Source organism: Planomonospora sp. ID67723 (assembly GCF_015711605.1).
Lineage (GTDB): Bacteria > Actinomycetota > Actinomycetes > Streptosporangiales > Streptosporangiaceae > Planomonospora_A.
The window spans coordinates 2,003,728-2,052,455 of record NZ_JABTEZ010000002.1 but is presented as its reverse complement, the minus strand read 5'-3'; the positions used below and the strand labels follow the sequence as shown (position 1 = coordinate 2,052,455).

The window sequence follows — 48,728 nt, the reverse complement described above, 5'->3', positions numbered from 1 at the left end:
GACCTGCGGGGCGTTTCGTTCGCTTCGTTGTGTCTTTATTCTTTCAGACCGGCTTTTCCGTGTCAATTTGACCCGTTCGAACCGATCTGTCGGGAATTCCGACCGCCCTGTTTCCGGGGCAACCCCTCAAACTTACTCCCGCATCCGTTTCATGTCGAATCGGAGGCGCGAGCCGATGATCGAAAGGAGGTTCCCGAGCCTCCGGCGTCCCCGCCGTCCCGCTCGGGCCTGTGAAGGTTACGAACCTTCGCCGGGAGCGTCAAATCGACTCCATGCCCGGCGAAAACCCTTTGCCTGGACAGGGTAGCGGAGCGCACGCTTGGTTGGTGTCGATTCTTGAGGCCGTCGCGCTGACGAAGAGGTTCGGACCCGTGACCGCCGTCGACGGGATCAGTCTCGACGTCGGCGTCGGCGAGATCATCGGACTGCTCGGACCCAACGGGGCGGGCAAGTCCACCACCCTGCACATGCTCCTGGGACTCATCACCCCCGACTCCGGAAGCATCCGCATGTTCGGTCTGGAGCTGGGCCGTCACCGCATCGAGGTCCTCAGCCGGATCAACTTCGCCGCGAGCTATGTGGATCTGCCCGGCGTCCTGCACGTCCGCGAGGTCCTGGATGTCTTCGCCCGCCTGTACGGCGTGCGGAACCCCAAGGCCCGCGTGGAGGAGCTCATCGACCTCCTGGAGCTCGGTCCCCTGCGCAAGCGCCGGGTGATGGAGCTCTCCTCCGGCCAGCGCACCCGCGTCCAACTGGCCAAGGCCCTCGTCAACGAGCCGAGCCTGCTCATCCTCGACGAACCGACGGCCAATCTCGACCCGGACGCGGGCGACCGGATCCGGAGCCTCCTGGTCCGCCTCGCCAGAGAGAACGACAGAGCGATGCTGATCACTTCGCACAACATGCAGGAGGTGGAGCGGATGTGCGACCGGATCCACTTCATGTCCGCCGGACGCGTCGTCGCGAGCGGCAGCGCCGCCGAGCTCGCCGGCGTCTACGGCGCGGACAGCCTGGAGGAGGTCTTCCTGAAGGTGGCCCGATCATGACCATGGTGCATCCCCCGCTCAGCCCCGCCGCCCGCAGGACGCGGATCGGCGGGGTGGTCCTCCGGGATTTCGCCGCGCTGCGCCGCAGCCCGATCCGGATGTTCGAGATCGTCTTCTGGCCCACGATCGAGCTGCTCGTCTGGGGTTTCGTGACGTTCTTCCTGCAATCTCAGCGGGTTCCGTTCGTGGCGGCCTTCCTGCTCGGCGCCGTACTGCTCTGGCAGGTGCTGCAGAAGGCCAGCAACGAGATCTCGATCGCGTTCCTGGAGGACATCTGGAGCAGGAATCTGCTCAACGTCCAGGTGAGTCCGCTCTCCACCGTCGAGTACGTGATCGGCCTGATCGTGTTCTCCTTCGGCAAGGTGCTCTTCGCCATAACGGTCATGGCGGGGCTCTCACTCGCCTTCTACGGGTTCGGTGTCACCAGCTTCGGCGCCGGTCTGGTCCCGTTCATGGCGCTGCTGCTGGTGATGGGCTGGTCCCTCGGCCTGGTGGGAATCTCGGCGGTGCTCCGCTTCGGCGAGAACGCCCAGGTGATCGCCTGGTCGCTGGTCTTCGTCGTGCAACCGCTGGCCGGGATCTTCTACCCGGTCGAGGTCCTGCCCGCCCCGCTCCAGGCCGTCGCCTCTTTCCTGCCCGCCACTCACGTCTTCACCGGCATGCGGACCGTGCTGAACGGCGGCGCCGTGCCGTGGGAGAGCCTGGCCTGGGCCGCGGCGCTGGACGCCGTCTATCTGGTCGCGACGCTGGGCCTGTTCGGGTGGGCACTGCGCTATGCCCGTATGCGGGGAAAGCTCTCCCGCTTCGGGGAGTGACCCCGTGCCGGTGCTCCGATGCGCCGCCAGCCAGGGACGGCAGTGCACATCACCGTCAGCCAAGGACGGCAGTGCACATCACCGTCAGCCAGGGACGGCAGTGGACATCGCCGCCACGATCACGCCGACGAGGCCCTCGACGACCTCGGCGCGATCGACCTCGGGGTGCTCCAGCCACCAGTCGCCGGTGGCCTGGACCATGCCGACGAAGGCGTGCCCCAGCACCTGGGCGCGGACCGGGTCGGGGCCTCCCGGCATGGCGGAGATCACCTCGCCGAGTTCCTCGCCCAGGCCGCGGACGAGCGCGGTCATCTGCGAGTGCGTCTGGCTGTCTTCCGCCCCCGCCCGGTGGAACAGGAACCGGTAGAGGCTCAGATTGGCCTCGATCATGTCGAGGTAGGCGGTGATCGTCGAACGGGCACGGCCGCGCAGGTCCGCGCCGGCCCGGTCGAACTGCTGCCGCAGCAGACCGATCACGGTGTGGACGTGCCGGTTGGCCAGGGCCTGGTAGAGGCCGCTCTTGTCGCCGAAGTGCCGATAGAGGATGGGCTTGGTGATCCCGGCCTCGGCCGCGATCGACGCCATCGAGGCCTCCGGGCCCTCCCGCCGGATCACTCGGTCGGCGGCGTCCAGGAGCGCCCGACGCCGATCCGGGTCCCGTCCGCTCACGTATCCCCCTCTCGCAGGGGATACAGGATAGATGGGGAAGCCGATCACGGTCCGACCGTGCGGTCCTCTGGCGGCGGTCCCGGCGACGATCCGCCGTCTCCTCGCAGCACAGGACTATCCGCTTTTTTCGGGGGTAAGTGGGAGCTCCAGGAGGGGGTCCTGTCTCGGACAGGGAACCGGTTGCGCAGGGGGCTCCGAATGGGATCGGCGAGGGACATCCGAATGGCGGCCGTCCGGGTGGCGCTGTGGCTGCTGGAGGCGCTCAACGCACGGCGGGCGCGCCGGTCGTCCGTGCCCGACGCGGGGACGGTACGCATCCTTCTCCAGCACGCGTACGGCATGGGCGGCACCATCCGCACGGTGCTCAACCTCGCCGGCTACCTGGCGCGGGAACGCGACGTGGAGATCATCAGCATGGTCCGGACGGCCGAGAAACCGTTCTTCCCGATCCCGCCCGGAGTACGGGTGTCGTTCCTGGACGACAGGACGGCGCCACGTGGGCCGGCCGCCCGGTTCCTGTCGCGTTTCCCCAGCCTCCTGGTCCCCGAGCAGGAGAAGGTCCACCACGCCCTCACACTCTGGACCGACGTGTGCCTGGTCCGCCGCCTGCGCGCCATGCGCACCGGCGTCGTGATCTCCACCCGTCCCGCGTTCAATCTGGTCAGCGCCCTGTTCGCACCACCGGAAGTGATCACGGTCGGCCAGGAGCACGTCACGTACGACGCACACGCCCCCGAGGTGCGCCGGCTGATCAGGAGGCGGTACGGCAGATTCGACGCCTTCGTCACCCTCACCCGGGCCGACATGGAACGGTACGCCAAGGCGCTGAAGGCCGGTCCGCCGAGGCGGCTGATCCGCATTCCCAACGCCGTTCCCGACCTGCCCGGCGGCGTCTCCGGCCTGGAGGAGAAGGTCGCGGTGGCGATCGGCCGGCTGGTGCACGTCAAGGGCTTCGACCGCCTCGTCACCGCCTGGAAGGACGTGGCGGCCGCGCACCCGGACTGGGTGCTGCGCATCTACGGCGCCGGAACGCGGGAGGCGGAGGCCAGACTCCGCGCGAGAATCGAGGACGCGGGGCTGACGGACAAGGTCTTCCTGATGGGCAGGTCCGCGGAGGTCGGCGTCGAGCTCGCCAAATCGTCGATCTACGTCGTCAGTTCGCGCTACGAGGGATTCGGCATGACGATCCTGGAGGCGATGAGCAAGGGCGTGCCGGTGGTGAGCTTCGACTGCCCGCACGGCCCCGGAGAGATCATCACCCACGAGCACGACGGCCTGCTCGTGCGCTCCAAGAAGCCGGCGGCGCTGGCCGAGGCCGTCTGCCGGGTGATCGAAGATCGGGAGCTGCGCCGCCGGCTCGGCGCGAACGCCCTGCGTACGGCCGCCGGCTACGACCTCGACGCGGTCGGTGCCCGGTGGGACGTCCTGCTGGACGGCCTCTCCGCCACCGCGCGGCGTCAGCCTGTGCGCTCCGCCGTACCGGACCGGCCCGTCCCCCGCTCTTCTCTTGTAAAGAATTGGGCCACGCCGGGCTGAAAGCCGAATTCCGGTAATCTTGCCGCTCTCTCCAGGAGGTGGCAGGTGACCGGAACAAGTGCCGTGGTGGTACCGGGCTACGAGGTGTCCGGCATCCTCGGGCAGGGCGGTTTCGGAATCGTCTACCGGGCCCGTCAACTGGCCGTGGACCGGGAGGTGGCGCTCAAGGTCGACAACCGGGTGCTCGTCTCCGAGCGCGACCGGCGCCGTTTCATGCGCGAGGTGACCTCAGCCGGGGCCCTCTCCGGTCATCCGCACGTCGCCCACGTCTACGACGCCGGGGTGCTCCCCGACGGCCGGCCGTACATGGTGCTGGAACTCTGTCCGGGCGGGTCCCTGCTGGACCGCATGCGCACCGAGGGGCGTCTCACCCCCGCCGAGGTCACCGACATCGGCATCCGGATCGCCGACGCTCTCGCGGCCGCCCACGCCGCCGGGGTGCTGCACCGCGACATCAAGCCCGCCAACATCCTGATCAACCGCTACGGCAACGTGGTGCTGTCGGACTTCGGCCTGGCCACCATGCCGTCGGCGGGCGGCGAGGTGTCGGTCACCCGCGAGTCGCTCACCCCCGCCTACGCGCCGCCGGAGGCGTTCGAACTGGTGGAGCCCAGCGCCTCCGGGGACGTCTACTCGCTGGCCGCCACGCTGTACGCGCTGATGTCGGGCCGGCCGCCCCGCTTCCCGGAGAGCGGCGTGGCCAACATCGCGGTCATCATGGCTCTGCACCGCCAGCCGATCCCGGACATCCCGGGCGTGCCGCCGGAGCTGACCGAGGTGCTCCGCCGGGCCATGACCACCGACCCGGCCCGGCGCACGCCCTCGGTGGCGGCGCTGCGCGACGCCCTCACCGACCTGGGCCTGGCACGCCACGCCCCGGCCCCCCGGCCGGTCCCCATGCCCCCTCCCGCAGCCCCGTCCGGTGCCCGGCCGCCGCACCTCACCCCCACCCCGCCGCCGGTCTTCACCTCCGGCCCGGTGGCGGCGCCGTACACCTCCGGCCCGGTGGCGGCGCCGTACGCCACGGGGCCCTCGCCGTACGGCATGCCGCCCGGTCAGTCGTCCCCCGTGGGCAGGGAGCCGGCGCGCGCGCACCTGACCTCGCCGGGCCTGCAGGGCATGGCGAGCACCCAGACGCCCGCCGCGTCCGCGCCGTCCGGCGGGGTGAGCAGCAAGGTGTTCGTCGCGGTGGCGGCGGCGTTCGCGATCCTGCTGCTGGTCGGCGCCGGAGTGATGTACCTGGAGAACCTCGACACCGGTGCCGGGGGCAGTCCCCGGACGCTCGACCTCGGCGGAGGGGACGACGGGGGCGACCGCGCGGAGGCCGACGACGTCGAGACGACCACCTCCTCCTGCCCCGCGGCCGGGGTCGCCGGCGCGGGTGCCGCGTGCGTGGCCAAGGCCGAGTGCTGGAGCGGGATCCTCAACATCATGGGCGATGTGACCATCACGCGCCTGGGCTGCGAGGAGGGCCACTCCTGGGAGACCTATGCGATCGCCAAGCTGCCGCAGGACGCCCTGACCTACAACCAGCTGAAGTTGAAGAAGCACCCGGCCATCAAGAAGCTGTGCTCGAACCAGGTCATGCTCGCCTCCCGGTACGGCGACGCCCGCGCGGTCCCGGCCTCCAAGTGGCTGTCGGAGGTGCTGCCGCCGTCGAAGGAGCAGTTCGACGACGGTGCACGCACCTACCGCTGCATCGGCAGGATCGTCCAGACGGAGGAGGCGGTCGGCACCGTTTTCCGCCCTTACTAGGGCGAAAGAGGGTATGCCCTGGCATCGTGGATGTGAAAGGAGTGATCCATGATGACCCAGGCGCGAATCGGTGTGACCGGCCTTGCCGTGATGGGGGCCAACCTCGCCAGGAACCTGGCCCGGCACGGGCACGTGGTGGCCGTGCACAACAGGTCGCAGCACCGGACGAAGGCCCTGATCGAGGAGCACGGGCACGAGGGCGGGTTCGTCGCCTGTGAGACCCCGGAGGAGCTCGTCGCCGCGCTGGAGCGTCCCCGGCGCATCCTGGTCATGGTCAAGGCGGGCGCGCCGACCGACGCGGTGATCGAGGAGTTCGCATCCCTGCTGGAGCCGGGCGACATGCTCGTGGACGGCGGGAACGCGCACTTCCTCGACACCCGCCGCCGCGAGGCGGCCCTGCGCGAGCGCGGGATCCACTTCGTCGGGGCGGGGATCTCCGGCGGTGAGGAGGGGGCGCTGCTCGGGCCGAGCATCATGCCGGGCGGGTCCGCCGAGTCCTACGCGGCGCTCGGACCGCTGCTGGAGGACATCGCCGCGAAGGTCGACGGGGTGCCGTGCTGCACGCACATCGGCCCCGACGGCGCCGGGCACTTCGTGAAGATGGTGCACAACGGCATCGAGTACGCCGACATGCAGCTCATCGCCGAGGCCTACGACCTGCTCCGCCAGGGACTCGGCCTGTCCCCCGCCGAGCTGGCCGAGATCTTCGCCGAGTGGAACCGGGGCGAGTTGTCGTCCTACCTGATCGAGATCACCGCAGAGGTGCTCCGGCAGGTCGACGCGGCGACCGGTCGGCCGTTCGTGGACGTCGTGGCCGACCGGGCGGAGCAGAAGGGCACCGGCCGATGGACCGTCCAGATCGCGCTGGACCTGGGGGTCCCGGTGAGCGGCATCGCCGAGGCGGTGTTCTCCCGCGCGGTCTCCGGCCACGCGGAGCTGCGCCGCGCGGCCCGCGGGCTTCCCGGCCCCGCCGCCCCGGCGGGCGAGGCGGGCGAGGGGTTCGCGGAGGACGTACGGCAGGCGCTGTACGCCTCCAAGATCGTCGCCTACGCGCAGGGGTTCGACCAGATCCGCGCCGGGAGCGCCGAGTACGGCTGGGACGTGGACCCCGGTGCACTGGCGACGATCTGGCGGGGCGGCTGCATCATCCGGGCCGTCTTCCTCGACCGCATCCGCGAGGCGTACACGGCGACGCAGGCGCCGGCGTCCCTGTTGCTGGCGCCGTACTTCACCGACGCCCTGGCACTGGCCCAGGGGCCGTGGCGGCGGGTGGTCGCCCGGGCCGCCGAGCTGGGCGTCCCGGCGCCGGGGTTCTCCACCGCGCTGGCCTACTACGACGCGCTGCGCGCCGAGCGCCTCCCGGCCGCCCTCATCCAGGGCCAGCGTGACTTCTTCGGCGCCCACACCTACCGGCGCACCGACCGAGAGGGGGTCTTCCACACGCTCTGGTCCGGCGACCGCACCGAGATCGGCGGCTGAGCGCCCGCCGTACGCGCCGTCTCTCGTCCGACGGGCCGTTCGGCAGGATGGCAGAGTGCGCATACGACCCATATCCCTGCCGTCGCTGACCGAGGAGATCGCCGACCGGATCGCCGGGATGCCCCGCGACTCCTGGACGCGGGTCGCCTTCGACGGAGCGCCCGCCGCCCGGCCGCAGGATCTCGCGGACGCGCTCACCGAGCCGCTCCGGCTGCGCGGGCGCGCGGTCCTGCGCGTGTCCGCCTGGGACTTCCTGCGCCCCGCCTCCCTGCGGTTCGAGTACGGCAGGACCGACCCGGACGCCTTCTACGACGACTGGCTGGACACCGGCGGCCTGACCCGCGAAGTCCTGGCACCGCTGGATCCGGGCGGTTCGGGGAAGATCCTGCCCTCCCTCTGGGACACCACCACCGACCGGGCCACCCGCGCGCCGTACGTCACCATGCCGCCGGGCGGGGTGCTGCTGCTGGACGGGGCGCTGCTGCTCGGCCGCTGGCTGCCGTTCGACCTGACCGTGCACCTGCGGCTCTCCCCCGCCGCGCTGGCCCGCCGTACCGCTCCGGAGACGCGGTGGACCCTGCCCGCCTACGAGCGCTACGAGCAGGAGGCCGACCCGGAGTCGACCGCCGACCTCGTCGTGCGGGTGGACGACCCGAGGCACCCGGCGATCGCGATCCCCTGACGTCCTTCCGGCGCTCACGGCGGTAAGGTCGTGACCTGTGTTGCGCTGCGCCGTACTTGACGACTACCAGAACGTCGCCCTCACCATGGCCGACTGGTCACGGGTCGGGATGATGAGTTTCTGCGAGCACTTCGACGACCAGGACGCCCTGGTCGAGGCCATCGGCGACTACGAGATCGTGGTCGTCATGCGCGAGCGCACGCCGTTCCCCCGTGCGCTCTTCGAGCGGCTGCCGAAACTGAGGCTGCTCGTCACCTCCGGCATGCGCAACGCCTCCGTCGACCTGACGGCCGCCGCCGAGCACGGGGTCACCGTCTGCGGCACCGCCAGCTCGTCGGTCCCGCCCGCCGAGCTGGCCTGGGCGCTCATCCTCGGCCTGGCCCGGCACCTGGTGCCGGAGAACACCGCGTTGCGCGCCGGCGGGCCCTGGCAGAGCACCGTCGGCACGGACCTGCACGGCAGCGTGCTGGGCCTGCTCGGCCTGGGCAAGATCGGCGAGCAGATGGCCCGGATCGGGCAGGCCTTCGGCATGGACGTGCTGGCCTGGAGCCAGAACCTCACCGCCGAGCGCGCTGAGGGTCTCGGCGTACGGCGCGCGGGATCGCTGGGAGAGCTGTGCGCGGCGAGCGACTTCCTCTCCGTCCACGTCGTGCTGAGCGAGCGCACCCGCGGGCTGGTCGGCCCGGCCGAGCTGGCGCTGATGAAACCCTCCGCCTACCTGGTCAACACCTCCCGGGCGGCGATCGTCGACCAGACCGCGCTGGTCGACGCGCTCCGGGAACGGCGCATCGCGGGGGCCGGGCTCGACGTCTTCGAGACCGAGCCGCTGCCCGCCGACCACCCCCTGCGGACCCTGCCGAACGTGCTGGCCACCCCGCACATCGGCTATGTCACGAGGGGGAACTACCACACATACTTCCGCGAGGCCGTCGAGGACATCGACGCGTTCCTGGACGGCGCCCCGATCCGCGTGCTGGGCACGGTCTGAGCCGCCCTCCGGACCGGTGCTCCCGAGCGGCCGGAGATCAGGGGCCGGCGGTCAGTCCCGGTCCCCGTGCCCGCCCCGCCGCCTCCCCGGAGCGGCCTGGTCCTCCCTCGCCCGGCGGAGCGGGTGCAGCGAGCCCGCGTGCGCCCTCTCCTCCGGGTGCCTCCGGACCCGCCGGAGGCTCGCGACGACGGTGACGAGCAGCACGGTGAGGATCACGCCGAGCGACACGACGGTGGGGATCTCCGGGATCGAGGAGGACACGTCCTCGTGCAGGAAGACCAGAATGAGCTTGACGCCGATGAAGCCGAGGATCGCCGACAGTCCCACCGACAGGTAGACCAGCCGCTCCAGCAGTCCCTCGATGAGGAAGTACAGCGCCCTCAGGCCGAGCAGGGCGAAGGCGTTGGCGGAGAAGACGAGCAGCGGATGCCGCGTGATCCCGAAGATCGCCGGAATCGAGTCGAGGGCGAAGAGCAGGTCGGTGCTGCCGATGGCGACGAAGACGAGGAACAGGGGCGTGATCACTCTCCTGCCGTCCTGTACGGCCACCAGCCGCCCGCCGTGGAAGTCGTCGCTGGCCGGGAAGATCCGGCCGACCCATCTGAGCAGCGGATTGCCGCCGATGTCGGGGTCGTCGTTGCGGTGGCGGGCCAGTTGCACCGCGGTCCAGATCAGGAGCAGGCCGAAGACGAGGAACGTCGGCGAGAACACCGTGATGGCCGTGGCTCCGACGGTGATGAGGACCGCGCGCAGCAGGAGGGCCGCCGCGACGCCGAACAGCAGCACCTTCTGCTGGTACTCGTCGGGTACCGCGAACCGGCTCATGATGATCACGAAGACGAAGAGGTTGTCCACCGACAGGCTCTTCTCGACCAGCCACCCGGCGAAGTACTCGGTCGCGATGTCCGGGCCCGCCAGCGGCCACAGGGCGAGCCCGAAGACGACCGCGACCGCGAGGTAGAACACCGACCAGAGGGCGGCCTCGCGCAGGCCCACGGCGTGCGGGCGGCGGGAGGCGATCACGAAATCGAGGACCAGCAGGATCAGCACGATCCCCACGACGACGGCCCAGGTCCACAACGAGTCGATGGTCACCTATGCTCCACCCGGCGTGCGACACGGATACGACCAGGTGCGTCTACCCCTAGGGCGTCTCCTTACCCGGCGCGGCGGCTCTCGGTGGCTCTCGGCGGCTGGCGCGAGCGCCGCCTCGAGGTGTCAGTTCTCCTGATGCCAGCCGTAACGCTCGTCCAGCTGGTCGAGCTCGTCCGGGGGCAGGTCGGAGATGACGGCGTCGTCGAGGTGCTCGCGCTCGTGCAGGTCGGTCACGATCGTCTCGACCACGTCGGGATCGCTCTCTCCGAAGGTCGCGCTGACGTTCTGCCGGGCGGCGTCGGCGAGCGCCTCGACCATGAAAGGCTGCTCGTTCAGAGGCTGCTCATCCAGAGGTTGCTCGTTCCACGGCTGCTCGCCCATCCTGCCCCCTGACGCCGCTGGGCCTGCCACGACTGCAGAACGCTCCCGGCCCACAGCCGCTCGGGTGTCCCCGGCCGAGGAGACACGACCCGTCTCACCATAGAACGACGGGCGGCGGCGCTTGCTTCCGGCGATGAGGCCCTGATCCCGGGAGGCCGTCTCGGATCTCCGGCTCACCGGTGGAACGGACCGGCATCCGGATGCCACGGATCATCGATCGCGGTGGGGCGCGGGCGGTCAGGCGGCCAGGTCCAGGGGGATGACCTGGCCCGCCGTACGGCGCAGGCGGTAGCTGAGGGCGTCCGGCCGCGAGACCACGACGACCTGGACCCCGCGGCGGCGAAGCCAGTCGGCGAGTTCGGTGAAGATGCCGTCACCGGAGCCGATGATGACGCGCTCGAACCGGTCGTCGAGGTGGTCGAACCGGATCACCTCACAGAGCGCCTCGTCGGCGCCGTCACGGCCGGAGCGGACCAGGATCTGGATCCCGGCCAAGGCGAGGCCGACGGTGACCAGGGCCCCGTGGTTGACGGCGGCGACGTATTGGTCCATGCCGCTGGCGGGGACGCGCTTGCGATAGTGGTCCATCATCGTGACGACGTCCGAGGTGGCGGGGCGCGGGGCTCCGACCAGGTTCTCCACGTCCAGCAGGTGAACGGACCGGCCCTGCGAGATGTTACGCATTGCGATGCCCCCTTGCCTCAGCGCTACCACCACATGGCCTGCACTTTAATGCTGGAAATCGCTGGAATTCAAGGGAGACACGTGGAACTCCTGTTACGATCCGGGCCGTGAGTGAATCACTGGACGCGCTGGAGCGGCGGATCGCCGAGCTCCGCGCCGAGGTGCGGCGGGCCGTCAAAGCGCGGGACACCGCGCGGGCGCGAGTGCTGCGCGGGGATCTGCGCCGGGCCGAGCTGGCCTGGGACGAGGCGATCACGGCCGGGGATCCCGCCCCCTCTCCTGCGTTCCCGCGCGAGTCCGAGGCGTCGCTGATGCCGATCCGGGAGCAGGTGCACCAGGCTCTGGTCCTGCTCGGCGTGCCCTCGGCGGCGAAGCTGATCGTGGCGGTGAACGAGGCGTTCTTCTCCGGGGCGTTGCGGGGCCCGCAGCTGACCAGCCTGCGCCGGGACGAGGAGCGCTCCTTCCGCGGCGACCCCTACGCCAGGCCGTACTACCTGTGCGCCGCGCTGACCGACCGCCTCTCCCCGGCGCGGGGCCTGCTCGCCGACAGCACCTGGCCGCTGGAAGCGCGGGTGGTGGGGCCGCTGAGCCCGCGCGTCGACTACCTCACCGCCGCCATGCGCATCGCCGAGCACCTGACCCGGCTGGCCGATCCGCCTCAGGGCGCGGTCCGGCTGCTGTCGCGGATGGCGCAGAACATCCCCGGCGGAGCCGAGGGGTTCGCCCCGGTCGACCCGCTGACCGTGATCCGCGCGGCCCGGGCCGAGCTGGAGGTGCACCTTCCCGCCGACACCGCCCAGCGGGCCGAGGTCGCGGCGCGGGCGGGCGGGCAACTGACGGACGCGGAGTGCCTGTTCGGCGCCTCCGCGCTGAGCACGCTGAGAGGGGCCTGTTAGATGGACGGGCATGTGCTGACACGGCCCGCCCGGACGGGCGGGCAGGCCGCCGGCCGGGGCGGGGGCGTCCGGTGAACCGGGCGCTGGAGGAGCTGCGCGGGCCGGTGCCGCCGCGCGCGCACGACGCCCGTGCCATCGCGGCGCTGGCCGCCAACCCGGGGTGCGCCCGGCGGGCGGTTCTGGACGCGGCCGGGGTGGACAAGGACGGTACGGCCCGGCACCTGGGTTTCCCGGCCCCCTTCGGCCAGTCGCAGTTCGCGATCACCCGCGGCAACGTGTTCGAGTCCCTGGTGAAAGAGAACGGCTGCGCGGAGCTGCTGCGGCTGCTGAGGGAACTGCTCGGGCTGCCGATCGCACAGGTCGGCTACCAGGACGTGGAGAACGTCGGCTCGCACCTGCGCGCCTCGCACACCCGGACGCTGATCGACCGGGCCGCCAGGGAGCGCGACGACAGCGCCGTCTTCTACGACCATCCGCTGCTGAGCCTGGAGATCGCCGGGCACACCTCGTACCTCGAGCCGGACGTCCTGGCCTTCCAGCTCGGCGGGCGCTTCCACATCGTGGAGATCAAGTCGTTCGCGGTGATCGACGGCCAGGCCGAGCCGGAGAAGGTGGCGGCGGCGGCCCGGCAGGCGGCCGTCTACGTGCTGGCGTTGCGGGCGCTCATGACGGATCTGGGGCATGACCCGGAGCGGGTCTCCCATGACGTGGTGCTCGTCTGCCCGGAGAACTTCGCCAACCGGCCGGTCGCGGCGCTGGTGGACGTTCGGCGGCAGCTCGCGGTGCTCAGGCGGCAGCTGGTGCGGATGACCCGCGTCGACCGGCTGCTGGAGGGGCTTCCGCCCGGCCTGACCTTCTCCCTGGAGCCGGACGCCGAGGGCACGCCGACCCGTTCCGCGGGCGAGCTGGCCGAGGCGCTGTCGCAGGTCCCGGCCAGATACGCGCCGGACTGCCTGTCGACCTGCGACCTGTGCATGTTCTGCCGGGACGAGGCCCGGGGCTGCGGCTCGACGGACCTGCTCGGCCGCCAGGTCCGCGACCAGCTCGGCGGCGTGTCGGGGATGGCCGAGGCGCTGGGCCTGGCCGAGGGAACGGTGGAGCCGGCCGAGGACCAGCAGGAGGTCGCCCGCCTTCTCCGTCTCGCGAACCGCCTGCGGGAGGAGTGCCTCACGTGAGTGAGCGGAGCGAACGAGCCATGGACACAGCAGCATCGCGAACGCGGCCGACGGAGGAGGCCACGTGAGTGAGCGGAGCGAACGAGCCATGGACACAGCAGCATCGCGAACGCGGCCGACGGAGGAGGCCACGTGAGTGAGCGGAGCGAACGAGCCATGGACACAGCAGCATCGCGAACGCGGCCGACGGAGGAGGCCACGTGAGCGCGCTGACGGCGCTGGCGCAGTTGCGGGCGGTGCGGGACGGGGTGGCCCAGCCGATCACGACGGTGCGGCACTGCCATGTCTCGGACCGGCCGCTGGTGTTCGTCCCCCTCAAGCTCGCCGGTGAGGCGGCCGCCCCGCTCGGGGCGATGGTCGGCACCGATCCGGGGCACCCCCGGCTGCTGGTGGTGCCGCAGCCGCGCAACCGGGACCTGCGCTTCGCCTTCGCAGGCGAGCTGGCCGAGGTGGTACTGCCGTACGTCGAGGGGTTCGGGAAGACCACCGAGACGGTGGAGAAGAAGGGCGGCGAGCCCTACGAGCGGTGCCTGGACGCGCCGCAGATCCTGGTGCCGAACCGGCCCGCGGTGGCGTTCACCGGGCTGCTGGGCCGGTCCACCCGGTTCCGGCGGGCGGACGGGCCGTACCCCGTGCATCCGTCGGTGCCGCTGCTCGGCCGGTGGCTGACCTATTTCGCCGACCGGTCCGCGCAGCCGGGATCGTCGCTGCTGCTGGCGGCGACCGAGGCGCTGGGGTCGCACTGGGCGACCGGGCAGAGCGGGCTGGAGAACGCCAATCTGGCGGCGCTGCTGGGGTGGATCGACCCGCCTGCGGGGATGGACGGGCGGCGGGCGGCCGAGGAGGCGGAGGATCCGCTGCTGTGGCCGCCCGCGGGTCCTGCGACGGATCCGGGGTTCGACAACGAGGTGCTGGGCCCGGCGATCCGGGCGTACGAGGAGGCCCCGACGGCGCGGGCGGTGGAGCGGATCACCGAGGCGCTGCGGACCCAGCTGGAGCCGACCTGGCGGCTGGTGTGGCGGGCGGTGGAGCTGCTGCGGGCGCTGCCGGAGGGGTCCCGGGTCAAGGATCGCTGGGACGTGGACCGGGGATCGTTCACCCGGTTCATGGAGCGGATCGCCGAGGGCGGCCCGCCGCAGGCGAGGCGGGACGGCGCGGTGAGCGCGGCGGCGCGGCTGGCGGGGCTGGAGCGGGCGCGGGCCGCTTACGACGTGCAGCGGGCCTACGACGATCCGCTGGTCATGGCGGAGTACCGGCTGAGCGGTGAGGCGTTCGCCGGGGTGGTGACGGCCGCCGAGCCGGAGCACTTCGAGGGTGAGGGCCGCTCGCGCAAGCTCCGGCCGCTGGTCACGGTGCGGACGGACGATCCGGTACGGCTGGCGCCCGGCACCGCGTTGGGGAGCCCGGACCGGAAGGGCCACGGCGCCGAGGTGGTCGAGGTGGCGGGCGGCGAGATCGTCTTGAAGATCACCAAGGGGATGGGCCGGGGCAGGACCCCGGCTCCCGGGGCGGTCCCGGAGCCGGGTGAGCGGGTCTGCTACACCTCTCTGACCGACGACTTCCAGACGTCGGCCGCGCTTCCCGACCCGGAGCAGACGCCGTGGACCCACGGCGGTCCGCCGGAGGAGTACGTGCCCGATGACGACGACGCGCAGGAGGAGTGGGCGTGACGCTCAGAGTCGTGGAGCCGCTGACCCCGCAGCAGGAGGCGGCGGCCGTGGTGTCGGACGTGCTGGCGGACCTGCCGCGCCATCGCGGCGTGGTGGTGGACTCCCCGCCGGGAGCGGGCAAGTCCACGCTGGTGGTGCGGGCGGCCGGGCACATCGCGGAGACGGACGAGCCGCTGATGATCGTCGCGCAGACCAACGAGCAGGTCGACGACCTGGTGGACCGGCTGGCGGTGGAGCACCCCGATCTGGCGATCGGGCGCCTGTCGGCGAGCGGGTACATCACCCCGCCCAGGATCCTCGCGCATGCGAACGTCTCGGTGGCGGGCAAGCTGCCGGATCTGGGCGACCCGGCGGTGGTGGTCGCCACTGCGGACAAGTGGGCCTGGATCGGGGACCGGAGCTGGCCGTGGGCGATCGTCGACGAGGCATACCAGATGCGCTCGGACAAGCTGCTGCGGATCGCCTCGCTGTTCGAGCGGGCGCTGTTCGTAGGTGATCCGGGGCAGCTGGACCCGTTCTCGATCGTGGACGGCGACCGGTGGGCGGGGCTGTCGTGGGATCCGGTGCAGAGCGCGGTCTCGGTGCTGCTGCGGCACAATCCGGATCTGCCGGTGCACCGGCTGCCGGTCTCGTGGCGGCTGCCGGCGTCGGCGGCGCCGGTGGTGTCGGAGGCGTTCTACCCGTTCACCGGGTTCCGGTCGGGGACGAGGCACACGGACCGGGCGCTGGAGCTGACGGTGAACGGCATGCGCACCTCCTACGACCGGGCGCTGGAGGAGGCGGCTGCGTCGGGCTGGGCGCTGTACGAGCTGCCGAGCCGGCACACGGTGCGCACCGACGCCGAGGCGGTGCAGGCCGTCGCGCTGCTGGCCGTACGGCTGCTGCAGCGGGCGCCGGTGGCGCACTCGGAGCGGGGCAGCCATCCGGTCACGGCGGACCGGATCGCGATCGGCGCGGCCCACCGTGACCAGGTGGCGGCGATCCGCGCGGCCGGGGTGCCGCCCGAGATCACGGTGGACACCGCCAACCGGCTGCAGGGCCGGGAGTACGACGTGACGATCGTGCTGCACCCGCTCTCGGGGCGGCGCGACGCCACCGCGTTCCACCTGGAGTCGGGGCGGTTGTGCGTGCTGGCCTCCCGGCACCGGCACGCGTGCATCGTGGTGGCGCGGGCGGGCATTCCGGAGCTGCTGGACGCCCATCCGTCGGCGGAGCCGGTGCAGTTGGGCGTGCCGGTGAAGTTCCCGGACGGCTGGGAGGCCAACCAGTCGGTCCTTGCCCACCTGTCCAAGCACCGGGTGACGCCCTGAGGACGGCGCGGAGCCGGCCGGCGCAGGGCCACGGGGGCCCGCGGCGCACCGCTCAGTGGACGTGGTCGGGGACCGGGGCCTCCCTGTTCGCGCGGAGCCAGGCGATGCGCTCGCGGCTCTCGTCGTCGGCGGGCGTGTAGACCGCCATGCGGGTCTCCGGAGGTGCTGCCAGGGTCATGCTCGTCGAGACGGTGCGGATCAGCCCGGCGGCACTGTGCCGGAAGATCTTCATGCGGTTGCCTGGCCTGGCCACGTCATGGGTGGCCCACATCCGGGCGAACTCGGGGCTCGCCGCCGACAGGCGGCGGACGAAGTCGGTCCAGGCGGGTTCGCCGAGGTGCCGGCCGAATCCGGCGCGCAGGGTGGCCACCATCTGCGGCATCTCCTCCTCCCAGTTGACCACCGGGTTGCAGCAGTCGCGGCCGGTGAACAGCTGCCAGAGGGCGTTGCGGGTGACGAGCGGCTGCGTGGTCAGGTTGGGGAACATCCACTCGAAGGTGTCGTTCCAGGCCAGCAGGTCGTAGCGGGCGTTGTAGACCGCGGCGGGGATCGGATCGAGCTGGTCGAGGATGAGCTGCGTCTCGGGTTCCAGGCTCCGGCATCCCCCGGTCTCGGTCAGTTCGGGCACGTCGGCGAGCCGGTAGAGGTGCTCGTGCTCGACCGGGTCCAGCCCGAGGGTGCGGGAGATCGCGTCGAGCACCTGCACGCTGACGTTGATCGGCCGTCCCTGCTCCAGCCAGGTGTACCAGGTGACGCCGACTCCGGCGAGCTGGGCGACCTCCTCACGGCGCAGGCCGGGGGTTCGCCGGCGCAGGCCGGGCGGCAGGCCGACGTCGGCGGGGGTGATGCGCTCGCGGCGGCTGCGCAGGAAGGCGGCGAGTTCGGTACGGCGCGCACGCGGCCGGGTCTCGATCCGGGACGCGGTCGCGGCGCTCTGCCGCGCCGTACGGCGGCCGGCCTGGGGGGAGGACGCGATCCGGAGATCCGGTGGGGGCACGGTCACCTTCCCATGCTGGCCGACGGACGGCTCGCTTGCCAGGTGCTGGCGGTACCAGGATCAGCAGGCTCTCACCACCCGTACCCGCGTGGTCCCAAAGTCGTCGTATGACCACGATCTCCACCTCCGCCGGGGCTCCCGCGGCGCTGCGTGTGCCCTGGCTGCTGCCGGTCCTCCTGGCCGGGCAGTTCATGGCGATCCTCGACGTCTCCATCGTCAACGTCGCCTCTCCCGTGATCCGTTCCGACCTCGGCGCGTCCGGCTCGGAGCTCCAGATGATCGTCTCCGGCTACACCGTCGCCTACGCCATGCTGCTGGTGACCGGTGCCCGGCTCGGCGGCCGGTACGGCGGGCGGCGGCTGTTCCTGTCCGGTCTCGCGGCCTTCACGGTCGCCTCGCTGGCCTGCGGCCTGGCGGTCTCGGCCGGGCAGCTGGTCGCCTTCCGGCTGCTGCAGGGGGCGGGGGCGGCGCTGATGGTGCCGCAGGTGCTGAGCATGATCCAGACGAGTTTCGAGGGGGCGGCGCGGGCCCGGGCGCTCAGCCTCTACGCCGCGGTCATCTCCGGGGCCGCGATCTCCGGTCAGGTACTGGGCGGGGTGCTGGTCTCGGCCGACCTGTTCGGCAGCGCGTGGCGGCCGGTGTTCCTGGTGAACGTGCCGATCGGGCTCGGCCTGCTGGCCGCGGGGGCGCGCCTGCTGCCCGCCGGTGGGCGCGGTGTCCACCGGCCGCTGGACCTTCCGGGTCTGGTCGTGCTCTCGCTGGCGGTCAGCCTCCTGGTGGTGCCGCTGGTGTTGGGGCACGAGCAGGACTGGCCGCTGTGGGGCTGGGCGGCGATGGCCGCGAGCGCGGCGATGGCCGGGCTCTTCGTGCTGGTGGAGCGCAGGGCCTCCGCCCCGCTGGTGCCCGCGCGGGTACTCCGCGCGCCGGGGGTGCTCCCGTCCGCGCTGGCGGTCTTCGCGACGATGGCGACCTACGGCGGTTTCCTGTTCGCCGTCGCCCTGCACCTGCAGGGACGGCTGGGTGACAGCCCCATCGAGGCGGGCCTGACGTTCCTGCCCATGGGCGTCGTGTTCGCCGTCGTCAGCCTCAACTGGCAGCGGGTGCCCGAGCGCCTCCGGCCCCGGATGATCGTCGCCGCGTTCGGCGTCGCGGGGCTCGGCTATCTCGGCCTGTCGCCGGCGCTCGGCGGCGGCGGGCACGGCCAGCCGCTCCTGGCCGTCGTGCTGGCGGTGACGGGCGCCGCCCTGGCCTGGACGTTCAGTCCCGTGCTCGCGGTCGCCCTCGCCCGGGTCACGCCTTCCGACGCCTCCGACGCCAGCGGGTTGTTCGTGATGGTGACCCAGCTGGGCCAGGTCGTGGGGGTGGCGACGTTCGGGACGCTGTACCTGAGCCAGGGCTCGATCACGGGCACCGCGGCGGCGCTGGCGGTCACGGCGCTGGCGGCGGGGGCGTGCGCGCTTCCGCTGCTGCGGGTACGGCTCTCGCGCTGAGCCGTACCCGCGTGCCGGGGGCGGGTCTCCTGTCTGCCGGGGTCAGACCGTGCGGCGCCAGACGTCGATGGCCAGCACCTGGCGCATGCCCACCGACAGGTACAGGTCCAGCGCGGGGGTGCTGTTGTTGGCGTCGACGTGCAGGTAGGTGCCGGCCCTGCCGCGGCGGGCGTCGGCGGCGAACGCCGTGCGGAGCATGAACCGGCCCAGGCCCCGGCCGCGGAAAGCGGGCAGGACGGCGAGCTGGCGCACGTAGCCGCAGTTCTCGTCGCCGGCGAACATGTTCGTGCCGAGCAGCATGGCGGCGGGCTCACCGCCGACGTGGGCGACGGTCAGTTGCGCCCAATCGGTGGTGCTGGAGGCGTCGAGGTCGGCGAACCACTCGTCGAAGCCCTTGGGGGTGAACCCGAAGTGTTCGGCGAAGCCGGCCTGCTGCACCGCGTGGCCCTGGCGGCGTACCTCGTCGGTGAGGCCGCTGTGCAGGGTGACCCCGGCCGGGGTCACGGGCTCGGCGACCGCGCCCTCGTGGTCGACGAGGAGCCTGATGAAGCTGGTGGCGGCGGTGAAGCCGCGGGCGGCGGCCACGGCGCGCTTGCCGCTGTCCTCCCGGTAGAGGCCGATGTCCAGGACGGCGTGGTCGTGGCCGAGGGCGGCGGTGATCTGCGAGGCGCGCGCGGTCACGGTGTCCCAGAGCCGGCCGGTGAGGGCCTGGGCGTCGGGGTGGACGACCACGTCGATGTCCACGTTGTCGCTGTCGCCCTTGCGGCGGGCCCAGGCCCAGGCGACCAGGCGGCCGTCGGCGTCGTGGACGAGCCAGCCGTCGTTCTCCCGGTCGAAGGCGGGGTCGCCGAGTTCGTCGATGACGTCGTCGAGGGTCATGTCCGCCTTGCCGATCACCTGTGTGTCGCACAGGGAGATCAGCTCGTGGATGGCCTCGGCGTCGTGCGCTGAGGGCCGCCGGGTGAGGTACCCGGCGGCGATGGTGGTGCTGGCCGTGATGCTGGCCGTGGTGCTGTCCATGGCCCCAGCGTGTCCGGTGCGACTTGGGGCCGGCTGGGTCGCGACTTGGCGATCGCTTCAGGTGCCTCAGTCGAGGGCGGCCGGGACGGGGGCCCTGACCGCCCCGTCCTGGTCATCTCCTTGGCCGCTGCCCTGGTCACCGGCCTGTTCGGGGCCGCCGCGCAGCGGGATCTCCTTGATGAAGGCGGCCAGCAGCGGGACCACGACGGCGAACGGGATCGCCCACCAGAACACGCTGGAGATCGAGGTGGCCAGCGACTCCAGCGAGATCAGCGTGAAGTTGCGGTTGCGGAACAGGCCGAGCGGCATGATCGGTTCGGCCGCGCGGCGCTCAACGGGGACGAACAGGGCGAGGGTCACCACGGCGAGGGGGACCAGGCCGAGGATCTGCGGGGAGCCCCAGTCGTACTCGTTCCCGCCCCAGGTGGTGATGAGGACCAGCGCCGTGATGCCGGCGGAGAGCAGGGCGGCTCCGAGCCAGTCGATGCGGTGCTCGGTGCGGAGCTTGAGCAGCTTGAGCTTGGCCGCCAGCAGCGCCAGAGCGATGAACCCGATGGGCAGGTTCACGTGTCGAGCATGGCCAGGATCATCGCCGGTATCAGGCCGGGCAGCACTACCATGACCTCGCGCCGCCGTGCCGGCCTGGCTTCGGTCTCCGTCACTTCGGTCCCCCCATGAAGGATCTTGCTTACTTGCCGACCGGCAAGTTTGAGATATGCTCGGAATGCAGGCGGCTTACTTACCGGTCGTCAAGTAGATTTCGCCACGAAGGACACCATGAAGGATCAGGCCGACACCCGTACGCGGATCCAGGAGATCGCCCTGAAGCTCTTCATCGAGCAGGGCTACGAGGCCACCTCGCTCCGCGAGATAGCCGAGGCGCTCGGTGTGACCAAGGCCGCCCTCTACTACCACTTCAAGACCAAGGACGACATCGTCGCCAGCCTGGCGGAGAACCGGCTGCACGCCGTCGACGACCTCATCGCCTGGGCCGGGGAGCAGCCGCGCACCGACGAGACCCGCCGCGAGCTGCTCCGCCGTTACGCCGACAGCCTGCACCGGGGGCGGCACCACGAGATCATGCGGTTCTTCGAGCGTAACCAGACCGCACTCAAGCACCACCCCGTGATGGAGAAGACCCGCGAGCGCATGTTCGACATGCTCACCTTCCTGGCGGAGCCCGGCGATCCGGCGGCCGTCCGGCTGAAGAACTCCATGGCCCTGTTCGCCCTGCACGCGGCCTGGTCCCTGCTCAGGGACGACACGCTGACCGACGACGAGCGCAGGGCCGCCGCGCTGGAGGTCGCGACGGAGCTCGTCCGGCGGTGAGCGTACTCATCGATCCCCCGAACTGGCCGGGCCCGCGCGGTCTGCTCTGGTCCCACCTGGTCAGCGACGCCTCCGTGGAGGAGCTGCACGCCTTCGCCGCCGCGCTGGGCGTGCCGGCCCGCGCCTTCGACCGGGACCACTACGACGTGCCCGAGACCGTCTACGAACGGGCGCTCGCCCTGGGCGCCGAGGCCGTGTCCTCGCGCGAGCTGGTCGCCCGGCTCATCGCCTCCGGCCTGCGCAGGCGTAAAACTCGTCCCCCAATCGTTACGTTCCCGAATACGGAGGCCCCCTCAGGGCAGGTTTAGGGGCCAGCCGTGAAGGAGGGGACTGTGGAGGCCACTATCGCGTTGCGCCTGCCGCGTGACGCCGCGAGTGTTCCGGTCATCAGGCAGATGCTGGACTCATCGCTCAACGCCTTGGGCGTGCAGCGACAGATCCGCGAGGACATCCAACTCATGCTTTCCGAGGCATGCTCAAATGTGATCAAACACGCTGCGGCCAGCGACGACTACATGGTGCGCACCGAGCTCTGCCACGACCGCTGCGTCATCAAGGTGGTGGACGCCGGGAAGGGTTTCGACTTCACCGGCGCCCACGAGGCTCCGCCGGGCGCCGAGTCCGGCCGGGGTTTGCAGATCATGGAGGCGTTGGCGGACAAGATCCATTTCGACCGGCGAAAGGAGCAGGGCTCCATCGTCTGCCTGGAGAAGGAGCTGCGCTTCGACAAGGACGCGCCCGGGGAGTCACTGCTGCTCAACGATGAGCTTGAGTTCCGTTAGGGCGTCGTTCAGGTAGTCGGTGAGCGCCCACACGTCGGGCACCATCTCCCGGCAGGCGACCACGCCGACGTCCAGGGAACCGTCGTAGGAGAACACCGTGATGTTGACGCCGCCGCTGGCATCGGTGATCACCGAGACGGGGTGGTAGGACAGCAGCCGCGCGCCGCACACGTAGAGGGGGAGCTGCGGGCCGGGGACATTGGAGATCACCAGGTTGATCGGGCCCGCGGTCCCGGCGAACAGGTTGAAGGCCGCCCGGGCGGCCAGGCCGGTCAGCGCCGCCGGCATCAGGTCGCTGACCTGCTGGAGCCAGCGGGCCGGCGCGAGCGACGAGCGGTCCTTGATCCTCTTCATGGCGTCCCGTACGGCGTGCAGCCGCTCCACCGGATCGGCGACCTGCGTGGCCAGCGTCGTGATCATTATGGTCACCTGGTTGCCCGCGTCCTGTTCTCCCGGCATGCGAAGCGAGAACGGCACCCCGGCGACCAGCGGCCGGCCGGGCAGGGCGTCGTGCTTGAGCAGCCACTGCCGCAGCGCCCCCGCACAGAGGGTCATCACGACGTCGTTCACCGTCACCCCGAAGGCGTTCTTGACCTGCTTGACGTCCGCCAGCGGCAGCGCGGTGAAGGCGAACCTGCGGTGGCCGGTGATCCTTCCGCTGAAGGGGGTGCGCGGAACGGTCAGCCGGGGCAGCGCGGGCACCGGGTCCCCTCCGGTCAGGCGGTGGGCCAGGCCGCGGGTCAGGCGGGAGACCAGCCCGGCGCCGGGTACCTGCGAGACCACCGGGATCTCGTCCAGGTGCGGGACCGCCCCGGCCAGGAACCTGACGGTGTTGGCGGGGTTGGCGACGGCCCTGGCCACTCCCCTCGCGATCATCTCCCCCGTGCCGATCCGCTCCTCCTTCCCGGCGGCGGGCATCGGCGGCGGCCCCGAGGGTTCCGGTGAGGTGTCCAGCAGCGCGGCGAGCACGTCGGCTCCGGTGATGCCGTCAACTGCGGCGTGATGGACCTTGGTGTAGAGGGCCATCCGGTCGCCCGCCAGGCCGTGGATCAGGTACATCTCCCACAGCGGGCGACGCCGGTCCAGGCGGCGGGCGTGCACCCGGGCCACCTGTTCGCCCAGTTGCTCGTCGTTGCCCGGGGCGGGCAGCGCCAGCTCGCGCACGTGGTAGTCGAGGTCGATCCTGGGCTCCTCGGCCCAGTACGGGTGGTCCAGGCCGAACGGGACCGTGACCAGCCGCTGCCGCAACGGCGCCGCGACGTGGAGGCGGTGGGCCAGCAGGGAGAGCAGGTCCCCCCGGGTCAGCCCGCCGTCCAGGATCGCCAGGCCGGCGATGTTCGCGACGTTGGTCGAGGTCTCGAAGTTCAGGAACTGCGCGTCCACCGCGCTGAGCTGCCGCACCGCTTACCTCCACCGGACCTGTCCGTCATCTCTCTCCCGGCCGGTGGCCAGGGCCATCACCACGAGCGCGAGGAGAGCGACCACGGAGATGACGAGCACCGCCAACCCGGCGAGCCCAAACACGATCATGATGACGAAGATCTCCATGACCAACCGCACCGAAGAACTTTGCCCGGATTATCCCTTCGCTATGCCGTTTCGTGGCGAGCGGCAGGAACTTCTCACCTCGGTGCTCCCCTCCCGCCGCACTGCGCGCTTCGAGGTCGTTTCCCCCGCCACGCTTCTTTACGCTGTAGATTCTTGGCGGGATCCAGCGGAAGGCGCTCCGGACCGCCGTTTCGCGGCCCGGGCCGCTACAGCTCGTCTCGGATGCGGGTGAGGATTCCCCTGGTCTCCGAGGGCGGTTCGGCCTCGATGCACAGGCGCTCCATCACCTCGAGATAGCGGTCCACGTCCTCGGGCTTGTCCAGGTAGACCGCACTGGTGAGCTGCTCCAGGTAGACGATGTCGGGCAGGTCGGGCTGGGCGAAGCGCAGGACGCTGAAGGGGCCTCCGGCCGCCGCGTGTCCGCCGATGCTGAACGGCGCGATCTGGACGGTCACGTTCGGCAGGTCGAGCGCGCGCAGGAGGTGGTCGATCTGGCCGCGCATCACCTCGGCCCCGCCGAGCGGGCGGCGCAGCACCGCCTCGTCCAGCACCGCCCACAGGTGCGGACCCTCGGGGGCGCGCAGGAGCTCCTGGCGGGCCATGCGCAGCCCCACCCTCCGCCGGATCTCCTCCTCGGGGGCGTCCGGGAAGCCGAGCAGGACCACGGCGCGCGCGTAGTCCTCACTCTGCAGCAGGCCGGGAACGAACTGGACCTCGTAGTTGCGGATGACCGTGGCGGCCGCCTCCAGGCCGACATAGGTCTCGAACCAGCTCGGCAGGACGTCGCCGAAGTCGTGCCACCAGCCCGGCTGGTTGGCCTGGCCGACGAGCGTCAGCAGCGCCGCGCGGTCGTCTTCGTCGTTCACGCCGTACAGTGTGAGGAGATCGGCCACGTCCCGCACCCGGAAGCCCACCCGGCCGTGCTCCATCCGGCTGATCTTCGAGTGGGAGCCGCGGATCGCGCGGCCCGCCTGGTCGAGGGTGATGTGCCGCTGCTCGCGGAGCCGGCGGAGCTGGGTGCCGATCATGATCCTCAGCACCGTGGAGCTTCCCCTCGGCTGGGTCATCGGGACGGGGCCGGTCGGCTCTCCGTGAGCGGGGGATGCGGTCATCTGTGGTCCTCACACGTGAAACGTGAACCTCTGCTCACGTATTGTGCCCGTCGCAACCCTTTACGGTACTAGGGTCATACCGTATCCGCTATATAGAACTTTATTCTTCAATTACCTCCGATAGTCAGGTCGTCGAAATCGCCGTCCTTCACCCCGCGGACGAAACTCTCGAAGTCACTCCGGGTGTAGACCAGGGCCGGCCCGTGCGGATCGCGGGAGTTGCGTACGGCCACGGCCCCGCCGGGCAGCGCCGCCAGCTCCACGCAGTTCCCACTGGGGTTGCTGAAGCGGCTCTTGCGCCAGACGGCCGCGCCGAGCAGGGCCGCCGGCACGCCGTTCCGGGCTTCGTCCATTCTCGCCCCTCATCACGATCGGACAGAAAAGCGGACTTAGTACGAGCTTCCGTACAGATGCACGTGCAGCCGTACTTGCATCCAGATATCCTCGCATGTACGGTCCCCGCAGGGATCATTTCCATCGGAGAAACCTCGCCGGTCCCCGTCTCCGACGAGTCCCCTCATCCCTGTCCCGGCCTGCCCGATCTCGTGAGCCTCCGAGAATCACCGGCCGAAATACTCACCCATGTACGGCGAAAGCGGATAATCTCCTTAGGAAGCGAAGCTGCCGGACGGAGAAGCGATGCCGCCGCCGAGACCGGAACGGGCGAAGTTCGACACCACGGTCCCGAACGAGGGACGGATCGCCGACTACTTCCTCGGCGGCAAGGACAACTTCGCCGCAGACCGCGCGGCCGCCGAGCACGTCCTGTCCATCGCCCCGGAGTTGCCCGCGCTGGCGCGCGAGGGCCGCCGCTTCCTCGCCCGGACGGTCCGGTTCCTCGCCGCGGAGGCCGGCGTCCGGCAGTTCGTCGACATCGGCTGCGGACTGCCGACCCAGGGCACCGTGCACGAGATCGTCCACTCCGCCGCCCCCGGCGCACGGGTGGTCTACGTCGACAACGACCCCATGGTCGTGACCCACGGCCAGGCGCTGCTGCAGGACGACCGCCTGACGGCGGTGGTGGAGGCCGACGCGCTGGATCCCGCCCGGATGCTCGCCCACCCCCGGCTCTCCGAGATGATCGACCTCGAACGGCCCGTGGCGATCCTGCTCTTCGCCCTTCTGCACAACTTCCCCGACGACGACCTGGTCGCGCAGATGATCACTCACCTGCGCAAGGCGGTCGCGCCCGGCAGCTATCTGGCCTTCTCCCACGCGGTCTCCGACCTGTGCCCGGAGACCACCGCGCGGCTGGCCGCCGTCTACCAGGCGCAGGGCTCGATCGCGGGCCCGCCGCGCGGCAACCTGCGCACCAAGGGCGAAGTCGAGCGGCTCTTCGACGGGCTCGACTTCGTCGAGCCCGGAATCGTCTACATCCCCCGCTGGCGCCCCGACGGAGCCGTGCTCCACGGGCCCGACTCCGTGTGGGTGGTCGGCGGGGTCGGGCGCACGACCCGCTGACCCGCATTCACGTGATCTTGACGGTGATCTCCCCGCCGAGCCGGAAGCCGTCGCTCAGCTCCAGGTCGTCCCCGCTCCAGAACCGGCCCGGGTCGTACCAGTTCGGGCGGCGCCCGCCGGGCAGCAGGCCCATCGCCTCGTAGGTGACGGCCACCACCTCGGCGCAGTAGGCGCTCTCCAGCGCGCTCTCCTCACCGCCCCGCTTCAGCAGCCGCGGCAGCCGCCCGCGCATCCACCGCCCCGCGAGACGCGCCGTGGAGGGGAACGGCGTGCCGTCCAGGCGGGCGATCGTCCGCAGGACGGCCCCCTCCATCTCGGCGGTGACCTGCGGCTCCAACTGGCGCAGCCAGCCGCGCTGGCCGTACCGGTCGGCCCAGACGCGCACCGCCTCGCGCAGGTCGTGCAGCTGGACACCGCGCTGGTGCGTCCCCGTCCACATGTCGGGCAGCGAACGGCCGAGCTCGGCGTGCCACATCAGCGGCGGCATGTCCTCGATGACGACGGACATCCCGACGTGGTTGACCGGGCTGTTGGTCATGGTCTGGATGGCCCGGTCCGGTACCGAGCGTCCCCGGAACAGCCACACGTCGCCGGTTCGCGTCAGGTTCAGCGCCTCGTCCAGGCCGATGCTCGCAGCGGGCATTCCCCTACTCTAGGGACATGCGCTGGTGGAAGATACTCGGCCTGGCAGGTGTCGCGGGCGTGGCCGCGACCGGAGTGGTGGTCGCCCGGGCGGAACGGCGCCGCCGCGCCTACACCCCCGAGGAGATCCGGGAGCGGCTCCGTGCCCGGCTGGAGGAGGCCTCGCAGAAGGAGGGGCGGGAGGACGGGGAGCCGGACGCGGCAGGCGGTCCGGAGCGCGACGCCCGCTGAGGGAAGCCGGCGGGGGCCGCTCAGGCGTGGGCGGGCTGCTCGTGCTGGACGTGGGTGGGGGGTTCGAGCTGGAAGGTGGAGTGCTGCAGGTCGAAGTGGCCGCTCAGGCACTCCTGCAGGGCGTCGAGCATCTGCGGGGCATGGCCGTCGGCGAAGCACTCCTCCTCGACCACCACGTGCGCCGTGAGCACCGCCATGCCCGAGGTGAGGGTCCAGGCATGCAGGTCGTGCACCGCGCGCACGTGCGGCACGCCCATGATGTGGGCGCGGACCTCGTCCAGGTCGATGTGGGCGGGGGCGGCCTCCAGCAGCACGTTGACGGCCGAGTGCAGCAGTTTCAGCGCGCGGGGCACGATGAGCAGGCCGATCAGCACGGCCACGATGGAGTCGGCGCGGGTGAAACCGGTGAGCTGCGCGACCAGGGCGGCGGCGATGACGCCGAGGGAGGTCAGCGCGTCGGTCGCGACCTCCAGGAACGCGCCGCGCATGTTGAGGCTCTCGCCCTGGACCCGCACCAGCAGCAGCATCGAGACGAGGTTGCCCACCAGGCCGATCGCGCCGAACACGAGCATGGAGCCGGTGGCGATCTGCGGCGGCGCGGCGAGCGTGAGCCGGCTGACCGCCTCGTACAGGACGTAGGCGCCCAGCCCGAACAGGACGGCGGCGTTGACCGCGGCGGCCAGGATCTCCGCGCGGGCCAGGCCGAAGGTCCACTTGGCGGTGGCGGGGCGGGCGGCGAGCGTGATGGCGACCAGGGCCAGCGCGATGCCGGCGGTGTCGGTGAGCATGTGGCCGGCGTCGGCCAGCAGCGCGACGCTGCCCGACAGCAGCGCGCCGGCCAGCTGCGCGAGCATGACGCTGCCGCTGATGGCCAGCACCCCGGCCAGCCTGCCGCGGTGGCGACCGGCATCGGTGAGATGGCCGTGACCGTGACCGTGTGCGTGGTTGGCGCCCACAGTGATTCCTCCTTACGCGGATCGGGGACGGGAAAGCTCAGGCCGGGCCGTACCGGCCGTCAGTCATGGCTCTCCCCCGACGCCCGCGCACAGGTCCGGTCGCTCTCCATCGCCACCACCGCGGCGCGAAGGTCGTCCAGGGCGTGTCCGAGCCGGGCGTCGGCCAGCTCGTAGCGGGTGCGCCGGCCGACCGGCACGGCGACGACCAGGCCGCAGTCACGCAGGCAGGCCAGGTGGTTGGAGAGCCGGGTCCGGGAGATGCCCAGCGACTCGGCCAGGTCGGACGGGTGGGCCGGAGCCTCGCGCAGCGCGAGCAGCAGCCGGCAGCGGATCGGGTCGGCGAGGGCGCGGCCGAACCGCGCCAGCACCTCGACCTCGGGAGCGATCATCAGCACGCCTCTACAGTACACAGAATCCTGAATTCAGGAAATCCTGCATCAATGAGGCGGCCTCCGCCGCGGGAACGGTTGTCGTCCCCGCGGCGGAGGCCGCTCATGTGTCCGCTCTCCGTCCGGGCCGGTGTCAGTAGCGGAAGGAGGAGGCGATCTCCTGCAATGCGTCGGACATCGCGGCCAGCTCCGCCGAGGCCTGCCGGGTGGACTGAGCCTCTTCGGTCGTGACCGCCGCCGTCTCCGCCACGTCGGTGATCGCGGCGGCGATCCGCTCGGAACCGCCGGCCAGCTCGGTGACGCTGCGGTTGATCTCCTTGCTGGTGGCCGACTGCTCCTCGACCGCGGCGGCGATCGTCGACTGGATCTCCGACACCCGCTCGACGATCGCGGAGATCTCTCCCATGGCCTCGGTCGCCCGCGCGGTCTCCTCCTGGATCGAAGCGATCTTGGAGATGATGTCCCCGGAGGCGCGGGCCGTCTCCTGGGCCAGATCCTTGACCTCTCCGGCCACCACCGCGAAGCCCTTGCCCATGTCGCCCGCCCGCGCCGCCTCGATGGTCGCGTTGAGCGCCAGCAGGTTGGTCTGCTCTGCGATCGAGGTGATCGTCTTGATGATCTGCCCGATCTCCGCGCTCGCCTCGCTGAGGTGCCCGACCGTCTCGGAGGTCGCCCGGGCGCTCGTCACGGCCTCGCCCGCCACGCTCGCCGCCGCGCTGGTGCTGCGGGCGATCTCGTCGATCGCGGCGTTCATCTCCTCGGCCGCCGCCGCCAGGGTGCTGACGTTCGTCGACACCTCCCTGGCCGACTGCGACACCTCGGCCGCCTGCCCGCTGGTACCGAGCGCCTGGGTGTCCAGCCGCTCCGACAGCGAGGCGAGCTGCCGGCCGGAGGTGGTCAGGGATCCGGCACGCTGGCCGACTCCCGTCAGCGCCTCGCGCATCGCGACGGTCGTCTGGTTCAGCGCCCGCGCCATCTCCGCCATCTCGTCCCCGCCCTCCTCGGGCAGGACTCCCGACAGGTCGCGCCGGGCCAGGGTGCGCAGCCCCTCGGCCACCTGCTGGGCGGGGCGCACCACGCTCGCGGTGATGAGCATGGTCAGCACCACGGCGACGAGCAGCGCCAGCGCCACACCGGCCAGCATCATCGTGCGCGACTCGGCCGCGACGTTCTCGGCCTCTTTCTGGGCCGCGTCCGCACGGGTCTTCACCGAGTCGATCAGCTTGCTCGTCGCCTCGAGGATCTTGTAGTAGGCGTTGTAGCCTTCTCCCACGATGAGGGCGTTGCCCTCCTTGGTCCCGGCGTCGCTGTCCTTCCTGAACAGGGTCACGACCTCGGCGTCATAGTCGAGGAAGACGCGGAACTGCTCGGCGATCTCCTCGAACAGCGCCTTCTCGCCCTGCGACAGGTACTCCGTGTGCACCCCGGCCAGGTCCTTCTCCAGCGCGGCGGCCGAGTCCAGGAAGCCCTTGCGGTTGGGCGAGTCGTCCTCGGTCGCGGCCGTGCCACCGATGAACGGCACATCCCAGGCGTAGGCGACCTGCCATCCGCTGACGTCGGCGTCACGGAACTTCAGCTCCATGACCTCACGGGTGAGCATCTGCATCTGGCCGACCTGTTCGGTGACCTGCCGTTGCCTGTTGGACTGGTGCACGCCCACGGCCGCCATGCAGGCCAGCATCGCGAACATGAGTCCGAAAGCGGTGAGCAGCCGGGTGCGGAGACGGACCCCGCGGAGCAGGGCGATCATTATCGTGCCTTTCGTTTGAGTGGACGTCTCTCCTATCGGGCGCGAAGACGAAAGGCTGAGAGGACCTCGCATCTTTCTCCGTCCCCGTTCCGCCCCTCCCACCCGGGCGGGGTCCGGTACGGGATCAGCCGGAGGTTCCGCCGACCGCGCGGGCGTAGCGGGCGGCCAGCGCGCGGACGTGCTCGACGAGCTCCGGCGGCTCGGCGACCTCGAAGTCGACCTCGAGCATGCCGAGGTAGAGGGCGAGCATGTGAGGGGTGTCGGATCCGGTGGTGATGACGCAGGTGCGCTCGCCGACCGGTTCCACGGTGACCGAGGGCGGCAGCCGCGGCGCGATCTCCTCGGCGGGAGCGTGGACCGTCACCCGGGCGACGTATTTCCAGACGGCCGTCTCCAGTCCTCTGGCGACATGGGCCGCGAATCCGCCCTCGGGGGGCTCTCGCGGGGCGAAGCGGGGGCCGTTGGGGGTGCGCAGGCGCATCCGGTCGACCCGGAAGGTGCGCCAGTCGTCGCGGGCGACGTCCCAGGCGGCGAGGTACCAGCGTCCGCGGGCGTGCACCAGCCGGTGGGGCTCGGCCTCGCGCGGGCCGCTCGCGCCGTCGTGCCCGGTGTAGTCGAAGCGCAGCCGCTCGCGGTCGCGGGATGCCCCGGCGATGGCGGTCAGGACGTCCGCCGCCACCGTGGGGCCTGTACCGGAGATCGGGACCATGTGGCTGTGCAGCGCGCCGACCCGGTGGCGCAGCCGCGAGGGCAGGACCTGTTCGAGCTTGGCCAGGGCCCGCAGCGACGTCTCCTCGATGCCGGTGACCGATCCCCCGGCGGCCGTGCGGAGCCCGACGGCGACCGCGACGGCCTCCTCGTCGTCGAGCAGCAGCGGCGGCATGGCCGCCCCCGCGCCCAGCCGGTATCCGCCGGCCGCGCCCGGGGTGGCGTGTACGGGATAGCCCAGGGCGCGCAGGCGCTCCACGTCGTTGCGGATGGTCCTGGTGGTGACGCCGAGCCGCTCGGCCAGCTGGGGACCGGACCAGTCGCGGGGAGTCTGGAGCAGGGAGAGCAGGCGCAGCAGGCGCGCCGAGGTGTCGAGCATGCCTCCAACGATGCCAGGCGACGCGGAAGAAAACCTTCCGCGTCATCCGGATCGAGCCGGGCCTGCGATCCGTGACCGGCGCACTCGTCGAAATGCCGGGAAGGCGGGTATGTAGCTTTTCCCGGGACGACATGAGGAGATCTTGATGACGCACGAGCGCGCCGGGCAGCCCGCCCAGCCGTCCGACCTGGTGGACGTGGCCCGCCTGGTGACCGCCTACTACGCCCTGCACCCCGATCCCGCGGAGGCCGGTCAGCGGGTGGCGTTCGGAACCTCGGGGCACCGCGGCTCATCACTGAACGCCGCCTTCAACGAGGACCACATCACCGCCACCAGCCAGGCCATCGTGGAGTACCGGGCGGCACGCGGCATCGACGGCCCGCTGTTCCTGGGGGCCGACACCCACGCACTGTCCGAACCGGCGCGGGTCTCGGCGCTGGAGGTCTTCGCGGCCAACGGGGTGACCGTGATGATCGACCCCCGGGACGGCCACACTCCGACCCCGGCGATCTCGCACGCCATCCTCGCCCACAACCGGGGGCGCACCACCGGGCTCGCCGACGGGGTGGTCGTCACCCCCTCGCACAACCCGCCGGGCGACGGCGGCTTCAAGTACAACCCGCCGGACGGCGGCCCGGCGGGCACCGAGGCCACCTCCTGGATCCAGAACCGGGCCAATGCGCTGATCGCGGACGGGTTGAAGGAGGTCAGGCGCCTGCCGTACGCCAGGGCCCTGGCCGCGGAGACGACCCTCCGCCACGACTTCCTCGGCGCCTACGTGGACGACCTCCCCTCGGTGATCGACCTCGACGCGATCCGTGCGGCGGGGGTGCGCGTCGGCGCCGACCCGCTGGGCGGAGCGAGCGTGGCCTACTGGGCGGAGATCGCCGAGCGGCACCGGATCGACCTGACGGTGATCAACCCGTCGATCGACCCGACGTGGCGGTTCATGACGCTCGACTGGGACGGGAAGATCCGCATGGACTGCTCCTCCCCCTACGCCATGGCCTCGCTGATCACGGGCCGCGACGCCTTCGCGGTGTCCACCGGCAACGACGCCGACGCCGACCGGCACGGCATCGTCACCCCCGACGGCGGGCTGATGAACCCCAACCACTACCTGGCCGTGGCGATCTCCTATCTCTACTCCCACCGGCCGGGCTGGCCCGCCGGGGCGGGGGTCGGCAAGACCCTGGTGAGCAGTGGCATGATCGACCGGGTCGCCGCCGGCCTGGGCAGGCGGCTGGTGGAGGTGCCCGTCGGGTTCAAGTGGTTCGTGCCGGGGCTGCTGGACGGCTCGCTCGGTTTCGGCGGCGAGGAGAGCGCGGGCGCCTCGTTCCTGCGGCGGGACGGTTCGGCGTGGACCACCGACAAGGACGGCCTGATCATGGCCCTGCTCGCCGCGGAGATCATCGCGACCACCGGCCGCTCGCCCAGCGAGCACTACGCCGAGCTGGTCTCCCGGTTCGGCGCCCCGGCCTACGCCCGGGTCGACGCCCCGGCGACCCGGGAGGAGAAGGCGGTGCTCGCCCGGCTCTCCGCCGAGCAGGTCACCGCCGACACCTTGGCAGGGGAGCCGATCACGCAGGTGCTCACCTCCGCTCCCGGCAACGGCGCGCCCCTCGGCGGGGTCAAGGTCTGCACCGACAGCGCCTGGTTCGCCGCCCGCCCCTCCGGCACCGAGGACGTCTACAAGATCTACGCCGAGTCGTTCAAGGGTCCCGAGCACCTGGCCGAGGTGCAGCGGGCGGCGCGAGAGCTGGTCTCGGCGTCACTCGGCTGAGGCGGGAGCGGGCCGGGCGGTGAGGTCGTACGGCGGGCGTCCCCGGCCCGAGGTCAGCCCGAGCACCCGCACGCCACCTCTTGGAGCAATTCTTCACCGAAGCGATGCATCCGGAAAATCCCTACCAGAACAGCGCGCGGCTCGGTGCCGATCCAGGAGAATGGCTCCCGCGACGAGGGCTCCGCCGGAGCCCGGAACGGAGCAGGCGTGACGACACTGGCCATCGGCGTCGACGGAGGCGGGACGAGCACCCGCTGTGTGGTGGCGACGGGCGGCGGCGAGGTGGCCGGGCGGGGATACGGCGCGGGCGCCAACATCCTGTCGGCCGCCGACCCCGGAGCGAGCCTGCGCACGGCGCTCCTGGCCGCGCTGGAGGGGCTTCCCCCCGGAGAGGTCGCGGCCGGCGTGTTCGCTCTGGCGGGTGCGGAGTCGGCGGGCGGGCGGGCCGACTCCCTCGTCTGGGAGGTGTGGCGCGGCTGCGGGCTGGCCGGGCGGCCCGAGATCGTCCCCGATCCGCTCGCCGCCTTCGCCGGGGCCACCGAGGAGCCGTCGGGAACGGTCCTGATCGCGGGGACCGGCGCGGTGGCCGCCCGGATCACCGGCCGCCGCCTCACCGGCCGAGCCGACGGGCACGGCTGGCTCCTCGGGGACGAGGGGTCGGGGGTGTGGATCGGGCAGCGGGCCGTACAGGCCGTGCTGGCCCTCCTCGACGGCCGGGCCGGGCCGACGGCGCTCCTCGACGCGGTCACCGCCCAGGTCGTGGCCTGGGAGATCGGGCAGACCTCGGCCCTGCGAGGGGAAGCCCTCCCCGAGCCGGAGGCCGCGCCCCTTCGCGAGGAGACCCCGCCCCGGGGAGAGGCCGCGATCACCGGTGACGCGCCGGGCCCGAGGCCCCCGGTTTCGGCGCCCCTGACCGCCCAGCGGGTCGTCCAGGCCATTCACGGAGGGATGGCGGCGGCGGGCCCCGCCTGGCTGGGTCGGCTGGCCCCGGCGGTGGAGGCGGCGGCGCGCGGCGGCGACGAGACGGCCCTCGGGATCCTCCGGGAGGCGGCGGACCGGCTCGTCTCCACCGTCCGCGCGCTCGGTCCCGGCTCCGGATCCCGCTCCGGGCCCCTGGTGCTCGCGGGCTCCCTGCTCACCAAGCCCACACTGCTGGCGGCGAGGGTGCGGGCCGAGCTCGGCGGCACCGCCGTCACCGCCCGCGACAGCGCCGCGGGAGCCGCCGCGCTCGCCCTCCACGCGGTCCTGCCGGACGCCCTTGCCGCCCACCGGAAGCTGATCTCCTGACCCCGCCCGGGCGGGTCCCGGCCGTCAGGCCGCCACCCGGCGGCCTCGGCTCGGCTCGCTCCGGCGGGCGGCCCGGTCGACGGCCGTCACGTAGTAGTGGGCGCCCCTGGTCCCCTCCGGGTCCACCCAGCGCAGGCGGCGGCCGCCCGGGAGGACGGCGACCAGGTGGCGCGCGTCGGCGAAGTCGCCGGGCCGGGCCTCGCGGTCGAGGCGGAAGACCGCGAACTGGAAGGGGGTGTTCCGGCCGGTCGCGACGGCCCGCAGCTCCACCCCTCCGGCCACCGTGCGAGCCGTCACGAGGACCGGGCGGCGCGGCGCGGGACCGCCCGCGAGGCGGGGCAGCAGCGGAGGGAGCGCGGGCCGGGCGTAGTGGTCGGACACGACCGTGGTGATCGAGCCCAGGCGGTCGGCCCGCACGTCACCGGAGTTGTACCAGATGTCGCCGCCGACCTCGGGGTGGTCCCGGTTGAGCGTCAGGTGCCGGGTGAGCTCGTCGGGCTGGAACCACGGGGCGGGCTGCCCGGCCGTCCCGGCCTTGTAGGCCGCCTGGCCGATCCAGAGCTGCACGCCGGTGCCCGCCGCCACGCCGGACCACCACGGGACCAGCTTGGCGTAGTCGGCGTTGGACTGGCCGATGTACCAGTAGAGCTGCGGGGCGATGTAGTCCAGCCAGCCCTTCCTGACCCAGCCCCGGGTGTCGGCGTGCAGGTTGTCGTAGGACTGGCCGCCGGAGGTGTCGGAGCCGAGCGGGTCGGTGGCCTTGTTGCGCCAGATGCCGGACGGGCTGATGCCCCAGGCGGCCTCCGGCCTGGCCCGCCGCACCCGCTGCTGCATCTCCTGCACGAGCAGGTCGACGTTGTTGCGCCGCCAGGCGGCCAGGTCGGGGAAGCCCCGGCCGTGCTCGGCGAAGGCGGCGCTGTCGTCGAAGGCGGTGGTGTTGACCGGGTAGAAGTAGTCGTCGAAGTGCAGGCCGTCGATGTCGTAGCGGGTGACCGCGTCCATCATGGCGTCCTGTACGAACGCCCGGACCTCGGGCATGCCCGGGTTGTAGTAGAGCTTGCCGCCGTAGGAGACGATCCAGTCGGGGTGCCTGCGGCCCGGGTGGTCGGGATGGAGGCCGGCCGGATCGGCCTGCATCGACACCCGGTAGGGGTTGAACCAGGCGTGGAAGGCCAGGCCCCGCCGGTGCGTCTCCTGCACCAGGAACGCCAGCGGGTCGTAGCCGGGGTCCTGCCCCTGCGTGCCGGTCAGGTACTGCGACCAGGGCTCGTACGGCGAGGGCCAGAAGGCGTCGGCGGTCGGCCGGATCTGCACGAAGACCGAGTTGAGCCTGCGGGCCTGCGCGAGGTCGAGCCAGGCGAGGTACTCGGCCCTCTGCTCGCCGGCGGGGAGGCCGGCCCTGGACGGCCAGTTGATGTTGACCACCGAGGCGATCCACATGCCGCGCATCTGGCGCAGCGGCGGGGCGGAGGCTGCGTGGGCGGCGGAGGCGAGACCTGCGCCGGGGCCCGGGGCGGAGGCTGCGGCGGAGACCGCGCTGGAGGCTGTGGCGGAGGCGGGCAGCGGCACGGCCGACGCGGCGGCGGCGAGGCCGAGGCCGCGCAGGACCGCGCGCCGGGTGGGTGAGCTCATGCGGACTCCTGGGGCATGAAGAAGGGAGCGCCGATGATGACGGTGGCAGAAAGTTACTTTCATATCAATGGCAATGAAAGAAAGTGTCATCGATGTGTAATCTGCTCCGGTCGTCCGGTTCCTCGCCGTCCGACACCTGCGGGGAGGCGGCCCGGGCCGGGCCTCTCCTGCGAGTCCGGGGCGGAGCCGCGCGGGCCGTACGGCTCCGCCCCGGCACGACCGTGGTCGAGACCGGAATTCCCGGCGAGCCGATCGGGCCGGTGTATATCACTGCTCAGGGCATTCCACGGGCTTCCGCCCACGTGGTCGCGCGATGGTTGATCAGCGACAAATAAGCTGATGCTGACACGAGAGGGTGGATATGAACGAGCACGACGGTCCCGCCGCGCGACCTCGCCGCGGGAGTCGCCCATGACCGAGAACGAGAGTCCCAGCCCGGCGAACCTGGTCGCGACGATCCGGGCGGTCCTGCCCTCCCTCACCCCCGCGGCCCAGGCCATCGCCCATCGCATCCTCGACGACCCGGGGATGGTGGCCCGCAGCACCATCACCGAGTTCAGCGCGATCTCCGGCACCAGCGAGGCCACCATCGTGCGCACCGCCCGGGCCCTGGGCTTCGCCGGATACTCCCAGCTGCGCTTCGCGCTGGCCGCGGCGGTGGCCAGCCAGACGCCCGAGCGGCTGGTCCCCGGCGACCTCGGACCCGACGACCCGCTCACCGACGTGATCGCGAAGGTGACCCGGGCCGAGTCGGAGGCGCTGGCCGACACCGCCGCGCAGCTCTCCCCCGACACGCTGGACGCGGTCGTGGGAGCCGTGTCCGCGGCCCGCCGGGTGGACGTCTACGGGGTCGGCGCGTCCGGCCTGGTCGCGGTGGACATGGCGCAGAAGCTGATGCGCATCGGCCTGTCCGGCCACGCCTTCACCGACGCGCACCTGGCCGTCACCAGCGCCGCGCTGGTCAAGCCGGGTGACGTGGTGGTCGGCGTGAGCTGCACCGGCGAGACCCCCGACGTGCTCGGCCCGGTTCGCGTCGCCCGCAAGGCCGGGGCCACGACCGTGGCCATCACCAACAACCCGCGCTCGTCACTGGCCGAGCTCGCCGACCACGTCATGGTCTCCGCGGGCCGCGAGACCGCCTTCCGCCCCGGCGCACTGGCCAGCCGGATCAGCCAGTTGCTCATCGTCGACTGCGTCTTCGTCGGCGTCGCCCAGCGCACCTTCGGCGCCTCCGACCCCGCTCTGCGCGCCACCCGCGACGCCCTGGAGGAGTTTCTCGCCGGCTTCCCTCGCCGCGGCAGGGCTTCGTCGACGCCCCAGAGCTGAGCGCCTGCGCATCCGCCGGTTCCGCCCGGCGGGTGCGGAACGCGCCGGGTCCGTCCGGCGGATCTCCGGCGGACGGGCCGGTCAGCCCTGCCGCGCCCGCCACCAGGCGAAGACGTCGGGCAGCACGACGGGCGCCCAACGGGACAGCCGCAGCCCCGCCATCTCGGCTTCGGACATGAAGCGCGCCTCGCTGATCTCCTCCCCGTCCGGGACGATCTCACCGCCCGCGACCGCGCAGCCGTACACCGTGATGACGTAGGAGGCCTGGTCCCCGTTCGGGTAGAGCAGGCGGAACTCCGGTCCCCCGTAAACCCCGATGACGTCGAGCGCCTCCACTTTGAGGCTCACCTCCTCGCGGACCTCGCGGACCAGGGCGTCGGCGGGATGCTCGTCGGGCTCGACCAGGCCGCCCGGCGGGGCCCACACGTCGTTCTCGTGCCGCGCCAGGAGGAGGCGGCCGCCGTCGTCGAACACGCAGGCGCACACGGACGGCAGGACGAGGAGATCGTGCCCGACGCGGGCGCGCAGCGAGGCGAGGAACTCGGAGATCGGCATGCTACCGGCGGAAGCTCGCGAGGCACCAGGTCATGCCCGCAGCCTAGTGGCGCCCGGTCGGGACGGCGACCGGCTTGGGCGAGACGTCCCCGGGTGATCGTGGTCCGGCGGCCCGGCCGCGCGGCTGCCGGGACGCCGGGGCGGCTACCGGGTCCCGGCCCGGGCGGCGGAGGCCACGTCCAGGATGCCGTCGACCACCAGGTCCTGCCGGGCGAGGTGGACGTAGTGCCGATCGGTGTCGGCGAGCACGTACCGGCCGCGGGTGGAGAGCTTCGCCAGGGCCTCGTAGATCCCCGGCGGCCCTCCGGCGCGCGCGGCGATCACGACGACGGGCATGTCTCCCCAGGCTCCGGGCCGCTCGGTGGCGTGGACCTGCCGGGTGCTGGACAGGAACACCTCGGCCTCCTCTTCCGCCGCCGTCATCGAGCCGGGCCCGTAGACGACCGGCGCGTGCTCGCGACCCGGCGCCGTGGTGTCCTCCGGCAGCAGCCAGTCCCCGGCCAGCCGGATCAGCCCGGAGCGGGCGGCGAGGCCGTACAGGCGTGTCTGACCGGTCATCAGCGGGATGCTCGCCTCGATGGCGGCGTCCGACTTCCCGGACGCGTCGGTGACGTCCACCAGGACCAGTCCCGCGACCCGCTCGGGGTGGCGGTCGGCGAGCAGGCGGACGACGTGCCCCCCGTAGGAGTGGGCGGCCAGGACGAACGGCCCGGTCTCGCCGCTGCGCTCCAGCAGCGCGTGCAGTTCGCCGGCGGCCCTGCCCGCGTCCCGGGGACCGGGGCCGGGCTCGCTCCAGGCGTATCCGGCGCGGTCGTAGGCGCAGGCCCGGACCGAGCGGGCGGCGAGCGCGGAGCGCACCCCCGCCCAGGTGCTGGAGGACTCGCCCCACCCGGCGTCGAGCAGCACGGTCGGTCCTCCGGCGCGGGGACCCTCGCAGTGCAGGTGGAGCCGGTGCCCGCCGACGTCGACGAGCCTGCCGGGCATCGGGTGGCGGGTGTCGTCCCCCGACTCCGCGACGGCCTCGGCCCCGAAGGCGGCACCGGCGAGGGCGATCAGCACGGCCAGCGTCCCTCCCGCGATCCGGCCCGCCCTGCGCAGCCGCCCCTTGCGCCCGGATCGTTTCCCGGCGCCCCCCGTCTTCGTTGCCATGTATCCGATCTCCGTGTGGTGCCGGCGAAAAGGGCGGTACGGCGCCTGCCCGGTGCGGCCCGACACCGGAGGGAACCCACCCACCGGACGGCCGTCCGTCACGGGCGGTGAACCGCCGCCAGGCGGGTGCCGTACCGCTCGGTGACCAGGCTTCCACCGGGACGCCGCCCGGCGGATCGGCTCTTCGGCCGACCGCACCGGTCCTGCGGGTGTGCCTCACGGCTGTGGTCTACGACCCGCGGACGACGTTCTTCCTCCGCGAGGATGACCCGGGGCCGCGCGCCCGAGGACTCACGGAACCGCGGCGGCCCGTCCCGGGAGGGCTTCAGGCACCGCGCACTCCCCCGGCGGCCAGGGCGGCCTCCAGGCTGTCGCCGTGGGCCGCCAGGAGGGCCCGGGCGCCCTCGCTGTCCAGGCCCTGCCCGATCATCAGCACCGCGACCTTCACGTTCCAGTCCGCCGCCTCCAGCACGGGGCGGACGGCGGAGATCCCGGCCCCGGTGATGTCGCTGACCATCCGGATGGCCCGGTCGGCGAGCTTGGCGTTGGCCGCCGACACCTCGATCATGTTGTTGCCGTAGGTGCGTCCCAGGCTGATCATCGCGATCGTGGAGATCATGTTGAGGACCAGCTTCTGCGCGGTCCCGGCCTTGAGGCGAGTCGACCCGGTCACCACCTCGGCCCCGACGACGACCTCGATCGGATACCGGGCCGCCGCAGAGATGGGGGTGCCCGCGTTGCACGACAGCGCCACGGTCAGCGCGTCCCTGCGGGCCGCCTCCCGGAGGGCTCCCACCACGAACGGCGCCCGCCCGCTGGCGGAGACGCCCACCACCGAGTCGAGCGCGCCCACCTCCCGCTCCACCATCGCGGCGGCTCCGGCCGGGGCGTCGTCCTCGGCCCCCTCGACCGAACGGGTCAGCGCGGGCACGCCGCCCGCGATGACGCCCTGCACCAGCTCCGGGTCGGTGCCGAAGGTCGGGGGGCACTCGGAGGCGTCCAGCACGGCCAGCCGTCCCGAGGTGCCCGCCCCCACGTAGACCAGGCGCCCGCCCCGTTTCATCCGGTCGACGATCGCTTCGATCGCGGCGGAGATCTCCGGGATCACCGCCGCCACCGCCCCGGGCACCGTCGCGTCGGCGGCGTTCATCAGCCGGACCGCCTGCTCGGTCGAGAGCCGGTCGATCTCCCGGTACCGCGGATCGTTCTGCTCGGTGGCCAGGCCGGCGAGTGGATCAGTCATGATGCCCCATGTCGCTTATTTTCATCAAAGACTTATCACGTGCACATCGTCTTCCATCGATGGGGTCGTGCCACCCGCCGCACCGAAGCCGGCGTGCCGGCCGTCCGGCGGTCACACCAGGTCGCGGCGGCGGAGCCAGGAGGCCCGCCCGGCGCCTCCGGACCGTGCAGCACCGGGATGGCCGAGAGCAACGACTGGGTGCAGGGGTGGACCGGACCGGAGATGATCGCCTCCACCGGGCCACGCTCGACGACCTGCCCCCGGTGGATGACGTACAGCTCGCCGTCCTCGCCGATGTACCGGGCGGTCGCCACATCGTGGGTGATGAACAGCACGCTCACGCCGAGCCGCTCGCGCAGGTCCTTCAGGAGCGCGAGGATGCCCAGCCGGAGCGAGACGTCGATCACGGGTTGATCGGCGCGTTGGCGTCGATGCCCGGCCGGAGACCGTCGATCGTGGTGTAGACACCGCCACCGCCGTCCCCGTGCCCGTCTCCCGGGCTGCCGCTGCGTGCCGTGACGGCGGCGAGGCCGAGCAACGCCGCTGCCGCTGCCGGACGCTTCATGAACCGCTCCGTAGGGGTCTTCGCCGAGCCGGGAAGGAGGGACTTTCCCGGACCATAAGGGCCCGTACGGCACAGCGTCAATAATTTACATCGGCCGCGAATGTTCTGTAATTTTCCTTCATCACCTCCCGGGTGGCACTCGGCTCCGGCGTCGGCACTCGGCTCCGGCGCACGGCGAGCGGGCAGGACGGCTACGTCTGGCCGGCCCCGCTGGAGCGCCGGACCGGAGCCGGGACACCGCTGTAGTCGACGTCGGGCAGCTTCACGATCTCGCCCGCTTCGACCCAGCGCTGCGTCACCGGGTCACCGCCGGACGTCTCGTGCGGCTGCAGGATCGCCAGCTCACCCCACCAGGTGATCCGGCCGTCGGCCTCGGTGCGACGCCACCGAAGCAGGAAAGCGGGCGTCTCGCCCCGATGGAGCACCATCGGCGGCAGCTTCAACGGTTCAACATCATCCACAATGATCACATTAAAGAGACAAGCCGCCGTCCGGCTAGCGGGCACGGCCGCTTCCTGCCTGCCGGACGGGAAGCCGAGCCCTCCGATCCGGTGTCCGTCCTCGACGGCTTCGCCGGGCGGCGACCGCCCCGGCCCAGACGGGAAAGCACCGCTAGGGCAGGCGCACGGTGACGGCGAGGCCGCCCTCGGGGCGGGCACGGGCGGTGACGGTGCCGCCGTGCGCGTCGGTGATCGCGCGCACGATGGACAGGCCGAGCCCGGCGCCGCGGGCCGAGCGCACGCGGTCTCCGTTCAGCCGGCGGAACGGCTCGAACAGGTCGTCCACCTCGTACGGCGGGACCGGGGGGCCGGTGTTCTCCACCGTGACGGCCGCGCCACCGCCACCACCACCGCTGAGACTCACCCAGACGTCGCCGTCGCGGACGTTGTACTTGACGGCGTTCTCCAGGAGATTGAACACGCAGCGTTCCAGGAAGAGCGGGTCGCCGTGGACCACCGCCGGGCGCAGGTCCCGGTGGACGGTGACGCGCCGCCCGCGGGGCTGCAGGTCGAGCTGTTCCAGCGCGGTGCCGACGACCTGTTCCAGGTCGACGGCCCGGCGCGTGGTGAGCTCCTGCTCGGACTGGGCCAGCAGCAGCAGGCCCTCGATCAGCCGCTCGTAGCGGGCGTTGGTGCCCAGCAGCGCCCGGGCCAGCGCCTTGAGGTCCGGTGAGGCGGCCGGTTCTTCCAGCGACACCTCCAGGACCGTGCGGTTGACCGCCAGCGGGGTGCGCAACTCGTGCGAGGCGTTGGCGATGAACCGGCGCTGGGTGTCGAACACCCGGTGCAGCCGGTCGAGCATCGCGTCGAAGGTGTCGGCCAGCCGTTTGACCTCGTCGTGCGGGCCCTGCAGGGCGATCCGCTCGTGCAGGGTGCTCTCCGAGAGCCGCTGCGCGGTCTCGGTCACCCGGTCGAGCGGGCGCAGTGCCCGGTCGGCGACCAGATAGCCGAGCAGCAGCGCGACGATCCCGATCAGGACCAGGACGACGAGCGAGGAGCGCAGCATCTCGCTGAGCACGTCGGCCGCCCGCTGCTGGATCTCCTTCTCCGCCTCCCGGGTGAGGGTCTCCCGCAGGATCCTCCCCCCGGGCGGCTCCCCGGACGGCGCCGGGGGCCGGCCGGAGATCATCCCTCCCTCGATCTTGACGAGGAACTGCTGGCTCAGCGCCCGGGCCGTCAGCAGGTAGGTGAATCCGAGCAGCACCGAACCGGCCAGGAAGAACAGCCCGCCGTACAGCAGGGTGAGCCGCGCGCGCAGTCCCAGCCTGTTCCAGGGCGGGACGGCCGCGAAGGCCCGTCCGGCGGAGGCGCCGGCCCTGCGGACCGGGCCCTGCGGTGTCCCCGGCGGTGTCCCCGGCGGTGTCACAGCCGGTATCCCTTGCCGGGCACGTTCTCCACCACCTGGGGCTCGCCCAGCTTCCTGCGCAGCGAGGTGACGGTTACGCGCAGCACGGCGGTGTCCTCCCCGGCGTACTCGTCCCAGACGCTCCTGCGCAGCTCGGCCGAGGTGACGAGCGCGCCGCCGGCGCCCAGCAGCTCGCGCAGGACGTCGAACTCCTTGCGGTTCAGCGCGATCTCCCTGCCGTCCCTGGCGACCGTGCGGCGGGCGGGGTCGAGCCGGATCCCGGCCCGCTCCAGCACGGGCGGCGCGGGCCGCGGGCGGCGGCGCGCGAGCGTGCGGATCCGGGCCACCAGCTCGGCGAAGACGAACGGCTTGGCCAGGTAGTCGTCGGCGCCCAGGCCCAGCCCGCCGACCCGGTCGCGGACCTGCCCCGCGGCGGTCAGCATGAGGATCCGGTTCGCCGCGCCCCCGGCCACCAGCTCGCGGCAGACCTCGTCGCCGTGCACCTCCGGCAGGTCGCGGTCCAGCACGACCACGTCGTAGTCGACGTAGGCGGTCATCTCCAGGGCCTCCCGGCCGTCGTAGGCCACGTCGACGGCGATGGCGTGCAACCGCAGTCCTCGCGCGATCGCCTCCGCCATCTGTTCCTCGTCCTCGACGACAAGCACTCTCATCCCGATCCCTTCCGTCGGCTCCGAGGGTCCTCCAGCGCGCGTTAGACGGGGATAAGGCGATCTCGGCTTATCCGGTTTTAGCACCGGGCCCGCTGGAGTGGGGCCACGCCCCGGGCGACCGACCCGCGGCGTGAAGGAGGATCCATGAACGTCCGACTGCTGCCGGCCGCAGCCTTGCTGGCACTGGCCCTCGCCGCGTGCGGCGGCGCCGACCCCGGCGGGGACGACATCGCCAGCGCCGCCGGCGGTACGGCGCAGCCCACCGCCCCGGCGTCGTCGCCGGCGTCGTCCTCGGCTCCGTCGGACCCGCAGGAGGCTCAGCTGAAGTTCGCCCAGTGCATGCGCGAGCACGGCGTCGACATGGACGACCCGGACGGGAGCGGCCGGATCAGCATCAAGTCCCGCCCCGGGGACCAGGCCAAGACCGAGAAGGCCATGAAGGAGTGCCAGCCGCTGATGGAGAGCGTGATCAAGGACAGGGGCCCGCAGAGCCCGCAGGACCGCGACCGGATGCTGAAGTTCGCCCAGTGCATGCGCGAGCACGGCGTCGACATGCCCGACCCCGGGCCCGACGGCAGGGTGCAGCTGCGCATGCAGGGCGGAGAGCAGAAGTTCAAGGAAGCCGAGGAGGCCTGCAAGGAGTTCGCGCCGGGCGCCGGGGGTCAGCAGTGAGGAAGAGCCTGATCGCAGGGGGCGTGGCCGTGCTGGCGGTGGCCGCCGCCTGGACGGCGGTGGCCGTGGCGGGCGACGGCTCCGCCGGGGCGGCGGCGCCCGGCGGCTCCGCCGCCCCGGCGGCCACCGCCGAGATCACCCGAACGGACCTGGTGGACACCAGGACCGTCGACGGGACGCTCACCTACGCCGGTGAGCGGCACGTGGCCGCGGCCGCCTCCGGGACCGTGACGTGGACGGCCGCCGAGGGCTCGGTGGTCCGCCGGGGCCGCCCGCTGCTCAGGATCGACAACGAGCCCCTGGTCCTGATGTACGGCAGGCTGCCGCTCTACCGGGAGCTGCGGCGGGGAGTCTCCGACGGCCCCGACGTCGAGCAGCTCGAACGCAACCTCAGGGCGCTCGGCCACGGCGACGACCTGACCGTGGACGACCACTTCAGCTACGCGACCTATCTGGCCGTGCTGGAGTGGCAGGACGACGCGGGCCTGCCGGAGACCGGGGCGGTGGACGCCTCTCAGGTGGTGTTCCTGCCCTCCGCGGTCCGGGTGACCGAGGTCGGGGCCGAGGTCGGCCGGAGGGTCGCCCCCGGCCAGGAGGTCTTCACCGTCACCGGCATCCGGCGGCTGGTGCACGTGGACCTCGACGCCACCGACCAGGCGCTGGCCAGGAAGGGCGCCCGGGTCACGGTGGAGCTGCCCGGCGGCGAGCGGGTGACCGGGAAGATCACCTCGGTGGGCCGGGTGGCCGAGACCTCCGGGACCGGCGATCCGGCGCAGGAGAGCGAGGTCACCGTGGACGTCGACATCACCCTGGGCAAGGACCCGAAGACCAGGATGGACCAGGCCCCGGTCGAGGTGGAACTGGAGAGCGAACGGCGCGAGGACGTGCTCGCCGTACCGGTGGAGGCGCTGGTCGCGCTGCGCGAGGGCGGCTTCGGCGTCGAGGTCGTGGAGGACACCGGGGGCGCCACCCGGATCGTGGCGGTGAAGACCGGCGTCTTCGGCAGCGGCCTGGTGGAGGTCACCGGCGCGGGGCTCACCGAGGGTACGAAGGTCGGGGTGCCGTCCTCATGAGCGAGCCGTACGTGGTGGAACTGCGCGGAGTGAGCAAGTCCTACGGCGATGTGCGGGCGCTGCGCGGGGTGGACCTGACGGTCGCCGACGGCGAGCTGCTGGCCATCGTCGGCCCGTCGGGTTCCGGCAAGTCCACCATGCTCCACATGATCGGAACCCTGGACCTGCCCACCAGCGGGAACGTGCGCATCGCCGGCCACGACGTCGCCCGGCTCTCCGACCGCGAGCTGTCGGCGCTGCGCGCACGGTATCTGGGCTTCGTGTTCCAGCAGTTCCATCTGGCCTCGGGGGTGAGCGCGCTGGACAACGTGGCCGACGGCCTGCTCTACACCGGCACCCCGCGGCGGGTCCGGCGCGAGCGCGCCGCCGCCGCCCTGGAGCGGGTGGGCCTGGGCCACCGGCTGGAACACCGGCCGCACCAGCTCTCGGGCGGCGAGCAGCAGCGGGTGGCGGTGGCCCGCGCGGTGGCGGGCGAGCCGTCGCTGCTGCTGGCCGACGAGCCGACCGGCAACCTGGACTCCGCCGCGGGGGCGGAGGTGCTGCGGGTCCTGGGCGACCTGCACGCGGCCGGGACCACGATCGCCGTCATCACCCACGACGCGGAGATCGCCGAGTGGTGCCCACGGCGCGTCCGGGTCCGCGACGGCCGGATCGTCGAGGACCAGGGCTCCGGCCGCACACCCCCCGCGGAGATCACGAAGGGAGTCCCGGCATGAGTCCCCCGGCCATCAGCATGAGTCTTCCGGCCACCGGCGACGGGGCGGTGCGACGGTGAGCGCCGGCGCACGGCCGGCGCCCGCCCGGCTCAGCCCCTCCGACGTCCTGCGGGTCGGCGCGGCCGGGCTCCGGTCCCGCCCGGCCCGGGTGGTCCTGTCCGCGCTCGGCATCGCCATCGGCATCGCCACCATGGTCGCGGTGATCGGCATCTCGTCCTCGTCCCGTGAGGAGCTGCTGCGCCAGCTCGACCGGCTCGGCACCAACCTGCTCACCGTCTCGCCGGGCCAGACCCTGTTCGGGGAGGACGCGCAGCTGCCCACCGGCGCGCTCGCCATGGTCAAGCGCATCGGGCCGGTGAGCACGGCCTCGGCCACCGGATCGGTGGACGCGACCGTACGGCGCACCGACCGCATCCCCGAGGCGGTGACCGGGGGCATCGCCGTACAGGCCGCGACCGGCGAGCTGCTCACCACGCTGGAGGGAACCGTCTCGAAGGGAACCTGGCTGAACGCCGCCACCGAGCGGCAGCCCGCCGTGGTCCTCGGCTCGAAGGCCGCCGAGAGGCTCGGCATCACCAGGACCGGCGTCCAGGTGTGGCTGGGCGAGCGGTGGTTCACCGTCATCGGCGTCCTGGGCCCGATGCCGCTCGCCCCCGAGATCGAACGCTCGGCGCTGGTCGGGTTCCCTGCCGCCGAGAAGCACCTGGGCTTCGACGGGCACCCCACGACGATCTACGAGCGGTCGTCGGAGGAGGCGGTGGAGGCCGTACGGGCGGTCCTGCCCCGCACGGTCAGCCCGGAGAACCCCGAGGAGGTCGAGGTCAGCAGACCCTCCGACGCGCTGGCCGCCAGGGCCGCCGCCGCGGGGGCGTTCACGAACCTGCTGCTCGGGCTGGGGGCGGTGGCGCTGCTGGTCGGCGGGGTCGGTGTGGCCAACACCATGGTGATCTCGGTGCTGGAGCGGCGCAGGGAGATCGGGCTGCGCCGCTCGCTGGGCGCCACCCGGGGGCAGGTACGCGTCCAGTTCCTGGCGGAGTCGCTGCTGCTGTCCGCTCTGGGCGGCGTCACAGGGGCGGTTTTGGGCGCCCTGGCCACCGTCGGGTACGCGCTGTCGCGGGACTGGCCGCCCGTCGTGCCGCCCTGGGCGATCGGGGGCGCGGTCGGCGCCACGCTCGTCATCGGCACGCTCGCCGGAATCTATCCCGCCATGCGGGCCGCCCGGCTGTCCCCGACCGTCGCCCTGGCCGCCTCCTGACGCCGGCCACCGGTCCGGCCGGCCGGGCGAACCGGGGAGTCCCGCTCGGGATGTCCCCTGAGCACAGCGGTCGCGCTCCTTTTGTAGGGTCACGGTAAACCTCGTCGAAAGGCTGGTTCGTGTCCGCTGACTCCGTCGGCCCGGTCGTCCCTGCCGGTCTGACCGCCCCCCGCTCCCGCCCCGCCGCGCTGGAGGCCATGCTGCGGGACCTGGAGGAGCTCGTCACCTGCGAGTCCTTCTCCGCCGACCTGGCCGCGGTCGCCCGCAGCGCCGAGGTCGTCGCCGCGCAGGGGACCCGCCTGCTCGGCGCCGCGCCCGAGAAGATCGTGATCGACGGCGTCACCCACCTGCGCTGGGCCTTCGGCATCCCCCGGGTGCTCGTCCTCGGCCACCACGACACGGTCTGGCCCGTCGGCTCCCTTCAGACCCGGCCCTGGTCGGTGGCGGACGGGATCGCCCGGGGGCCGGGCGTGTTCGACATGAAGGCCGGGCTGGTCCAGGCGTTCCACGCGCTGGCCTCGCTGCCGTCCCTGGACGGGGTCTGCCTGCTGGTCACCGGTGACGAGGAGGCCGGCTCGGTCACCTCTCGCGCCCTGGTGGAGGAGGCGGCGCTCCGGTGCTCGGCGGCGTTCGTACTGGAGGCGAGCGCCGAGGGCGGGGCGCTGAAGACCGCGCGCAAGGGCACCTCGAACTACGAGGTCCTGGTGCACGGCAGGGCCGCGCACGCGGGGCTCGACCCCGGCCGGGGCGCGAACGCCGCGGTCGAGCTGGCCCACCAGATCCTCGCGATCGAGGGCATCGCCGCACCGGCGGACGAGGGCGCGGACCCGGCGGTCCCCGGAGCGGGGACCGCGCCCGCGGCTCCGGGCGCGGGGACCACGGTCACGCCGACCGTCCTGGCAGCCGGGACGACGGTCAACACCGTGCCCGCGCTGGCCCGGGTCTCCGTGGACGTGCGGGTGCCTTCCCTGGCCGCGCAGGAGCGGGTGGACGGGCTGATGCGGGCACTGTCCCCCCGGCTCGCCGGGACCCGGCTGGAGATCCTCGGCGGGCCGAACCGGCCGCCGATGGAGGAGTCCGCCTCCGCCGGGCTGTTCGCCCTGGCCCAGCGGGTCGCCGCCGGGCTGGGTCTCGGCCCGCTCGCCGGGACCGGCGTGGGCGGGGCCTCCGACGGCAACTTCACCGCCGGGGCGGGGTGTCCCACCCTCGACGGGCTCGGCGCGGTCGGAGGCGGTGCCCACGCCGACGACGAGCACGTGGTCGTCGCCGAGATGCCGGGCCGTACGGCGCTGCTGGCCGGGCTGGTCGAGGCGGTCCTGGCCGGGGCCGGGGAGGGCGCGGCCGGGACGGGAGCGCGGTGAGCGGCACCGTGGTGCGCGAGCTCCGCTCCCTGGAGGAGTTCGAGCAGGTCTTCCGGCTGTTCGACCGCATCTGGCGGCCCGAGCCCGGAAACGCCCCCGCCACGGTCGAGCTGATGCGGGCGCTGTCGCACGCGGGCAACTACGTGGCCGGGGCCTACACGCAGGACGGGCGGCTGGCCGGTGCGTCGGTCGGATTCCTGGCCGCCCCGGCGGGCCGGGCGCTGCACTCCCACGTCACCGGCGCCGAGGCCGGGCACGGGATCGGGCTGGCGCTCAAGCTCCACCAGCGCGAATGGGCGCTGGCCCGGGGCCTGGACCGGATCACCTGGACCTACGACCCGCTGGTACGGCGCAACGCCCACTTCAACCTGGTCAAGCTCGGCGCCCTGCCGGAGGAGTACCTGCCGTCGTTCTACGGCGCCATGGACGACGCGATCAACGCCGGAGACGAGTCGGACCGGGTGCTGGCCGTCTGGCGGCTCGCCGAACCGCGCGTGGCGGCCGCCGTCGGAGGGGAGCCGTGCCCGCCCGAGGTGCCGCCGGACGCCGCGACGGGGCTGGGCGACCGCGACGGCCGCCCGGTTCCCGGCCGGGCCGACGCCCGGGTGGTGCTGGTGGCG

51 protein-coding genes (1 of these 51 running past the window's edge) are annotated in these 48,728 nt (G+C 72.3%); 26 read left to right on the top strand and 25 right to left on the bottom strand.

The features are described 5' to 3' along the window. Positions 1 to 326 precede the first annotated feature (326 nt). Positions 327 to 1,046, top strand: a complete 720-nt coding sequence (locus tag HS041_RS21655; RefSeq protein ID WP_196442455.1) for an ABC transporter ATP-binding protein — start codon at positions 327 to 329, stop codon at positions 1,044 to 1,046. Beyond that, positions 1,043 to 1,861, top strand: coding sequence for an ABC transporter permease (locus HS041_RS21650; RefSeq protein ID WP_196442454.1), 819 nt, complete (start codon positions 1,043 to 1,045; stop codon positions 1,859 to 1,861). Before HS041_RS21655 ends, HS041_RS21650 begins: the two co-directional genes overlap by 4 nt. 84 nt (positions 1,862 to 1,945) lie before the next feature. Here the strand turns inward: HS041_RS21650 and HS041_RS21645 are convergent, their stop codons facing one another. Next, positions 1,946 to 2,530: a TetR/AcrR family transcriptional regulator gene (locus tag HS041_RS21645; protein WP_196442453.1), complete on the bottom strand. Its 585-nt coding sequence runs from the start codon at positions 2,528 to 2,530 to the stop codon at positions 1,946 to 1,948. Positions 2,531 to 2,752: 222 nt separating this feature from the next. Here HS041_RS21645 and HS041_RS21640 point away from each other — a divergent pair, with 222 nt between their 5' ends. From HS041_RS21640 to HS041_RS21620, 5 genes are read left to right on the top strand one after another with little or no spacing between them, the layout of a single operon-like run. Further along, entirely contained in the window at positions 2,753 to 4,066 is a 1,314-nt protein-coding gene (locus tag HS041_RS21640; protein WP_230879169.1) for a glycosyltransferase family 4 protein, read from the top strand. 45 nt (positions 4,067 to 4,111) lie between these two features. Then, a complete protein-coding gene (locus tag HS041_RS21635) occupies positions 4,112 to 5,821 on the top strand; it encodes a serine/threonine-protein kinase (protein WP_196442452.1) in 1,710 nt (569 codons plus the stop codon). Between the two features lie 51 nt (positions 5,822 to 5,872). After that, positions 5,873 to 7,300: an NADP-dependent phosphogluconate dehydrogenase gene (gene gnd / locus HS041_RS21630; protein WP_196442640.1), complete on the top strand. Its 1,428-nt coding sequence runs from the start codon at positions 5,873 to 5,875 to the stop codon at positions 7,298 to 7,300. 55 nt (positions 7,301 to 7,355) lie between these two features. Next, on the top strand, positions 7,356 to 7,982 hold the full coding sequence (locus HS041_RS21625) for a nucleoside/nucleotide kinase family protein (RefSeq protein ID WP_196442451.1): 627 nt from the start codon (positions 7,356 to 7,358) through the stop codon (positions 7,980 to 7,982). A gap of 37 nt (positions 7,983 to 8,019) precedes the next feature. Beyond that, a complete protein-coding gene (locus HS041_RS21620) occupies positions 8,020 to 8,970 on the top strand; it encodes a D-2-hydroxyacid dehydrogenase family protein (protein ID WP_307845399.1) in 951 nt (316 codons plus the stop codon). 51 nt (positions 8,971 to 9,021) lie between these two features. Here the strand turns inward: HS041_RS21620 and HS041_RS21615 are convergent, their stop codons facing one another. The 3 genes from HS041_RS21615 to HS041_RS21605 all read right to left on the bottom strand — a co-directional run bounded on the left by HS041_RS21615 (position 9,022) and on the right by HS041_RS21605 (position 11,130). Continuing rightward, a complete protein-coding gene (locus HS041_RS21615) occupies positions 9,022 to 10,065 on the bottom strand; it encodes a TerC family protein (RefSeq protein ID WP_196442450.1) in 1,044 nt (347 codons plus the stop codon). Between the two features lie 123 nt (positions 10,066 to 10,188). Further along, positions 10,189 to 10,446 carry a hypothetical protein gene (locus tag HS041_RS21610; protein WP_196442449.1) on the bottom strand — a complete coding sequence of 86 codons (258 nt, stop codon included), beginning with the start codon at positions 10,444 to 10,446 and terminating at the stop codon, positions 10,189 to 10,191. Between the two features lie 237 nt (positions 10,447 to 10,683). Then, positions 10,684 to 11,130 (bottom strand): NYN domain-containing protein, encoded by a 447-nt coding sequence (locus HS041_RS21605; RefSeq protein WP_196442448.1) that lies wholly within the window; start codon positions 11,128 to 11,130, stop codon positions 10,684 to 10,686. Positions 11,131 to 11,237: 107 nt separating this feature from the next. Here HS041_RS21605 and HS041_RS21600 point away from each other — a divergent pair, with 107 nt between their 5' ends. The 4 genes from HS041_RS21600 (at position 11,238) to HS041_RS21585 (ending at position 16,181) form a co-directional block, all read left to right on the top strand. Next, complete coding sequence (locus HS041_RS21600) at positions 11,238 to 12,026, top strand: hypothetical protein (protein WP_196442447.1); 789 nt, start codon at positions 11,238 to 11,240, stop codon at positions 12,024 to 12,026. A 71-nt stretch (positions 12,027 to 12,097) separates the two neighbouring features. Continuing rightward, complete coding sequence (locus tag HS041_RS21595; RefSeq protein ID WP_196442446.1) at positions 12,098 to 13,201, top strand: hypothetical protein; 1,104 nt, start codon at positions 12,098 to 12,100, stop codon at positions 13,199 to 13,201. A gap of 200 nt (positions 13,202 to 13,401) precedes the next feature. Continuing rightward, positions 13,402 to 14,871 (top strand): hypothetical protein, encoded by a 1,470-nt coding sequence (locus tag HS041_RS21590; RefSeq protein ID WP_196442445.1) that lies wholly within the window; start codon positions 13,402 to 13,404, stop codon positions 14,869 to 14,871. Continuing rightward, complete coding sequence (locus tag HS041_RS21585) at positions 14,868 to 16,181, top strand: AAA family ATPase (protein ID WP_307845398.1); 1,314 nt, start codon at positions 14,868 to 14,870, stop codon at positions 16,179 to 16,181. Before HS041_RS21590 ends, HS041_RS21585 begins: the two co-directional genes overlap by 4 nt. Positions 16,182 to 16,233: 52 nt before the next feature. Here HS041_RS21585 and HS041_RS21580 read toward each other — a convergent pair whose 3' ends face one another. Beyond that, entirely contained in the window at positions 16,234 to 17,184 is a 951-nt protein-coding gene (locus HS041_RS21580; RefSeq protein WP_307845397.1) for a helix-turn-helix transcriptional regulator, read from the bottom strand. 101 nt (positions 17,185 to 17,285) lie between these two features. Here HS041_RS21580 and HS041_RS21575 point away from each other — a divergent pair, with 101 nt between their 5' ends. Further along, positions 17,286 to 18,668, top strand: coding sequence for an MFS transporter (locus HS041_RS21575; protein ID WP_196442444.1), 1,383 nt, complete (start codon positions 17,286 to 17,288; stop codon positions 18,666 to 18,668). 42 nt (positions 18,669 to 18,710) lie between these two features. On the opposite strand, the gene HS041_RS21570 is transcribed toward HS041_RS21575, so the two are convergent. Both HS041_RS21570 and HS041_RS21565 read right to left on the bottom strand, forming a co-directional pair. Next, complete coding sequence (locus HS041_RS21570; protein ID WP_196442443.1) at positions 18,711 to 19,688, bottom strand: GNAT family N-acetyltransferase; 978 nt, start codon at positions 19,686 to 19,688, stop codon at positions 18,711 to 18,713. Positions 19,689 to 19,754: 66 nt separating this feature from the next. After that, positions 19,755 to 20,255 carry a hypothetical protein gene (locus tag HS041_RS21565; protein ID WP_307845396.1) on the bottom strand — a complete coding sequence of 167 codons (501 nt, stop codon included), beginning with the start codon at positions 20,253 to 20,255 and terminating at the stop codon, positions 19,755 to 19,757. A 210-nt stretch (positions 20,256 to 20,465) separates the two neighbouring features. Between HS041_RS21565 and HS041_RS21560 the strand changes: the two genes are divergently transcribed. From HS041_RS21560 to HS041_RS21550, 3 genes are read left to right on the top strand one after another with little or no spacing between them, the layout of a single operon-like run. Further along, the gene (locus HS041_RS21560; protein WP_196442442.1) at positions 20,466 to 21,017 is read left to right on the top strand and encodes a TetR/AcrR family transcriptional regulator; all 552 of its coding nucleotides are present in this window, start codon (positions 20,466 to 20,468) and stop codon (positions 21,015 to 21,017) included. Then, a complete protein-coding gene (locus HS041_RS21555; protein ID WP_196442441.1) occupies positions 21,014 to 21,325 on the top strand; it encodes a DUF4031 domain-containing protein in 312 nt (103 codons plus the stop codon). Before HS041_RS21560 ends, HS041_RS21555 begins: the two co-directional genes overlap by 4 nt. 24 nt (positions 21,326 to 21,349) lie before the next feature. Continuing rightward, positions 21,350 to 21,799: an ATP-binding protein gene (locus HS041_RS21550; protein ID WP_196442440.1), complete on the top strand. Its 450-nt coding sequence runs from the start codon at positions 21,350 to 21,352 to the stop codon at positions 21,797 to 21,799. On the opposite strand, the gene HS041_RS21545 is transcribed toward HS041_RS21550, so the two are convergent. From HS041_RS21545 to HS041_RS21530, 4 genes are all read right to left on the bottom strand, one after another. Beyond that, positions 21,764 to 23,200, bottom strand: coding sequence for a WS/DGAT/MGAT family O-acyltransferase (locus HS041_RS21545; RefSeq protein ID WP_196442439.1), 1,437 nt, complete (start codon positions 23,198 to 23,200; stop codon positions 21,764 to 21,766). The genes HS041_RS21550 and HS041_RS21545 overlap by 36 nt on opposite strands. A 3-nt stretch (positions 23,201 to 23,203) precedes the next feature. After that, complete coding sequence (locus tag HS041_RS21540; protein ID WP_196442438.1) at positions 23,204 to 23,359, bottom strand: hypothetical protein; 156 nt, start codon at positions 23,357 to 23,359, stop codon at positions 23,204 to 23,206. Positions 23,360 to 23,553: 194 nt separating this feature from the next. Further along, positions 23,554 to 24,459, bottom strand: coding sequence for a Sco1979 family transcriptional regulator (locus tag HS041_RS21535; RefSeq protein ID WP_196442437.1), 906 nt, complete (start codon positions 24,457 to 24,459; stop codon positions 23,554 to 23,556). 107 nt (positions 24,460 to 24,566) lie between these two features. Continuing rightward, the gene (locus tag HS041_RS21530; RefSeq protein ID WP_196442436.1) at positions 24,567 to 24,812 is read right to left on the bottom strand and encodes a DUF397 domain-containing protein; all 246 of its coding nucleotides are present in this window, start codon (positions 24,810 to 24,812) and stop codon (positions 24,567 to 24,569) included. A 286-nt stretch (positions 24,813 to 25,098) separates the two neighbouring features. Here HS041_RS21530 and HS041_RS21525 point away from each other — a divergent pair, with 286 nt between their 5' ends. Further along, a complete protein-coding gene (locus HS041_RS21525) occupies positions 25,099 to 25,920 on the top strand; it encodes an SAM-dependent methyltransferase (protein WP_196442435.1) in 822 nt (273 codons plus the stop codon). Between the two features lie 7 nt (positions 25,921 to 25,927). Here the strand turns inward: HS041_RS21525 and HS041_RS21520 are convergent, their stop codons facing one another. After that, a complete protein-coding gene (locus HS041_RS21520; RefSeq protein ID WP_196442434.1) occupies positions 25,928 to 26,563 on the bottom strand; it encodes a hypothetical protein in 636 nt (211 codons plus the stop codon). A 17-nt stretch (positions 26,564 to 26,580) separates the two neighbouring features. Between HS041_RS21520 and HS041_RS21515 the strand changes: the two genes are divergently transcribed. Next, on the top strand, positions 26,581 to 26,793 hold the full coding sequence (locus tag HS041_RS21515; protein WP_196442644.1) for a hypothetical protein: 213 nt from the start codon (positions 26,581 to 26,583) through the stop codon (positions 26,791 to 26,793). Positions 26,794 to 26,813: 20 nt separating this feature from the next. Here HS041_RS21515 and HS041_RS21510 read toward each other — a convergent pair whose 3' ends face one another. From HS041_RS21510 to HS041_RS21495, 4 genes are all read right to left on the bottom strand, one after another. Continuing rightward, positions 26,814 to 27,749, bottom strand: coding sequence for a cation diffusion facilitator family transporter (locus tag HS041_RS21510; protein ID WP_196442433.1), 936 nt, complete (start codon positions 27,747 to 27,749; stop codon positions 26,814 to 26,816). Positions 27,750 to 27,808: 59 nt separating this feature from the next. Then, entirely contained in the window at positions 27,809 to 28,138 is a 330-nt protein-coding gene (locus HS041_RS21505; protein WP_196442636.1) for an ArsR/SmtB family transcription factor, read from the bottom strand. Positions 28,139 to 28,271: 133 nt separating this feature from the next. Next, positions 28,272 to 29,888, bottom strand: a complete 1,617-nt coding sequence (locus HS041_RS21500; protein ID WP_196442432.1) for a methyl-accepting chemotaxis protein — start codon at positions 29,886 to 29,888, stop codon at positions 28,272 to 28,274. A gap of 124 nt (positions 29,889 to 30,012) precedes the next feature. Then, positions 30,013 to 30,975, bottom strand: a complete 963-nt coding sequence (locus HS041_RS21495) for a helix-turn-helix transcriptional regulator (protein ID WP_196442431.1) — start codon at positions 30,973 to 30,975, stop codon at positions 30,013 to 30,015. A gap of 145 nt (positions 30,976 to 31,120) precedes the next feature. On the opposite strand from HS041_RS21495, the gene pgm reads away from it, so the two are divergent. Together pgm and HS041_RS21485 are read left to right on the top strand one after the other, a co-directional pair. Next, complete coding sequence (gene pgm / locus HS041_RS21490) at positions 31,121 to 32,758, top strand: phosphoglucomutase (alpha-D-glucose-1,6-bisphosphate-dependent) (RefSeq protein WP_196442430.1); 1,638 nt, start codon at positions 31,121 to 31,123, stop codon at positions 32,756 to 32,758. A 207-nt stretch (positions 32,759 to 32,965) separates the two neighbouring features. Beyond that, on the top strand, positions 32,966 to 34,045 hold the full coding sequence (locus HS041_RS21485; protein WP_196442429.1) for an N-acetylglucosamine kinase: 1,080 nt from the start codon (positions 32,966 to 32,968) through the stop codon (positions 34,043 to 34,045). Between the two features lie 24 nt (positions 34,046 to 34,069). On the opposite strand, the gene HS041_RS21480 is transcribed toward HS041_RS21485, so the two are convergent. Continuing rightward, entirely contained in the window at positions 34,070 to 35,677 is a 1,608-nt protein-coding gene (locus HS041_RS21480; RefSeq protein ID WP_196442428.1) for a glycoside hydrolase family 10-like protein, read from the bottom strand. A gap of 411 nt (positions 35,678 to 36,088) precedes the next feature. Here HS041_RS21480 and HS041_RS21475 point away from each other — a divergent pair, with 411 nt between their 5' ends. Beyond that, positions 36,089 to 37,003: a MurR/RpiR family transcriptional regulator gene (locus HS041_RS21475; RefSeq protein ID WP_196442427.1), complete on the top strand. Its 915-nt coding sequence runs from the start codon at positions 36,089 to 36,091 to the stop codon at positions 37,001 to 37,003. A gap of 81 nt (positions 37,004 to 37,084) precedes the next feature. Here HS041_RS21475 and HS041_RS21470 read toward each other — a convergent pair whose 3' ends face one another. The 8 genes from HS041_RS21470 to HS041_RS21435 all read right to left on the bottom strand — a co-directional run bounded on the left by HS041_RS21470 (position 37,085) and on the right by HS041_RS21435 (position 43,031). Beyond that, the gene (locus tag HS041_RS21470) at positions 37,085 to 37,558 is read right to left on the bottom strand and encodes an NUDIX domain-containing protein (RefSeq protein ID WP_196442426.1); all 474 of its coding nucleotides are present in this window, start codon (positions 37,556 to 37,558) and stop codon (positions 37,085 to 37,087) included. Between the two features lie 144 nt (positions 37,559 to 37,702). Further along, a complete protein-coding gene (locus tag HS041_RS21465; protein ID WP_196442425.1) occupies positions 37,703 to 38,707 on the bottom strand; it encodes an alpha/beta hydrolase in 1,005 nt (334 codons plus the stop codon). 325 nt (positions 38,708 to 39,032) lie between these two features. Continuing rightward, positions 39,033 to 39,950 carry an N-acetylmuramic acid 6-phosphate etherase gene (murQ, locus tag HS041_RS21460; protein WP_196442424.1) on the bottom strand — a complete coding sequence of 306 codons (918 nt, stop codon included), beginning with the start codon at positions 39,948 to 39,950 and terminating at the stop codon, positions 39,033 to 39,035. Between the two features lie 35 nt (positions 39,951 to 39,985). Continuing rightward, entirely contained in the window at positions 39,986 to 40,357 is a 372-nt protein-coding gene (locus tag HS041_RS21455; RefSeq protein ID WP_230879168.1) for a hypothetical protein, read from the bottom strand. After that, positions 40,354 to 40,515, bottom strand: a complete 162-nt coding sequence (locus HS041_RS21450; RefSeq protein ID WP_196442643.1) for a hypothetical protein — start codon at positions 40,513 to 40,515, stop codon at positions 40,354 to 40,356. The genes HS041_RS21455 and HS041_RS21450 overlap by 4 nt, the downstream gene beginning before the upstream one ends. Positions 40,516 to 40,706: 191 nt before the next feature. Further along, positions 40,707 to 40,976 carry a hypothetical protein gene (locus HS041_RS21445; RefSeq protein ID WP_196442423.1) on the bottom strand — a complete coding sequence of 90 codons (270 nt, stop codon included), beginning with the start codon at positions 40,974 to 40,976 and terminating at the stop codon, positions 40,707 to 40,709. A 151-nt stretch (positions 40,977 to 41,127) separates the two neighbouring features. Continuing rightward, positions 41,128 to 42,381, bottom strand: a complete 1,254-nt coding sequence (locus HS041_RS21440) for a sensor histidine kinase (protein ID WP_307845395.1) — start codon at positions 42,379 to 42,381, stop codon at positions 41,128 to 41,130. Continuing rightward, positions 42,378 to 43,031 carry a response regulator transcription factor gene (locus HS041_RS21435; protein WP_196442422.1) on the bottom strand — a complete coding sequence of 218 codons (654 nt, stop codon included), beginning with the start codon at positions 43,029 to 43,031 and terminating at the stop codon, positions 42,378 to 42,380. The genes HS041_RS21440 and HS041_RS21435 overlap by 4 nt, the downstream gene beginning before the upstream one ends. A 144-nt stretch (positions 43,032 to 43,175) precedes the next feature. On the opposite strand from HS041_RS21435, the gene HS041_RS21430 reads away from it, so the two are divergent. The 6 genes from HS041_RS21430 to HS041_RS21405 form a co-directional block, all read left to right on the top strand. Further along, on the top strand, positions 43,176 to 43,703 hold the full coding sequence (locus HS041_RS21430; RefSeq protein WP_196442421.1) for a hypothetical protein: 528 nt from the start codon (positions 43,176 to 43,178) through the stop codon (positions 43,701 to 43,703). Then, the gene (locus HS041_RS21425) at positions 43,700 to 44,776 is read left to right on the top strand and encodes an efflux RND transporter periplasmic adaptor subunit (RefSeq protein ID WP_307845394.1); all 1,077 of its coding nucleotides are present in this window, start codon (positions 43,700 to 43,702) and stop codon (positions 44,774 to 44,776) included. The genes HS041_RS21430 and HS041_RS21425 overlap by 4 nt, the downstream gene beginning before the upstream one ends. Further along, entirely contained in the window at positions 44,773 to 45,492 is a 720-nt protein-coding gene (locus tag HS041_RS21420) for an ABC transporter ATP-binding protein (protein WP_196442420.1), read from the top strand. The genes HS041_RS21425 and HS041_RS21420 overlap by 4 nt, the downstream gene beginning before the upstream one ends. Positions 45,493 to 45,547: 55 nt before the next feature. Beyond that, positions 45,548 to 46,747 carry an ABC transporter permease gene (locus HS041_RS21415; RefSeq protein ID WP_196442419.1) on the top strand — a complete coding sequence of 400 codons (1,200 nt, stop codon included), beginning with the start codon at positions 45,548 to 45,550 and terminating at the stop codon, positions 46,745 to 46,747. 119 nt (positions 46,748 to 46,866) lie between these two features. Next, on the top strand, positions 46,867 to 48,108 hold the full coding sequence (locus HS041_RS21410) for a M20 family metallopeptidase (protein WP_307845393.1): 1,242 nt from the start codon (positions 46,867 to 46,869) through the stop codon (positions 48,106 to 48,108). Next, a protein-coding gene (locus tag HS041_RS21405; RefSeq protein ID WP_196442418.1) for a GNAT family N-acetyltransferase crosses the window boundary here: on the top strand, positions 48,105 to 48,728 show its 5' portion. Its footprint extends 159 nt past the window's final position; the window shows 624 of its 783 coding nt (coding positions 1-624); it begins with the start codon at positions 48,105 to 48,107; its stop codon lies off the right edge, out of view. The genes HS041_RS21410 and HS041_RS21405 overlap by 4 nt, the downstream gene beginning before the upstream one ends.

What these genes read in the sequence shown, in the direction of transcription:
- HS041_RS21525 (WP_196442435.1), top strand. Translation starts at nt 25,099, where the DNA reads ATGCCGCCGCCGAGACCGGAACGGGCGAAGTTCGACACCACGGTCCCG.
- HS041_RS21640 (WP_230879169.1), top strand. Translation starts at nt 2,753, where the DNA reads ATGGCGGCCGTCCGGGTGGCGCTGTGGCTGCTGGAGGCGCTCAACGCA.
- HS041_RS21605 (WP_196442448.1), bottom strand. Translation starts at nt 11,130, where the DNA reads ATGCGTAACATCTCGCAGGGCCGGTCCGTTCACCTGCTGGACGTGGAG.
- murQ (WP_196442424.1), bottom strand. Translation starts at nt 39,950, where the DNA reads ATGACTGATCCACTCGCCGGCCTGGCCACCGAGCAGAACGATCCGCGG.
- HS041_RS21420 (WP_196442420.1), top strand. Translation starts at nt 44,773, where the DNA reads ATGAGCGAGCCGTACGTGGTGGAACTGCGCGGAGTGAGCAAGTCCTAC.
- HS041_RS21650 (WP_196442454.1), top strand. Translation starts at nt 1,043, where the DNA reads ATGACCATGGTGCATCCCCCGCTCAGCCCCGCCGCCCGCAGGACGCGG.
- HS041_RS21435 (WP_196442422.1), bottom strand. Translation starts at nt 43,031, where the DNA reads ATGAGAGTGCTTGTCGTCGAGGACGAGGAACAGATGGCGGAGGCGATC.
- HS041_RS21450 (WP_196442643.1), bottom strand. Translation starts at nt 40,515, where the DNA reads ATGAAGCGTCCGGCAGCGGCAGCGGCGTTGCTCGGCCTCGCCGCCGTC.
- gnd (WP_196442640.1), top strand. Translation starts at nt 5,873, where the DNA reads ATGACCCAGGCGCGAATCGGTGTGACCGGCCTTGCCGTGATGGGGGCC.
- HS041_RS21465 (WP_196442425.1), bottom strand. Translation starts at nt 38,707, where the DNA reads ATGGCAACGAAGACGGGGGGCGCCGGGAAACGATCCGGGCGCAAGGGG.
- HS041_RS21575 (WP_196442444.1), top strand. Translation starts at nt 17,286, where the DNA reads ATGACCACGATCTCCACCTCCGCCGGGGCTCCCGCGGCGCTGCGTGTG.
- HS041_RS21515 (WP_196442644.1), top strand. Translation starts at nt 26,581, where the DNA reads ATGCGCTGGTGGAAGATACTCGGCCTGGCAGGTGTCGCGGGCGTGGCC.
- HS041_RS21560 (WP_196442442.1), top strand. Translation starts at nt 20,466, where the DNA reads ATGAAGGATCAGGCCGACACCCGTACGCGGATCCAGGAGATCGCCCTG.
- HS041_RS21470 (WP_196442426.1), bottom strand. Translation starts at nt 37,558, where the DNA reads ATGCCGATCTCCGAGTTCCTCGCCTCGCTGCGCGCCCGCGTCGGGCAC.
- HS041_RS21530 (WP_196442436.1), bottom strand. Translation starts at nt 24,812, where the DNA reads ATGGACGAAGCCCGGAACGGCGTGCCGGCGGCCCTGCTCGGCGCGGCC.
- HS041_RS21480 (WP_196442428.1), bottom strand. Translation starts at nt 35,677, where the DNA reads ATGAGCTCACCCACCCGGCGCGCGGTCCTGCGCGGCCTCGGCCTCGCC.
- HS041_RS21500 (WP_196442432.1), bottom strand. Translation starts at nt 29,888, where the DNA reads ATGATCGCCCTGCTCCGCGGGGTCCGTCTCCGCACCCGGCTGCTCACC.
- HS041_RS21570 (WP_196442443.1), bottom strand. Translation starts at nt 19,688, where the DNA reads ATGGACAGCACCACGGCCAGCATCACGGCCAGCACCACCATCGCCGCC.
- HS041_RS21535 (WP_196442437.1), bottom strand. Translation starts at nt 24,459, where the DNA reads ATGACCGCATCCCCCGCTCACGGAGAGCCGACCGGCCCCGTCCCGATG.
- HS041_RS21430 (WP_196442421.1), top strand. Translation starts at nt 43,176, where the DNA reads ATGAACGTCCGACTGCTGCCGGCCGCAGCCTTGCTGGCACTGGCCCTC.
- pgm (WP_196442430.1), top strand. Translation starts at nt 31,121, where the DNA reads ATGACGCACGAGCGCGCCGGGCAGCCCGCCCAGCCGTCCGACCTGGTG.
- HS041_RS21475 (WP_196442427.1), top strand. Translation starts at nt 36,089, where the DNA reads ATGACCGAGAACGAGAGTCCCAGCCCGGCGAACCTGGTCGCGACGATC.
- HS041_RS21520 (WP_196442434.1), bottom strand. Translation starts at nt 26,563, where the DNA reads ATGCCCGCTGCGAGCATCGGCCTGGACGAGGCGCTGAACCTGACGCGA.
- HS041_RS21505 (WP_196442636.1), bottom strand. Translation starts at nt 28,138, where the DNA reads ATGATCGCTCCCGAGGTCGAGGTGCTGGCGCGGTTCGGCCGCGCCCTC.
- HS041_RS21495 (WP_196442431.1), bottom strand. Translation starts at nt 30,975, where the DNA reads ATGCTCGACACCTCGGCGCGCCTGCTGCGCCTGCTCTCCCTGCTCCAG.
- HS041_RS21610 (WP_196442449.1), bottom strand. Translation starts at nt 10,446, where the DNA reads ATGGGCGAGCAGCCGTGGAACGAGCAACCTCTGGATGAGCAGCCTCTG.